Below are 57,671 nucleotides of genomic sequence, written 5' to 3' on the forward strand. Positions count from 1 at the left end.
TTAAAGTAATGCACTTAATATTTCTGGACCTATATACAATGTGCAACATTATAATGCGATATTTTTAAGCTGAACTAATTTTGATATAGTTCGGCTTTTATTTGTGTTTAAAGACATAGTCTGAAAATATAATATATACAATTTTCTCCACTAGTTATACAAGTAACTGGGCATATTAGTTGAATGGGGAAAAAATTACATATATATAACAAGGCCATACATTGTTAAGATTTGATAGGTCAAGTATTCCATGGAAAGAAATTAGTGCGGGAGCGTTTCTCCAACAAGTGGAGACGTTTTTTTACTAACCAAGCAGTATACTATTGAAAAATAATATGAGTAAAGAATTAGGATAAAAGAGGGTGTTTTTTATTGAAAAGAAAATTTCAAAGACTTTAAAAGGCATAGAAGAGGATATTAAAAATGATGATTTGGGGAAGGCAAGGGATAGATTACACGGGTTAATATCAACCTTTCCAAATGAATTAGAACTCCGTAAAAAGTTGGGAGACATTTATTTCGAGTTAAAATATCCTGCAATGGCTGGTCGATACTGGTATTTAGAAGAGAATAAGACTCCATTAATGGTACATGCGTGTATTGAATTTGAAAAATCTATGGGAAATGACATTAATAATATAGCAAGAGCTTTAAAGTATAAAGGCGATATTGAACTTTTAAAAGGAATGGAATTAGACCCAGCACTTTTATATAAAGTAAAAGAAAAATTAGTAGAAGAACCAGATGTTCCAATAGAATTTAAAGAAGATAAATTGATTATTTTGGGTTGTCTTTCAATAATAATTTTAATATTTATTTTTGCATTAGTTGGAGTTTATACATTTTTTAAATGGATATTTTAAATTAAAATTAATAGAGGATAATAGAAAGAAATTTTTTCTAACGAGGTGTAATAGCTGAAAGTGAGGCTGTATTTGACGGATTTTTTAGTAAAAGGATAAGGTAAAAAGATTTAAAAGAAAAATATTTCTAAATCTGCAGCGTTTTTCTTTAATAAAGGCTACAGCTTAGGTAAAGACATCGCATTTCCTTATAACTCTGATTTAAAAAAAGTATTAAAAACTTTTCTAAAAGCAAGTCGAAAAGATCTATATGATTATTGGCGTTCAGATTTTATAAAGCGAAGTCTTTACGACAAAAAAATTAACAAATTGATGAATTCATAACTTCTCTTCTTCAACTAACTGGGTGCGTTAGTTGAACAGTGGAGCTATGAATAACATTAGAATAGAACATAAAATTAGAGAATTACTAACTCTTTTTGGAAGCTTTACTTTTCCTGGTCCTTTATAAAATCCGGAAAATTGAAATTTATTTCTGTATAACACGAAAATTAAAATAAGAATTGAAATACCAACTAACCAACCACCATTGGTATGATCTACATTTATCCCTAAACTCGCATAGATTAATTTCACCAAAGTCCCCATCATAGCACCTAGAATTAATAAAATTCCAGTTATTCGTATTAACTCCAAAAGTAATCTAAACATAAATCAAGTCCCCTTCGATTTTTATATTAAAATTTCTTTATAATAAGGGAATTCCCATCTTTTTGCGTCGGTTAATCCGATACGATGCTACACATGCCTGCTACTTAAACTGGCCTGCACCTTTCGTTCAATAAGAACCGTTAAAACTGTACGCTAAAACCATTAAATTTATGGATTCCAGTACCGAATTTAGTAAGTTTATTTTCATTCAAAAACTTAACTGCAATTTTTACTTCTTTTAAAATTTTTGGTTCAAGCCCTAAAGTATTATGTGAACCGTAAACCATTGAAACGTTTGGTATCTCTGAAATTTTTTTCAATGAATTGACTAAATCAACAGGGTTTGTTGAAGGATAAAAAGCATATATAGGGGTTTCATCATATAGTAAATCCCCTGTAAACAAATAACCGTTTGTTTCATCGAAAACACAAATATGACCAGGAGAATGTCCCGGAGTATGATAGATGACTAATTTTCTATTACCTAACTCAATTACATCACCATCAACTAACAAATCTGTAGGTTCCCCTTGAAATGGTTGATATGTGTCTGGATTAAATGTATTTGGAGTAGGTAATGTTATATCTCTACTAATATCTTTTCTAATTTGCCCTATTGACAAGCCTTTTATTCCATTCACTAACCAATCTTTATCTCCCTCATGAACATAGATTTTTTCAAATTCTCCATGACTTCCGATATGATCAGTGTGGACATGAGTTGTAATGACCTCAATCGGAAATGTAGTCAATTGGTCAGTAATTCTCTTAATGTTATCAATTCCAAGGCCAGTATCAATTAGTACCGCTTTTTGATTACCCAATAATAAAAATGAATGCACCTTCTCCCAATGTCCATATTCACTAATTGCGTAAGTATTCCAATCAATTTGTTGCACAGTAAACCATGAATCTTTAATCATCCATTACCTCCAAAAAATTATTTTACTTCCTTATTTGTTCTATAGTATAACCCAGTATCCTTTTGCCACTTATTGAACTAACCTGCGTCGATAGTTCAATAAAGAAAAAAGAGCTGCCTATATAACTCAAGCCCCTGTTAGTTACAATTAACGCCCTCTGCATTTATTTTTTCTTTCTTTTAACTTAGAACGAAATAACATCTATAAGTTATTTATAAATCAATTTCATCTAGCACTTCTTCTGTGGATTTATTAATTAGTTTGATTGTTCCTTCTTCTAGAGCAGTGTCACTTTCAAAGTACCAAATATACAATCCTTTTAATTGATATTCTTCTAAGACTTCAGCAGGTAACATTTCTAAATTTAGTATTGTAGCATTTTTATCATCAAGTTGAAGAAGTCGGTCATCGCCATCTTTAATTAATCCAAATAGTAGATTTTCACCATATCCTTGATAACCGTTTAATTTTTCATAATTTCTTTTATTATCCATAGGGCCCCAAGCAAGGAAGTCTGCTTTCCATCCCCAAAGTCCTTTTCGTACATACGTAGCTCCTAGATTATTCTTATCTTTTATGAAAAAGAAAAGAGCATTACTGTTTATTTTATAGGCTGGAATTAACGCTAAATCTTTTTCAACGGCAAATATAGCTTCTTGAGGTTCTGGATAGGAAATAGATTTGTCAGAAACGAACCATATAACAGTAATAAAAATTGCTATCACTGCAAATGCGATAACTGTATTTTTGTTTAAAGTGCCTTTTTTCATTTGAACACCTCTATTATTTACCATTATTTTACCATAAAAATCTATGTCTCTCTTCAACTAACTTGCCCCATAGTTGAATAACCGATAGAAAAATTACTATATTTTTTAAAAATATTTTAGACTTCTTTAAACACAAATAAAAGCTGAACTAATATCAAAATTAGTTCAGCTATAAATAATAATGTTGCACATTGTATATAGGATACCGATCGATCTATTAAGTATATTACTTTAACTCTTTTTAATAATTTTTTAAAACGCCCTTTGTCTTTTAAAAGTTTTCCTCACCAACACGACAATCCCAACAAAAACAATCGCTCCAGCTGTATCCAAAATAACATCCTGTCCGCTCATCATGCGTTCTGGTATAAAGCTTTGACGGATTTCATCAAGCGTTGCTATTAGAGCTGTCCCAGCAATAGCGACACCTGCGGCGAATCGACGTTTTCCCCATGCGAAGAAAATACCAAGTGCGATACAGCCGAATCCAACAAAATGTGTTAATTTTCGAATTAAAAATTCTACAAACTTAAAGTAACCACGTTCTTCCACAGAAACAACTGTGTCCCAATAAGGAATTTTTAACACAGATAATTGCTTTTCAAACGGTTTATTTGCTAATACTTGCTCCAACTCAGGAATAATAGACTGTTGTTCATAGGTCATATTAGAGGAGATTGCAAGTACTACTAAAAATGCTATTAAGATAAGCCATTTTTTCATCGGTGCTCCATATATTGGTCGGCTTTTGTTAGCTCTTTTATTGCTTTAAAATCTGTTATTGAATCCATTTTTTCATAGGCAACGAGTGTTTGTGCCAACTGTTCCTGTGAGCTTGCACCAATCACTGTTGAGGCTATAGTAGGTTCCTTTAGATTAAAGGCGATTGCTAGTGCATGTAAATCGTCATAATGTGAAGATAAGCCTGTTAATACTGCTGTTAATTCGTCCGCTGTATATGTGTTAAAGCCGTTGACACGTTGTAAACGTTCTTTCCAGCTATTTGTTAGTAAACCTTTTGCAACAGTCCCGCGTGTTACAACAGAAGCCCCTTCACTTGCGATAAAGTCGAACCATTCTTCTGGTCGACGGTCTAAAGCACTGTATTGCATCATGACACTTTTAGCGGAGCTTGCTGGTAAAAAACGCTTTAGTACATTTGGTCGAATAGAGGAAATGCCATATTCTCGAATCAATCCATCTTTTTTCAACTCTTCAAAAGTGTTGATAATGCCATCCCAATCGTCCTCAATCGTTCCACCATGTAATTGATAAACATCAATATAGTCAGTTCCTAGTCGTTTTAAGCTAGCGTGGAGAGCTTCCTTTATATAAGACGGAGATGCATCCCAATGCCAACCTTCTACACCTTCTGTCCATCGATTCCCAACTTTCGTAGCGACTATAACATCCTGACGACGTTTCCCTAAAATAGCGCCAATAATTTCTTCATTTGCCCCAAAATCATATAAATCGGCTGTGTCGATGTAATTAATGCCAGCATCTAGTGCCATAGCGACGATTTCAGCAGCCTTTTTCTTATCTGTCGAAAGTGACATGCCCCCTAAACTAATTTCTGAAATAAACAATTCACTTGAGCCAAGCTGTCTTTTTTTCATGCCAATGCCCTCCTTCGATTTCTCTACTTGTAATGGTACAATGAACATATCTGAAGAACAAGCGAGGTTATAGTCAATGAAAAAGTTTGAGGAAAAAACGACAAAGACTACACCCATTTATGACGGGAAAATTGTGAAACTACAGGTTGATGATGTCACTTTACCGAATGGTAATGTTGCAAAAAGGGAGATTATAAAGCATCCTGGTGCAGTTGCAGTTATTGCTGTTACCGATGAAGGAAAGTTAGTATTAGTGGAGCAATATCGCAAAGCTTTAGAACGATCAATTATTGAAATACCAGCTGGCAAGCTAGAACCTGGTGAGGAGCCGATTGAGACCGCGCGCCGCGAATTAGAGGAAGAAACAGGTTACGGTGCACAATGCTTAACTTATTTACAAGCGTTTGCAACATCCCCAGGCTTCGCAGATGAGATCATCCATCTATTTGTGGCAAAGGATTTATATAAAATTGAAAACAAAGCAGATCTAGATGAGGATGAATTTGTCGAATTATTAGAAGTTTCGTTGGAAGAAGCGGGGCAAATGGTTGCAGATGAGCGTATATTTGACGCCAAGACAGCATTTGCAGTACTTTGGCTTGCGGCACAATAAGAAAATATCTTTAGCATAATAGAAGCGGACGAGCATAAGCTGTACAAACCTTGATAGAAAAGGAGCATGTTTATGTCTCGTACGGTGTCTATATTTTATCACGCATCCATCATTGCTGTGAGTTTCGTTTGTGGCGTTATCTTATTTCATATTATTGGTGGGCCGAATGCAGAGCCTTTTATTTCATTTATAGAGCCTCGATTAACAAATGGGGACAGGCATTCTCTATTTCGTTTAGTGCTACCTGTTGCTGTTTCAATAGCGCTTGTACTATTGCTTGCAACACATAGTGTCCTGAAGGTTCTAGTACGTGTAACAGTGGCGATACGTGCTACCTTTTTTGGCTTTAGCTCTGTTTTTTTATTACAGAAGCTTGAAGCTTTCTGGGTTTATACGATTTGGTGGTTTCCATTTCAGCTTATCTATTGTATATTGTTGCTAAACCTATGCAATTTACTTGTGCCAGCTTGGTCAAAGAGAAAAATCGGGAAAATGATACATGGTCGGACAATTTTGTTGAATTTTATCGTATTTTTCATCATAATAGTGGCTGAGTTTATTGTTATTTCTTATGTATTAAATTGATAAGTACAACATGAAAATGGCTCATCACCAAAGGTTGTGGATGGCATTTGTTAAAACGTATACCTTTTATAAAGTTGATTGGAGTGAAGACTGGACGCCCCCAGGAAAGCGCCCAGTTAGAATGGAAATCAACCACATGTTATGGTGATGAGCTATGAAAATTTAACTTCTTTCAGCAATTTTTTTCTGTAGCGAAAGCAAAGCGACAGCTACAAATGTTTTGTGTAACGTAAGTGAAACGGCAGTTACAATTTTTTTCTGTAGCGAAAGCAAAGCGACAGCTACAATTGTTTTGTGTAACGTAAGTGAAACGGCAGTTACAATTTTTTCTGTAGCGAAAGCAAAGCGACAGCTACAATTGTTTTGTGTAACGTAAGTGAAACGGCAGTTACAATTTTTTTCTGTAGCGAAAGCAAAGCGTCAGCTACAAATGTTTACTGCGCGAAAGCGAAGCATCAGCGGCAATTATGCCGAGGCATAATTGATTATCAGGTAAAAACATACAAAAGCATATTCGAAATATACTCACTATCTTGTAATAGGATTTACTCCTTTGGTATAATGGAAAGAGTTTAGGGGGGCGTCACATGGAGAGCCGAATTGATCGTATAAAAAAACAGTTGCATAGTGCTAGTTATAAGCTGACGCCGCAGCGAGAAGCAACAGTTGCTGTACTGCTTGAGCACGAGGAAGACCACCTAAGTGCAGAAGATGTTTACCTTTTAGTAAAAGAAAAGGCACCGGAAATTGGTCTAGCGACTGTCTATAGAACGTTAGAATTACTAACTGAGCTCAAAATTGTCGACAAAATCAACTTTGGCGATGGCGTTTCGCGCTATGATCTACGCCAAGAGGGAGCTGCGCATTTCCACCATCATCTAGTTTGTATCGAATGTGGTGCGGTTGATGAAATTCAGGAAGATTTACTTGAAGATGTGGAAGCCGTTGTTGAAAAACGTTGGAACTTTATCATAAAGGATCACCGACTAACTTTCCACGGCATTTGCTGGCGCTGTCATGATAAAAACGACGAGGTATCAGAAGAAAAGTAAAAAAGATGTCCCAAAAAGTATTATGACTTTTTGAGACATCTTTTTTTATTAGCAAAATTTTGTTGTTTTATTTAATCCGAAATTTTATTTTTAATAACTTTTGAACGGTCTTGGATATCTGTAATACGTAACGTATCATTTGATAATTTCATTGTGTAACGTTTTTCGCGCTGGTATGACCAAGTACCATCTTCAGTTTGATAGAAATCGAAAATTTCTGTTGAATCAAGAATGATTGTGGATGGATCAGTAGCATATATCTTGTCAATCATATTAGATTTGAAATCATAGGAATAGTAACCGAATGTGTTATGGTCGGTTACGAATTTACTGTAATCTTTACGTATTTGTGTACCTTCTAAAAAATAATCCTGAACATAACTAAAATCAGCATTTTCTAAAGCGTACTTGTAGTTATTACGGAAATCATAGAAGAGTGAACGAGCCGAGTCTTCATATTCAGATAAGAATGTTTGCGTTGCTATTTGATTTGCTTTTTTTCTTCTTCAACTTTTTGTTTAGCCTGTACTGAGGTAAATTGAAGGTGATTTTCCGTATTATTCAGTGTAATAATTTCGGATTTTTCTTCTTGTCTATCTTGTCCTTTTTTAACAGCATATACTTTAACAGAATCATCTAGCTTTGCAGCAAAAAGTTTAACATCTTGTGCTTTCTTTCCTGTACTTTTTCCGTTAATAAATACAATTGCATCTTCAATATCAGATGTAAGATGTATCTGATAATCAGCAAGATCTACGACTATCTTATCAATTGTCATATTTGGGTTTACTGCAATTTTAACTTATTTTAATAAATCTATTTTTGAAAAGTTGAGCTATCAAGTAAAATATGTCCAATATGCTATGTTTTCTGTAGCAATTACATGTATTGGGTTACTTATTAATTTCTTAAACATTTATTTTAGTTTGGATAAAAAGGGTTTAGAATCAGAATTGCCAGAGGGATTAGTTGGAACTGTTTCGATTTTTAGTAGTATTTATATGGGTACTTGGAATTGGATATGTACGTTTTTTTCAAAGCTACATCTGAATGTATTAAGTGATGGTTTGTCAGAGAGCATATCCTACAGCCTTTTTGGGAACGATAAATCTGGTGTATATAATTCTTACTTTTTAAATAGTTTATTTGAAGAAGGCAAATTTTCGGTATTGCCTTCATTTATATTAGTACTAATCACGATCTTATTGATTAGTGCAGCAGGCTATATATTATATATTGTCCATCGTATGAATTGGAAAGAATGTTTGACTTTTGCCGGTATATTTACAGCGCTACAGTTGATGCTTATTTATTTTGTGAATATTCAGCTCGATTTTGAAGCTACCGGTAAAATAGTTCAGTTTTCATTTGCGTTTGAAATGATTGCAACAGTGTTACTTGTTTTTATCGTCTCTTTTGCAAGTTTTGCCGCTGGTAGTTTTTTGCGACAGTATCAATTGAAAAAATAAATAAACTGCCTCCCTTATGTTGAAAGTGAAGGGAGGTTTTTTTTTGTAGAGAAAGCATTTGGTTTATTGAACATGTTAATATGAAAGATAATAGATTGTTAAGGGGGCGCTGTGATGAATGAATTTCAATATGCAATAGAGGATTATATCCACTTTATCCAAGTAGAACGGCAATTATCTGATAATACATTAGCATCCTATCGCCGAGACTTAGAAAATTACGTGAATTTTTTGCGGGAAGTAGAGGGAATGTCTGATTTTCGTAAAGTGGAAAGGACGACCATTTTGCGCCATCTAGAGCAGTTGCGTATGCAAGGAAAGACAAGTCGTACTGTTGCCCGCCATATTTCCTCCATTCGCAGTTTCCACCAATTTTTACTCCGAGAAAAGCGAGCAGAAACAGATCCAACTGTCCATTTAGAAATGCCGACCATTGAGCAAAAGCTACCAAATGTCCTTTCTATTGAAGAAATAGAAGCTTTATTAGCGACACCAAATCGCAGCAAACCACAAGGCATTCGCGATGTGGCAATGTTAGAGCTATTATATGGGTCAGGGATGCGCATTAGTGAGCTGATTGCATTGGATTTAGCAGATATTCACTTAACAATGGGCTTCGTACGCGTTTTTGGTAAGGGTGGCAAGGAACGTATCATTCCCCTTGGAAAAAGCGCCCTTTCTGCATTAAGTACTTATTTAGATGGTGCACGAAGTCAATTACAAGGGAAATCTCCAAAAACAGAAGCTTTTTTTATCAATCAAAGAGGAAAACGTTTAACAAGGCAAGGTTGTTGGAAATTAATGAAGGAGCACGCTTTAAAAGCAGGCATCCAACATGAATTAACGCCACATACATTACGTCATTCCTTTGCAACACATTTAGTGGAGAATGGTGCGGATTTACGAGCAGTTCAAGAGATGCTTGGACATGCCGATATTTCCACAACACAAATTTATACACATATTAGTAAATCCCGACTATCAGAGGTTTATAAGCAATTTCATCCACGTGCTTAAGAGAAAAAAATATCGGTCGGAGGTCTGACCTTTATTTTTCGTTGTTTTTTGGTAAAATAGAGACATGAGATTAGGAGGCAAAATTATGAATAAACCATTTGAAAAAATCCATGTAGTAGTATTGGACTCAGTTGGAATTGGTGAAGCTCCAGACGCAGTGAATTTTGGAGATGTAGGTTCACATACTCTTGGACACATCGCTGAAAAAATGAATGGGCTTACAATGCCACATATGGAGTCTTTCGGCTTAGCAAACATTGAACCGTTACAAGGTATGCAAGCTACCGACAAACCAAAAGCATATTTCGGAAAAATGCAAGAAGCATCTGTTGGTAAAGATACAATGACAGGGCACTGGGAAATCATGGGTTTGAATATTGATAAACCGTTTAAAGTGTATCCAGAGGGATTCCCTGCTGAACTAATTGCAGAGCTGGAAGAACGTACAGGCCGCAAAGTTCTTTGCAATGAACCAGCAAGCGGAACTCAAGTAATCGAGGACTTCGGCAAGGAGCATATGGAGACAGGAGCGATTATTGTCTATACATCTGCTGACCCTGTTTTGCAAATTGCTGCACATGAAGAAATTATTCCACTAGAGGAATTATATAAAATTTGTGAAATTGCTCGTGAGTTAACATTACAACCAGAATATTTAGTTGGCCGTGTTATTGCTCGTCCATTTGTCGGTACACCAGGAAACTTCGAACGTACGTCTAATCGTCATGACTATGCGTTAAAGCCATTTGGTCGCACAACGATGAATGTCTTAAAGGATGCAGACTTAGATGTTATAGCAATCGGAAAAATCTCTGATATTTTCAACGGTGAAGGTGTCACTGATGCAGTACGTACGAAAAATAATACGGATGGTATGGATAAGTTTGCAGAAGTAGTACGTCGTGATTTCCATGGTATAAGCTTCTTAAACTTAGTGGATTTTGATGCGAATTTTGGACATCGTCGTGACCCACTAGGTTATGGTAACGCACTACAAGAATTTGATACACGTTTACCAGAAATTACTGAGGCAATGACAGAAGATGATTTACTAATCATTACGGCTGACCACGGTAATGATCCAACATTCCCTGGGACAGACCATACACGTGAATATGTACCGTTAATTGTCTATTCACCACGCTTTAATGGTGGTAGCGAGCTAGCACTTCGTGAAACTTTTGCAGATATTGCAGCAACAGTTGCTGAAAACTTCAAAGTAGAAGCACCAGAGTTTGGTAAAAGCTTCTTAACAAATCTGAAGTAAGGGGGATTTTCGATATGAATATGGCGCAACTATTTGAAAAGAAAAAGCAAGGCAAGGAGCTATCACAAGCTGAAATTCAATATTTTGTAGAGGGTTACACTACTGGTGCAATTCCTGATTATCAAGCAAGCTCCTTACTAATGGCAATCCGTTTATTGGGTATGACATATGATGAAACATTTTATTTAACAAAAGCAATGATAGAATCTGGAGATGTTATTGATTTATCTTCTATCGAAGGTTTTAAAATTGATAAACACTCGACAGGCGGTGTAGGCGATAAAGTTACACTAATTGTTACGCCAATTATTGCTGCACTAGATATTCCAGTGGCGAAATTTAGTGGTAAGGGTCTAGGCATTACAGGTGGTACAATCGATAAATTAGAATCGATTCGTGGCGTTAAAACAGAGCTTTCATCACAAGAATTTATCGACAATGTCAATAAACATAAAATTGCAGTGGCTGGTCAAACAGGTAATCTTGTACCAGCTGACAAAAAATTATATGCATTACGAGATGTGACGGGTACTGTCGATTCCATTCCACTTATTGCCGCGTCTATCATGAGTAAGAAAATCGCAAGTGGTGCAGACGGCATTGTACTTGATGTTAAATGTGGCTCAGGCGCATTTATGAAAACAGAAGAAGAAGCGCAGGTTTTAGCTGATACGATGACTGCAATCGGTGAAAAGCTAGGGCGTAAAGTAGTTGCGCATATTAGTGATATGGATAATCCACTAGGTAAAATGATTGGCAATAAGCTTGAAGTAGTAGAAGCATTTGCTTTATTAAGTGGCCGTATGGACGAAACGCATGAGGATCTGCTTGAGGAATGTATTATTATTTCTTCGCTTATGTACCAAGTTGCAGCAGGTGTAAATGAGACTGAAGCAACAGCTGCTGTTAAACGAGTGTTAGAGGATGGTTCAGCAGCTTCAAAATTTGAAGAATTTATCGTAGCTCAGGGTGGCGATTTAGCAGATATCGTGCAAAAAGACACAGCAAATAAAGTAGCTATCAAAGCAACTACTGAAGGCACTGTAGGGACGATTAATGCTTTATTAATCGGGGAAGCTAGTGTTGGTCTTGGCGCAGGTCGATTAACTAAGGAATCTGAACTTGATTATGATGCTGGTATTCAATTGATTGCCAAAAAAGGCGATCATGTTCGTGCTGGCGAAACGATTGCTTATTTATATTCGAATAGTCAAATCGATGAGGAAACAATCGAAAAAGTACTGAAGGCTTATACAATTGCATAAATAATACGAAGCGAGAACTCTCTTTGATAAAGGGGGTTCTCGCTTTTTTTTTGTTCTGTGGAAAGGCGGAGAGTCTTTGTGGCGGACTGAAGTGGCGAAAAGGAGCTAAGGCGGCGGATGGATGAGGCGGAGTGACGGAAGGAATAGTCTGAGCGACGGAAGGAAGGTTCGAAGCGACGGAAAGAAGATTCGGAGTGACGGACGAATAGTCAGAATCGTGGATAGAACCGACAAAGCGACGGAAAGAAGAGCCAGGGTGGCGGAAAGAAGAGCCTGAGCGAGGGAAGAAAGGATCGAAGAGAAGGAAAAAAGTCAGAGCGACGGAAAGAAGAGCCGAAGAGACGGAAGGAATAGTCTGAGCGACGGAAGTTAGGGTCGAAGCGACGGAAAGAAGGGCCGAAGTGACGGAAGGAATAGTCTGAGCGACGGAAGGAAGAGTCGGAGTGACGGACGAATAGTCAGAATCGTGGATAGAACCGACAAAGCGACGGAAAGAAGAGCTGGAGCGACGGAAAGAAGAGCCAGGGTGGCGGAAAGAAGAGCCTGAGCGAGGGAAGAAAGGATCGAAGAGAAGGAAAAAAGTCAGAGCGACGGAAAGAAGAGTCGAAGTGACGGAAAGAAGTCAGGGCGACGGAAAGAAGAGTCGGAGTGACGGAAGGAATAGTCTGAGCGACGGAAGGAAGGTTCGAAGCGACGGAAGAAGTCAGGGCGACGGAAGGAATAGTCTGAGCGACGGATAGAATAGTCGGAGTGACGGAAAGAATAGTCAGAGCGACGGAAGGAAGGTTCGAAGCGACGGAAAGAAGTCAGGGCGACGGAAAGAAGAGTCGGAGTGACGGAAAGAAGAGCCGGAGCGACGGATAGAGCAGCCAGAGTGACGGAAAGAAGAGCTGAAGTGACGGAAAGAAGTCAGGGCGACGGAAAGAAGAGCTGGAGCGACGGAAGGAAGGTTCGAAGCGACGGAAAGAAGTCAGTGCGACGGAAAAAAGAGCCGAAGAGACGGAAGGAATAGTCTGAGCGACGGAAAGAAGAGCCGAAGTGACGGAAAGAAGAGCCGAAGTGACGGAAAGAAGAGCCGAAGTGACGGAAAGAAGAGCCGAAGTGACGGAAAGAATAGTCGAAGTGACGGAAAGAATAGCTGGAGCGACGAAAGGAAGGTTCGAAGCGACGGAAAGAAGTCAGGGCGACGGAAAAAAGAGCCGAAGAGACGGAAGGAATAGTCTGAGCGACGGAAAGAAGGGCCGAAGTGACGGAAAGAAGAGCTGGAACGACGGAAAGAAGAGTCGAAGTGACGAAAAGAAGCTAGAAGAGCGACGGATAGAAGAGCCAGGGTGGCGGAAGGAAGAGCCTGAGCGAGGGAAGAAAGGTTCGAAGCGACGGAAAGAATAGTCGGAGTGACGGACGAATAGTCAGAATCGTGGATAGAACCGTCAAAGTCGTGGATAGAAGTGTCAGAATCGTGGATAGAACCGTCAAAGTCGTGGATAGAAGGATCAAAATCGTGGATAGAACCGGCCAAGCGAAGGATAGAAATCAGAGCGACGGATAGAACAGCCAAAGTCGTGGATAGAACCGACAAAATGATGGATAGAACAGCCAAAGTCGTGGATAGAATCGACAAAGCGACGGATAGCAAAAAACATCGTGCTGTTGCTGCCGCTACGTTGCACAACGCTTTCGCACAGTCAAAACACGTTGCTGCCGCTACGTTGCACAACGCTTTCGCGCAAAAAACACCTGCTGCTGCCGTTTCGCTTTCGCGCAAAAAACATCTGCTGCTGCCGCTTCGCTTTCGCGCAAAAAACATCTGCTGCTGCCGCTTCGCTTTCGCGCAAAAAACATCTGTTGGCCCAAGCGGCTCATCGGATGCCCCCAGGAAAGCGCCCAGACGGAACGGAAATCAACCTTACGTTATTATAATGACCCAATGATTAAAAATTTTTGTAAAAAGAGTGTCTCACGTTTAAAAAATGTTGATTTATCCCATACTGCATTTAACCAAAAAAGCTATAAGTATGTCGATTTGACACTATTTCGGAAGACTTTGCACTAGTTCTGTCAGCCGCAAGGAATCACCACATTGAATGTGGAATTGCACGAGGAGGAGGCGATGTTCATGCATTTTCAATTAGAGATGGTAACAAGAGAGACAGTAGTTGTACGTTTATTTGGGGAGCTCGATCATCATGCAGTAGAGCAAATTCGAGCTAAAATTTCTACAGCAATTTTTCAAGGGGCTGTAACGACCATTATTTGGAACTTAGAGGGGCTTTCCTTTATGGATAGTTCAGGTGTAGGTTTAGTACTTGGTCGAATGCGTGAGTTAGAGGCAGTCGCAGGACGAACAATTTTATTGAATCCATCGCCGACAATGCGGAAAGTGTTTCAATTTTCAGGTTTAGGGCCGTGGATGATGAATGCAACTGAAGAGGAAGCGATTGATCGAGTTAGGGGGATTGTAAATGGATAACGAAATGACATTAACTTTTTTAGCAATTAGTGAAAATGAAGCCTTAGCGCGTGTAGCGGTAACAGGTTTTATCGCACAATTAGATCCAACAATTGATGAGCTATCCGAGTTTAAAACGGTTGTCTCAGAGGCAGTTTCTAATGCCATTATTCACGGTTATGAAGAGAATGGTAAGGGTGTTGTTACAGTTCATGCAAAACGTGAGGATGATATTGTAACAGTGTCTGTTATGGATAAAGGTATGGGTATTGAGGATGTTAGCCAAGCGATGGAGCCGTTATTTACGACGAAAGGTGCGATGGAACGTTCAGGTATGGGCTTTACCATTATGGATAGTTTTTCAGATCAGTTGACAGTAATGTCCAAGTGGCAAGAAGGTACAACTGTCACGTTTACGAAGAAATTTTACTCAGTTCGCACACCGGTAATGTGAGGATGCGATCTTGAAGCCGCTAGAACAGTCGTCCGATAAGCTATTGTCACAGGGAGAAATGCGAGATTTAATTGCACGTGCACAGCAGGGCGATCATGAGGCTCGTAAACGAATGATTGAAGGAAATACGAGGCTTGTGTGGTCTATCGTCCAACGTTTTGCAAGCAGGGGCGTGGAGCTCGAGGATTTATTTCAAATTGGCTGCATAGGGCTCATGAAGTCTGTGGATAAATTCGATCTAACGTATGATGTTAAATTTTCGACATATGCTGTACCAATGATCATCGGAGAAATTCAGCGCTTTTTAAGAGATGATGGTATGGTGAAGGTTAGTCGATCTATTCGTGAGCTTAATTTTAAAATTCGTCATGCAACTGATGAATTCATTAAAAAAAATGAGCATCCACCAACCATTCATGAGTTAGCACAAGCTCTTGGTGTCACCTCTGAGGAAATTGTAACAGCTTCCGATGCATTAAGAGATCCTGCTTCCTTACATGAACAATTGTATGAGAGTGAAGGGGATTCTATTACATTAATGGATCAGATGAAGGACGAAAAATCTGAGCAGCCATTTGACTATATACCACTAAAAGAGGTGCTCACAAGACTTGAGCCTAGAGAGCAATCCATTATTTATTTACGGTATTTTTCAGATTGTACCCAAACTGAAATTGCTAACAGGCTCGGGATATCTCAAGTTCAGGTATCGCGATTAGAGAAAAAGATTCTTGCTCAATTAAAAAATTGGATGGCCACAAGTGCCACAGTTGAAGAGGAAGAAGTAAAAAAAGACATCTAAGAAAATGGTGACAGCATGACAGAAAAAGATAAACTTTTTAACAGCTTAGAAGAAGCCGAAAATTTTCTTAAAGAACAATTTGGTGACGGCGAATCATTTGACGTTAGTATTAAGCATGTATTTGTCAAAGATTTGCCGGTTCTTTGTGCATATATAAGCGGACTTGTGGATGGAATAGTGTTAACACAATTACTCTCTAATTTGTTGCCTGATGAGGACATTGATATTGAGGATGAAAAGGAGTATTTTGAAGCCTATTTCAATTACCAAGGCCGTTCAGAGGAAACTAAGCGTGAAGCCATTTTATTATCAATATTAAGTGGACAAGTTGCCTTTATAACGAAAAGTGGTTATGGCTATGTTGCTGAAATTCGAAGTTACCCAGGACGTACCCCTGCGGAGCCTGACAATGAAAAGGTTATTCGTGGATCTAGGGACGGCTTTATAGAAGGTATTTCACAAAATGTTGCTTTGATTCGTCGGCGAATTCGCAATAGTAATTTACGTTTCGAGCTACATAAAATATCCGAAATCGGTCAAACCGATGTCGCGCTAGCGTTTATAAAGGGTATTGCGAGTGATGAAACGCTCGATAAATTGCGGCAGCGCATTAAAGAAATTAATCATGATGGCTTGACTATGACTGATAAATCATTAGAGGAATGGCTGTTTAAACAGAAGTTTCATCCAGTTCCATTTGTACGTTACACGGAACGACCAGATATTACCGCAGCGCATTTGCTTGAGGGACATATTGCCATTGTTGTCGATACGTCTCCTTCTGTCATTATTGTGCCAGCAACTGCTTTTCATTTACTGCAGCATGCTGAGGAGTACAGGCAGGCACCATCAGTCGGAACCTTCGTCCGTTTTATGCGCTATTTTGGAGCAATTATGGGTTTATTATTATTGCCTTTGTGGTATTTATGTGCAACGCACGGGATACATTTACCGGATGAGTTATCCTTTTTAGGGGCAAAGAAAAAATCACATATCCCACTGTTACTACAAGTACTTATTGGAGATATAGGGATAGAATTTTTGAGGATGGCCGCCATTCATACCCCATCACCTTTATCCACTGCGATGGGGTTAGTTGCCGGTGTAATTATTGGTCAGATTGCTATTGATGTTGGGGTATTCACGCCAGAAGTAGTGTTATATACAGCTGTTTCAGCTATTCTGACATTTATTATTCCGTCATATGAGCTCGGTATCTCCATTAAACTCTTTAGATTAGTGTTGTTAATCATGACTGGAATTTGGGGAGTTAATGGGTTATTTATCGGGATCTTTATATTATTTACGTATTTATGTTCATTACGTCCGATGCAAGCGCCATATTTATGGCCACTTATTCCGTTCTTTCCAACAGCGATGCTTCGCGTACTTGTCCGTTTCCCAATGACAGCAGATGCATTAAGACCTTATGTAGTCGATTCCGAACATCGAAAAAGATCATAGGAGCCGTTGCACTCGCTTTTTTCATGTGATAAAGTTCACATATAGTATTTTGTGATTTTTGCGAAAATTGTCTTCATTCATCAAAAGGTTTATCACGACAAGGTGTTGGCATATATGTGATATTTGCCCCCGTGTACTGTTCGAACCCTTGTTGAATGAAGCAATACCTCAATAAGGATAGATTGCCTATATCCTTTCTAAAAAATGAGGAGCGATTTATCACAAGATGGAACGATGTGAAAAGGGAGAGATGCACATGCATTTATATGGAACACAAGCGATTTCTGAAGATGGTCATTTAACGATTGGACAGGTAGATACATTAGAGCTTGCAAAAGAGTATGGTACACCTTTATTTGTGTATGATACAGCGCTTATTCGGAAGCGTGCACGCGGCTTTATTGATACGTTTAAAAAACTAGGTGTAAAAGCAGAAGTAGCTTATGCTTCAAAAGCATTTGCATGTGTAGCTGTGTACCAATTAGCGGCAGAAGAAAGTCTATCTTTGGATGTGGTCTCTGGTGGAGAATTATTTACAGCTTTAAAAGCAGGTTTCCCTGCAGAGCGCATTCATTTCCATGGTAATAATAAGAGTATTGCAGAATTAGAATTAGCCTTTGACTCGAAAATCGGTTGTATTGTCGTGGATAATTTCTATGAAATTCAACTTTTACAAGAAATCTCAGAGCGCCGTCAACAAAAAATGCGTATTTTATTACGTGTCACACCAGGTGTTGAGGCACATACGCATGATTTCATTACGACAGGTCAAGCGGATTCTAAATTTGGCTTCGACTTAAATAACGGTCAAGCAGATGAAGCTTTCCAACAAACTTTTAACCATGAATACTTAGAGCTTCTAGGATTACACTGTCATATCGGCTCACAAATTTTTGACACAGCGGGCTTTGGCTTAGCGGGAGAAAAACTAATTGATAAGATTTCTGATTGGAACAAGACTCACGATTTTACATGTACTGTGTTAAACTTAGGAGGGGGCTTCGGAATTCGTTATACTGAGGAAGATGCACCGCTTGAGCCACAAGTATATGTAGAGGATATGATTACAGTTGTAAAGAACAAAGCGACTGTACTTGGTCTAACTATGCCGGAAATTTGGATTGAACCAGGTCGATCACTTGTAGGCGATGCAGGAACATCACTTTATACAATTGGTTCACAAAAAACAGTACCTAATGTTCGTAAATATATTGCTGTCGATGGTGGTATGAGTGATAATATCCGTCCAGCATTATATGATGCGAAGTATGAGGCGGTCATTGCAAGTAAAGCAAATGAATCAAAAAGTGAAACATATACAGTGGCTGGTAAACTTTGTGAATCTGGCGATAAATTAATTATTGATGCTAAGCTTCAGGAAGCAGCTTCTGGTGATGTGCTAGCAATCTTCTGTACTGGTGCGTATGGATATTCGATGGCGAGTAACTATAATCGTGTACCACGACCAGCAGTTGTATTTGTAGAAAATGGAAAGCATCAATTAGCAATTCGACGCGAAAGTTATGAAGATATTGTACAAAACGATCTCCCGCTAACGTTAAAAAAGGGTGAGTAAATATGAGAAAAAACAAATGGGTATTACTAGCGTCCATTTCAACTTTTATTTTGTTGTGGGGCGTTGTCTATTGGGTATTGGCGTCTAAAGGTATTCTCGGACCTGGTTCGTAAGACAGAAATTGACTTGCGGTAAAAGTACAAATCGTGTAGGATAGTCAAAGATTATGTACAGCTAGAAAATGAGGGAATAGACAAATATGTTAATTCGATATAAAAAAGCTTTCGAGAAAATAGCAATGGGGCTACTCTCGTTTATGCCTAACGAAAAAGACATAAAAAAGCTCAAAGAGACAATCCACTCCTATGAAAATGATGATAATTGGGTTTTATATTTATGGAAAAAGAACGATGAGTATGTAGGCATTGTTGGACTTGTAACAGACAGTAATAATATAGCTATGATTCAACATGTTTCCGTTGTCCCTTCTTATAGAGGCGAGGGTGTTGCGAAGGAAATGTTACAGGAAGTAGCAGACCTTGGCCAGTATGAAAGTGTGCGTGCAACAGAGGAAACACGTAATATTGTTCAAAAATGTATAAATTGTATCGATGAAGAAGCAGACGATCATTGACGTCTGCTTTTTCTTTGTTTGCTTTCTTGACGCTCTGCAAGAATATGTGAGCGATCTCGAAGCATATGTTTATGAAGAAGATAGTTAGAGTTACTTGGTGGTAAAATCTGTATGCGAGCGAATACTAATTCCTCTAATATGGCTGAAAGAGGAAGTTGAAATGTTTGAAAGGACTTGCCCTTTTGGGTAGCAGAAAGTGAATCTGTTAGTTGTGTTAGTAGAATTTCGTAGTCGATTTCGTCAAAAAAGATGTGGCCCATATTATGTTGAAAATTATGGAGTGCTTTTTCTAATATTCGCGCAGCACCAATAAAATTGTCACGTCGCCAATGATATAAACCTGTTGCGAGCTGTACGTATCCAACGAGAGGGTGCTTTTTATCACCTGGAGCAATATCCTTCCAGTATTCTTCAAGGACTTCATGGCATTCAAAAAAATCTTGATTACCATTGAAAAAAGCACAATAGTCGATAAATAAAGTGTGATGCTGTGGATGCATTTTGGACTCCTTTCTACTATACTAAAAGAACATAGAATCTCAGGGTGGTAAAACAATGTCTTATGAAGTAAAATTAGAAGCCTTTTCAGGGCCTCTTGATTTATTATTGCATTTAATTCACAGATTGGAAATTGATATTTATGATATCCCAATGGCTGAAATTACTCAACAATATATCGACCATATACATGCTATGCAGGTACTTGAGTTAAATGAGGCTAGTGAATATTTAGTGATGGCTGCAACATTATTGGCCATTAAAAGTCGTATGCTCCTGCCAATTCATGAAGGTGAGCTTGAAGATGCCGAATTAGAAGTCGACGGCCCAGACCCTCGTGAAGAACTGGTGCAACGTTTAATAGAGTATAAGAAATATAAAGAAGCAGCAAGTAGCCTGCAAGAGCTTGAAACAGATCGTGCACAGGTATTTACACGGCCTCCAGCTGATTTATCAGAGTTAGCATCAGATGAGCAAATGGCGTTATTTGATTTGAACGTCAACATCTATGACATGCTTGGAGCCTTTCAAAAACTGATGCGTCGAAAAAAATTAAAGAAACCGCTAAAAACAACTGTAGCGAGACAAGAACGCTCAGTGAAAGATCAAATGCGTTCAGTTGTCGATTCATTACGAAATACAGGTGGACGTGCATCATTTTCCGAGCTTTTTCCCTATGAAGATAAGCCAACGCTTATTCTGACGTTTTTATCTATTCTTGAACTGATGAAACGTCAGGTCGTCATCGTAGAGCAAGACGGTAACTTTGAAGAATTAACAGTTACATTACAGAAGGAGGAATGGGATGATGAGGAAAACAATGATGCTGCAGAGTAGAATAGAAGCCTTATTATTTGTTGTTGGAGACGACGGCTTAACCATTAAACAATTGTCACAACTTTTAGGCGAACCGGAAGAGTTAGTTGTACAAACAATGGAAGTATTGAAAACAACATATGAAGAAGATTTAGCAAGAGGCGTTACTATAAAAGAAATGGCTGGAGTTTATCAGCTTATAACAAAATCTGATTTAGCAGATACCATTCAAAGATTAGTAGAAAATCCAACCGCTCAATCATTATCGCAAGCCTCACTTGAGGTATTGGCTATTGTGGCATACAAACAACCAATTACACGTGTAACAATTGAAGATTTACGTGGTGTGAAATGTGAAAGACCAATTCAAACGCTCGTTTCTAGAGGGTTGATTAAGGAAGTTGGTCGCTCGGAAGGGACAGGACGTGCAATCTTATATGGTACTACAAAAGAATTCTTAAACTACTTTGGATTAAATAGTATGGATGAAATGCCGCCTTTACCTGAAGAAGAGTTAGTTGAACAAGAGCAAGAAACAGATCTATTTATGACGAAATTCCAAGAAACTTTTAATGGAGTAAAGTAAATGAGCAAGGCATAATTGATTGGTATAATACTTAGCTTGAAACATAAATATAATCTATATTTTCCTATTACTTTTAATAAGGAGTGGCTCGTTGCTTCGGTTAGTACGTTTAATATTGTTCATGATAGTCGTGGTAATGTTAATGCTTCCAGAAACCAGTTTAGCACGGGGGGGTAGCGGATATGCTGTTTTAGATGGTGATACGGGCCGTGTTTTATTTGAATCAAATAGTGATGCACGGTTACCAATTGCTAGCTTAACAAAAATTTGGACAGCACTTGTTGCTATTGAAAATAGCAATCTTCAAGATGAAGTAGTTATTTCACCGAGGGCTGCAACGGCTGAGGGCTCGTCAATTTACTTGCAAGCAGGTGAAAAGGTTACGGTAGAAACACTGTTATATGGTTTGATGCTTCGCTCAGGAAATGACGCAGCAACAGCTTTAGCAGAGCATGCTGGTGGATCGGTAGAAGGGTTTGTCAAGTTAATGAATGAGCGGGCTGTTGTTGCTGGGCTCACAAATACAGTATTTATGAACCCGTCCGGTTTGCATCATGATGAGCACTTATCGTCAGCGAGAGATACTGCTGAAATGTTAAGGATTGCTCTCCAAAATAAAACTTTCAAGAAGATTGCCTCCACAGTTCTATATCGTGCCAATACTGAAAACGGGATGTTATGGGAAAATAAGCACCGTTTATTACGAGAAGGATCAGGGGTTGCCATCGAAATAGGGGATGAGACACAACAACCTGTTAATGCATTAAAATCAGCTAAAGGTTCAGCATTTGCCGGAAAAACAGGCTTTACAAAAGTAGCTGGTCGGACCCTTGCAACCGCCTTCCAAAAGGACGGGCAAACATGTATTGTCGTCACTTTGAATGAATCCGATGACTGGAATGTACATCGAGGTTTAGCCAATAAGGTTTGGCAAGATTACAGCCTTGAAACAGTGGTGAAAAAAGGTAAATATAAAGTCAATAAAAACCTCTCCATTCGTTTAGAGGAACCAATTCTTTTACAGTTAAATAAAGAAGAAAAAGAAAGTGTAAGGCAAGTTTTGCATGTCTCTAGAAAACGTAAGGAAGGTGTACTGTCCATCTTTCTAGGTGAAGAGCGTATCTATGCAGTGCCAGTAAAAGTTGAATCAGTGGATCGTTAAAAACGATTCGCTGTTTTTTTATGGCCCGCATTCAGATAAAGTTTGGGGCGACGCCAGTACCATTCGTGAATGAATTTAGAATTATTTAACAAACGATGAGTAATTTGGTAAAATTAATTAGAATAGTATTTAATTAGATTTTTGGAATATTAATAGAGGGGAGAAATTATTTATGACCACTGAATCAAGCAAGAAGCAATATCAAATAGGGGTAATAATAATTTTATTCTTGTCAAGCTTTATCGCTCCTTTTATTTTTTTATATCCTATTCAAGAATTGTTTTATCGACCAAAGGAATATTACTTTTTTGATCCTTTTTTTACAGCCTATATTGTATTAATGGTAGTATTATTCATGTTAGCATTCATGTTATTAATCAATTTTTTAGTGACTCCTAAAACAAAAAAAAGGAAGAAAATTCAACGAGGAATCGTGGGGTCATCGTTTGTAATTGCTAGTGCATTGATATTTTTATGTATTAATAACTATCAATATATTGATACAAAAGGAATTCATATGAATCAATTTTTTAGTTTGCAAGAAGATTATACAAGCTGGGAAGATATTGTAAAGGTTGAACAGACTATTGTGGAGAAAAATGGTGTCAGTTCACCGGAAAAATTGATTTTCACATTACAAGATGGTTCAATAATTGAACAATCTTTAACCGAAAAGTTATCAAGCGCGAAGCAATTTATTAATAAAGAATTAAGTAACTATGGACTTAAAATCGAAAATAAATATAGTGGAAATGAGTAGTAATGAAAGGCTGCCGAAAATGGTGGCTTTTTTTGTTTTATAAGAAATTAAGAGCGCTCGCTATTTGATTAAAATTAATAAGAGGATTTGATTAAAATTGGATCATCACCAAAAGATGGGGATGACATTTGCTACGTAGATAAAGCTTGAAAGGTAGATGTCGATAAAATTCAGAAGTTGGTAGATAAAATTCAAAAGTTGGTGGATAAAATTCAGAAGTTGGTAGATAAAACTCAAAAGTTGGTAGATAAAACTTAAAAGTTAGGTGATAAAACGTAAAAGTGTTCCGATAAAATTCAAAAGTTGGAAGCCATTTTGTTAAAACGTATTCCACGTATATAAATTGATCTTCGTTCCGGTTGGTTGACTCCTTGGGGATTAACGTCGCAGATGAGACACTGCCGCAAAGCGGGGAGAGGAGCGAAGACTAAAATAGTCACGTCTTGTGACAACGCCTTCGTGACCAACCTGCTGCTGCTGTCGCATCGCTTTCGCGCAATAAAACCTGCTGCTGCTGTCGCATCGCTTTCGCGCAATAAAACCTGCTGCTGCTGTCGCATCGCTTTCGCGCAAAAAAACATCCTGCTGCTGTCGCTTCGCTTCCGCGCAAAAAAACATCCTGCTGCTGTCGCTTCGCTTTCGCGCAATAAAACCTGCTGCTGCTGTCGCTTCGCTTTCGCGCAAAAAAACATCCTGCTGCTGTCGCTTCGCTTTCGCGCAAAAAAACATCCTGCTGCTGCTGTCGCATCGCTTTCGCGCAAAAAAACATCCTGCTGCTGCCGCTTCGCTTCCGCGCAAAAAAACATGCTGCTGTCGCATCGCTTTCGCGCAATAAAACCTGCTGCTGCTGTCGCTTCGCTTTCGCGCAAAAAAACATCCTGCTGCTGCCGCTTCGCTTTCGCGCAATAAAATATCTGTTGCCCCGACGCCCCAAAGAAAGCGCCAAGTCGGAACAGAAATTAACCCCACACTATGGTGATAATCCTTAATATTTAAGTGCAAATTATCCAGAAACTAGTTGATAAAAACTATTTCAAATCATTTAATTATTTATGCATAATTAGTTTTTCTTTAATAATGTATAAAAGTATGACATAATTTTCACAGATTAGCGGGAAAAATAACCTTATTCATAATGTGCGAATGAGGTTTAATGCTTGGTGTCAAACCAAGGTGAAAGAAAATTAGAGGTGAAAGAATGGAAAGATTACAAAAGGTCATTGCGTATGCGGGTGTGGCGTCTAGACGTAAGGCAGAACAATTGATTGTAGAAGGTAAAGTTAAAGTGAACGGAGTCGTAGTGCGTGAGTTAGGTACGAAAGTTTCCAACTCAGATACGATTGAAGTAGAAGGCGTGAAGCTTGAGAAAGAGGATAAGGTTTATTATTTACTATACAAACCACGTGGAACGATTTCAGCTGTAACAGACGACAAAGGACGCAAAACTGTCACAGATTTGTTTAAGCATATCCCGCAACGAATTTTCCCAGTTGGCCGTCTCGACTATGATACATCTGGTTTATTGCTATTGACAAATGATGGTGAATTTTCTTATATGCTGACGCATCCAAAGTTTAAAATCGATAAAACATATATTGCCCGTGTTAAAGGTGTTCCAACGATTGAAGGCTTAAAAAAGCTGCAACGAGGAATTAAGTTAGAAGATGGCAAAACAGCTCCTGCAATGGTTAGTATGACTTCATTTGATGAAAAAGCAGGTAAGGCAATCTGTGAAATTACGATCCACGAAGGGCGAAATCGTCAAGTGCGTCGCATGTTCGAGGCGATTGGTACTCCAGTAGTTAAACTAAAACGTGAACGCTTTGCCTTTTTAGATTTATTCGGACTAACTCCAGGGGAATATCGTGAATTAACAAAGCATGAAGTGAAGCAATTGCGTGTGTTAGCGGAGACAGGAAAAATCGGATAAATAAGCATTTTCTATGAGAAAGTGATACTTCTATGTGTAATAGCAATGTATTCACTTTCTTATTAGTGAAATCGTTCATAAATCATTCATAATTATTAGCTAAGCGTTTCTGTTTCATTTTGCTATAATAGGTGAGAATAGCTAACCTAGATTAGTTGCATCTTGATGAAATCGTTTCCACGGTTTGCAAGGTGGTGTTTGACGCACAAGTTCATGATGAATGTAAAATTTGACAAACATGTCAATGCTGTAAATTAGACAGTGTAATCTATACATATGAATGTTTGTATGAAAAGCTTAGCGTCAGTTGTAGTTACTTTAAGCCGTAAATTGATAGGGGGTTTATTAACTTGGAGAAAAAGAAAAAACGTCTCGTCATTCGTACCATTATTTTGGCAGTCTTAGTCTTAGCAATTGGTTACACGGTATACGGAACAGCAACAAAGGATAAAGTAGAGTTAATAGCAGTGGGCTCTAAAGCACCAGACTTCACGTTAGTAGATTTAAACGGTGAGAAACATAAGCTGTCTGATTATAAAGGGCAGGGAGTGTTTTTGAACTTCTGGGGAACTTTTTGTCCGCCGTGTGAGAGGGAAATGCCTGCAATAAACCGTCAGTATCAAGCCTTTAAAGATCAGGGTGTACAAACATTGTCGGTCAATATTGCGGAAACAAATTTTGAAGTACAGAATTTTGTCGATAGACACAAATTAACGTTCCCAGTAGTTATTGACAAAACGAAAAGCGTTAGTATTACCTACAATGTAGGTAATTTACCTGCAACTCTCCTTATTGATCCAGATGGTAAAGTAGTCAAAATTATTACTGGTGAAATAGCGGAGGGAAAAATTGCTTCGTACATGGAATTAGTGAAGCCAAAATAAGGAGTAAATGACTATGGAAAACATTATTTGTGCTTGTGGTCATAGTAACCCATATGGCACGAAGCTTTGTGAGAAATGTGGTCGTCCTTTAACTGAGGAAGGTAAACAAACAAAAGTTGTTGATATGCGCTATGACGGAATGGCGATTCGCTCAAAAACGTATAACGCAACAATCGTTGATAAAATTTGGAATTTCTTCTCGAATGTAAAAGTCGGGATTGCTCTTATTATTATAACGTTAGTCGCAGCGTCAATTGGAACAATACTACCGCAAGAGATGTATGTTAATGCCCCTGAACCTAGTAAAGCGGAGTATTATGAGAAAGTGTATGGTTGGTTGGGCAAATTCTATAATAATTTAGGACTTTCTAATTTGTATAGCACTTGGTGGTTCCAAATTTTAGTGGGTATGCTTGCGATATCTATTATTGTTGCGAGTTTAGACCGTGGTTTACCATTACACAAGTCTCTAAAAAATCAACGCGTTAAACGTCATGAAAGTTTCATGAAGCGTCAACGTATCGTTGCGGAAGGACAAGTGCCAAACCCTGATGAAACGCTAGATAAAGTTGAGCAAAAAATGACTGAATTAAAATATCGTGTTCGTCGTGATGGAAGCGCATTGCTAGCAGAGCGCGGCCGTTTTGCTCGATATGGCCCATACATAAATCATGTCGGTCTCATTATCTTTTTAGCAGGTGTTATGTTGCGCCTAGTACCTGGTTTTTATGTGGATGAGACGATTTGGATCCGTGAAGGTGAGACACGAGCTATACCAGGTATGGACGGCTATTTTATTAAAAATAATAAATTTATTTTGGAAACCCATGACGATAAACCTCAGGATGAGCAATCTAACCAAGGTGTCAATGCTATGGCGAAGAACTATCAAACAGACATCACATTATACAAACAACCTGACGGAGCTCTTCCTGGAGATACAGATAATCTTAAAAAATTGAGAGATTACTCTATTCGTGTCAATCATCCGTTAAAAGAAAACAGTTTTGCACTGTATCAAATGAATTATCGCCTCGACGAATTGAGACAGATGAATTTTAATTTAGTGAATAAAGCAACAGAAGAAGATTCACTAGGTCAAATTGAAATTGATTTAACGAATCCTAAAAAAGAATATGATTTAGGAAATGGTTCCTCAGTAAAGATTCTTGTGTATACACCAGATTTTTCTGGTTTTAAAGATGGTGAACCACAAACAAAAACATCAATACCAAATAACCCAGCATTTATATTTAAAATGATAACACCAGAAACTCCAAAAGGTGAAGTAAGCTTTGTAGAAATCAGGAAGCCGCCATTTGAACCACTTGGTGAAAACAAATATAGAATGAAATTCGTAGGAGCAGAGACGCGTAATTCATCAAACTTTACAATTCGTAAGGATAGTACGATACCATTGTTATTTGTCGGCGGTATTATTTTCATGATTGGTGTAGTAATTGGCTCGTATTGGAACCACCGACGTTTATGGTTACAGGTGGAGCCTGATGGTCGAGTGTTGATGGCTGCCCATGTGAATAAAAATATGTTCAGTATGAAAAAGGATTTAGATACAGTCACTACATTTGCTGGTCTACCACCATATGAAGATCAGTTAGATAAGTCAGAAGATGTCAAGAAATCCACAAAGAAAAAGGAAGGTGACAACACCTTATGAGTTTGATTGACATAAGTAGAAACCTATTATTTGTAGCTTTCATAGCCTACCTAGTTGCAACTTTATTATTTGGTGGTTCGATAAAGCAATCGAATGCTACAGGCAAAAATACCGAAAAATGGGGTAAAGTGGCGATCACTGTCACAATTATAGGTCTACTTTCGCAGCTTGGTTATTTTGTCACTCGTTGGATTTATGCAGGGCATGCACCTGTTAGTAATATGTTTGAATTTACGACTGCGTTTGGGATGTTCATTGTTGGGGCATTCGTTTTGATTTATTTTATTTATCGCGTGACGGCTCTGGGCTTAGTAGCATTACCTGTGGCGTTATTAATAATTGCCTATGCAGCAATGTTCCCGAAAGAGGTAACTCCTTTAATGCCGTCTTTACAAAGTTACTGGTTAACAATTCATGTTATTACAGCTGCTTTGGGGCAATCACTTTTAGCAATTAGTGCGGTAGCAGGACTAATTTATTTATTAAAAGTAGTTAATTTAAAGAAACCTTCTAAACAACGTTTCTGGTTAGAAGCGGTAATGTTCTTCCTTGTAGTAGTCGTTGGTTTCGTAATTGCTACATCCGTTTTTAGTTTAATGGGTTACGATTCAACATATACTTATGTTGATAAAGAGGGTAATGGACGTCAAATTGAATACAAAATGCCGCCACTATTTGGTATGAATGAATATAAGGCGGTTGAAGAACATGGCATGTCTCCGTTAGTAGAAATGCCTCCGCTCATTAATGCGAAGAAATTAACATCAGTTGTGTGGTCATTATTAGTAGGGTCTGTTTTATATTTATTGATTCGATTAATTGCACGACGTAGAATTAGTGCGATTTTCCAACCTTTTGTCAAACGGGTAAATTTACAATTAGTTGATGAAATTGGTTATCGTTCAGTAATAATCGGCTTCCCAGTATTTACGTTAGGTGCTTTAATCTTTGCAATGATTTGGGCACAACTTTCGTGGAGTCGTTTCTGGGGATGGGATCCGAAGGAAGTATGGGCACTTATTACATGGTTATTCTATGCAGCATTCCTACACTTACGTTTATCGAAAGGCTGGGAAGGTGAAAAATCTGCATGGTTAGCATTAATTGGTTTTGGAATTATCTTATTCAACTTAATTGCTGTTAACTTGATTCTTGCAGGTTTACACTCATACGCATCAGCATAGACTAAGTTGATTTTGAGCATATATGATATTTTTACGTCGCTAGTATTGGAAAGAAGAGCCTTCTTGCTGTGGCAAGAAGGCTTTCTTTTCTTTTCAATAAGTGCTGTACCATGTACAATAGAAGGTAGAGAAAGATTAGAAGAGAGGGATCGTGAAAGTGTCAGAAAATATTTCAGTATTAGTAGTAGATGACGAGGATCGTATTCGACGCTTATTAAAAATGTATTTAGAGCGAGAAGGATACCTTGTTGACGAGGCAGAAAATGGTGAACAAGCGATCGAAAAATCTTTGGAAAAAGAGTATCACTGTATTTTATTAGATATTATGATGCCTGAAAAAGACGGGCTTGAAGTTTGTGCGGAAATCCGTGAACGTGCAGCAACACCAATTATTTTATTAACTGCAAAAGGCGAGGAAGCGAATCGCGTACAAGGCTTTGAGCTTGGAGCAGATGATTATATTGTAAAACCATTTAGTCCTCGTGAGGTTGTGTTACGTGTGAAGGCTATATTACGCCGTTCACAAGCATTCTCACCTTCGACAAATGCTTCTTCTTCAAAAGATTTAGTTGTGTTCCAACATTTAATGATTGATCATGATGCGCACCGTGTAACAGCAGAGGGTATTGAAGTAAATTTAACGCCTAAAGAGTATGAATTGCTTTATTTCCTAGCTAAATCACCAGACAAAGTATTTGACCGTGAACAATTACTAAAAGAAGTTTGGCATTATGATTTCTTTGGCGACTTACGTACAGTTGACACACATGTAAAACGTTTACGCGAGAAGCTCAACCGTGTATCTGAAAACGCTGCAAAAATGATTGTTACTGTATGGGGCGTTGGTTACAAATTTGAGGTTGTCAATGAATAGAATATGGAACAGTGTTGTCGGGAAGCTATGGGTAACCATATTGCTTCTCGTTTCATTTGTATTGTTTGTTTTCACGGTTTTAATGCTTGAATTTCTTCAGAATTACCATATGCAACAAGCAGAAAGCTCCTTGCGTCAAACTGCAGCAACAGTTGCCAGTATAGTAGATGATAATGAAACAGCAGAATCGACTTCGGAATTATTAAAAGATATTTTACCTGAAAGTACAAATGCACTTATTGCTATTAACCATGATAGAATTTCTTTCGCTATGCAGGAAGGTGTCAATAAAAAAGAAATACAGGATATGATTTTAGCCAATAAATCGTTCCAAGAAGTTTTTCAATCAGATAAACCGATTATTAAGGAAATGATGATGCCGTCTTCTGCAGACAAAGAAAAGTTGGAATCGTATGTTGTGCTTGGTTTCCCGCTAAATGTGGAAAATGCTGTACACGGGGCTGTCTTTATTTATCAAAGTCCGGATGCGCTGCATAAAACATCGAAAGAGACGACGAAAATTGTCTTTTTATCTGCTTTCATTGCCTTTGTGCTGACGACATTTTTTGCGTTCTTCCTTTCATCACGTATTACGTCACCATTACGTAAAATGCGTGAGCTGGCGTTTGAAATTTCTAAAGGGAATTTTGAAGCGAAGATGCCGACTACACAAAATGATGAAATTGGCCAGCTTGCAGTTGCCTTCAATCAAATGGGCCGTCAATTGAAACACAATCTAGAAGTGATCAATCAAGAAAATGAACAGCTTTCCAATATATTAACATCGATGACAGACGCAGTTATTACGTTTAATCGTGATCGTACAATATTATTAAGTAATCCGCCAGCGGACCGTTTAATGCAAACGTGGTTTGTTAATAAGGGATCACAAAGTGCGAAGCCAATTCCGCCAGAGCTTTATCATATGCTCGATCATGTACTGATGTTTGAGGATAAGCTTGAAGAAGAAATTGAGATGGATGGAAGTTACTATACGTTTACGATTAGCCCTCTTTATAGTGAGGAATCGATACGTGGAGCGGTTGCGGTTATTCGTGATATGACAGAGCAGCATCGTTTAGAAAAACTGCGTTCAGACTTTATTGCCAATGTGTCTCATGAGCTACGAACGCCAATTTCGATGCTCCAAGGCTATTCAGAGGCTCTAATGGATGATGATTTTATTCAAGATCAAGAAGAACGTAATGAAATTACAAAAATTATTTATGATGAATCGAAACGTATGGGACGTCTCGTAACAGATTTATTAGACCTTGCGCGTATGGAATCGGGGCATATGACGCTTTACAAAGATGAGCTCCCGATTAATTCAACATTTGAACGTATTACTCAAAAATTTGCACAGGTTGCAAAAGAGAAACATGTTCGTCTAATATTTGACAGTGAATTTAATGACGAAGCTTCGATTAGTATAGATGAGGATCGAATTGAACAGGTTTTAACAAATTTAGTTGATAATGCTCTTCGTCATACTGATGAAGGATCTGTAACAGTGAAGGTTGAGCAGGAACCAACCTTTGCCAAGGTTTCTGTTCAGGATACAGGGCATGGTATTCCGCAAGAGGACTTACCATATGTCTTTGAACGTTTCTATAAAGCAGATAAGGCACGTACACGTTCTAAAGGCGGAACTGGCCTAGGTTTAGCTATTGCTAGAAATATTGTCAAGGCACATTCAGGCAATATTATGGTAGATAGTGTGCTGAAAGAAGGGACTACCTTCACGTTTTATTTACCTTTTGATTAATACTATTAAATAGTGGTATTAATTGGATGTAACTTCTGTGGACATTTAGACGACAAATATAAATAGAACGGGGGTGGAGTGCTTTGAATGACTCCGTGTTCCATCGGTTATACGATGCATATCATCAAGACGTGTTCCAGTTTCTTATTTATTTAGTAAAAAACCGTACACTTGCTGAGGATTTAGCGCATGAGGTTTATGTTCGTGTATTGCGCTCATATGATCAGTTCGCAGGAAATAGTAGTGAAAAGACTTGGCTTTTTGCTATTGCTAAAAATGTCGCTATTGATCATTTTAGAAAGCAGGCTGTACGTCAAAAACATTCACTTGATTTTTTTGATTGGGAAACGGAACAGCTACATTCAACCACACCATCACCGGAGGACGTATTGCAGGCCAGTGATGAATTTATGCAGGTGCAAGTAGCACTCGAACACTGTACAGGTGACCAAAAAATGGTCATTATTATGCGCTACTTTCAAGACTTATCGATTGCAGAAACTGCACAAATACTAGATTGGACAGAAGCGAAGGTAAAAACCACTCAGCATCGTGCCATTAAATTTTTACGGCAACAGCTACAACAGGTTAGAGAACAGGAGGCGAAACGGCAATGACACATAACCAATTTGATGATGATCAACTTGAGCATCTATTAAATAATGCCCCTAAGCTTTCTGACCGCCGTTCAAAAGAAGAAATATTAAATCGATTATTGACAGATGCTCGCTTGCAGGATAATGTCGATCTTCAAGAAGCTATACAACAACCAATAGATGATGAAATAACATCGCAAGAGCAACAACACAGTATTCCTACGCAACAAGAAAGTACCGAGACTGCAACAACAAAGAAGAAAGTTCGTAAATGGCCAATCTTTATGAGTGTTGCAGCAGTTTTCGCTTTAACAGTAATTACAGGCTCTATGTTCATGAATCATAATGATGCAAAATTAGACCAGGCTAATGCTCCTGAAACCTCTCAATATTCAACATCGCAGGATAGTCGAGCGGCGAAAAGCTTTGTCAACCAGGATAAGATTATGGAATCCAACAACATAGTAGCAAAACATTCAAGGATTATGTCTCTACGATCATCTGTTTATGAGGAAGATTTAACAGAAGCAGTAGTGTTTCATATTGGTTTGGCAAATCGTGATAAGAAAAGCGTACCGATGACGTATATCATTCCAAATGAACGAGTTGCCACTGATTTTCCGAAGAAAAAGCCTACAACATTACAAATGTATGAAAAGTATGCGCCGCAAATTGATGAGAAAGCAAATGGTTTTACTAACTATCATCCATATAAAGGAGAATTGAAGGAGAAGGGCGATAAACTAGTTCATGTATTGCCGGAGAAAAATGATTATGATGTTGCTTCAGCAGATACTAATGAATATTTAGAGACTTTACAGGATACATTCTCAGATTCAGAGTATAAAGATATTGAGTTTGAAAATCCTGATGGTACAGCCTACAAATTTTCCAAGGAAGAAGAGCCAAGTAATCCTAAGGCATTAACAAGCTCAAATCATTTTAATTATTATTTATATAAAGATGAAAATGGAGCTGAATATTTATCACCCGATTCTCGTAAGACTTTTCCCACTGTAACAGAAGCGCTTACCGATATGCGAAATAAAAATGATGATGTATACGTTTCAGTTGTACCAGAAAATATAGCATACACTGTAAAAGAAGTAGCAGAAGGCGTTATTGTTACATTTGATGAGTCGCTTGATTTAACGACCATGGATACTGTTCGTGCAACTCAACTGATAGAAGCTATGATGCTCACTGCTGCAAGCTTTGATCAACAAATACGTTTAGACAATGTTGTACAGGAAACCTGGGAAGGATTTGATTTAAAAAAATTCTTGCCAAAGCCTGTAGGAGCCAATAAACGATATATGCCATAAACAGCCTAACAACAAATAGACGAACAGAACATAAATAAATTTTTGGAGCATTCTCGCCACTATATGTGCGTGAATGCTCTTGTCATTTAACTTAGCAATTATTTTCAGTAGCGAAAGCGAAGCGTCACCTACGAAGTCTCTCGCCTCTATAGGTGATGAGATGAATAAGGATTTAAGCTACTTTTCACGAGTATTTATTAAAGCATACAAGTTTAATCGGATTTTTTTAAAGCAAAGCTATTTACTTTTCTCTAATAATTCATTATAGTAAGGCTATGAAATAAAAAAATAATGATTCATCTTCGGGGCAGGGTGAAAATCCCGACCGGCGGTAATAGAGTTGTAAATCGCTAATGTTTCCTTTAAGACATATTAGCTCGCATGATTTACTAAAGGCTCTTCAGCCCGCGACCTGTGCAAATAATTTTTTTGCATGGCTGACTTGGTGCAATTCCAAGGCCGACAGTTAAAGTCTGGATGGGAGAAGATGGAGGTACGATCGTCATTCATTGTTATGAATTTAGCTATGTACGAGCGTTTTTTCGATGTGGTTTCACACAGCGTATGCTCAGAAAATAGTTAATTAATGGCGTTTTTTAATCATGCCTATTCTCCCTTATGCTCTTTTGCATAAGGGTTTTTTTCATGATAATAATTGATTAGGTCGTAACCTTTCTTCTTGCGAGATTGAATCAGCAAAGAGGAGAGAGTTTTCTATGAAGAAAAATGTTAAACTTCAATCGTATATTACGATTGGTATGCTGAGCAGTATTTCGTTTTTATTAATGCTTTTTAATTTCCCGATTCCGCCATTTCCGATGTTTTTGGAAGTGGACTTCAGTGATATGCCAGCATTACTAGCAGCAATCACTATGGGACCTGTAGCGGGTATTTTAGTAGAATTATTTAAAAATGTGTTGGACTGGGTTTTCTCAGGCACGCCAACGGGAGTACCGGTAGGACATATCGCGAACTTTGCAACAGGTATTTTATTTATTTTACCAGTGAGCTTTGTTTTTAATCGCTCCAAAACAGTTAAAGGCCTTATCGGAGGTTTAGCTGCTGGAACAATTGTAATGGCAGTAGGAATGAGCATCCTTAACTATGCAGTATTTTTACCTATGTACACTTACTTTTTAGGTATGGAGCCTGTTGTAGGTGATTCACTATATAAAATGATCGTAGCTGGTATCTTGCCATTTAACATTGTGAAGGGTATTTTAATTACTATCATCATGGCATTACTATTCACAACAATGCGTAAATGGATTGATCATCAGCGTTCCATGTATTTAACAAAATAATTAGGATGAGACCTCGAGCTGTTAAGCGTTCGAGGTTTTTTATGTAGAATGGTTGAGGTGTTGGATAATATTACGCAAAAGTAACATATAGAATTAATCTAGTCGACTGTATTATTTTATTGTAGAATAAGGAAGAGTTGAGTAAGTTAGAGGAGTTTGAAGAGATGAGTGAAAAAAAGAGTCAGTGGTCTAGTAAACTAGGCTTTATTTTAGCATCGGCTGGAGCTGCAATCGGACTGGGGGCAATTTGGAAGCTTCCATATGTTACTGGACAAAGTGGCGGGGGAGCATTTTTCCTGATTTTTGTGCTATTTACATTGTTGATTGGTTTACCGATGTTATTATCAGAATATATTTTAGGTCGTGGTACACAGTCTGAGGCTGTGACTGCCTATAAAAAAATTGCACCTACGAAAACAGGTTGGGCTTGGGTTGGTCGTATGGGAGTGCTCGGCTGTTTTCTATTATTAAGTTTTTATAGTGTTGTAGGAGGTTGGATTTTTATATATAGTGGCCTTGGTGTGACTGGGGCTGTTATTGATCCTTCCGTTGATCCTAGTGAACTATTTGCAAAGATTGTAGGAACACCTTGGATTACATTGCTAGGTTTAGGGCTGTTTACGCTAGTAAATGTATTAGTCATTTCACTTGGCGTGCAAAATGGTATAGAAAAGGCCAATAAGTGGATGATGCCTTTATTATTCATTATGTTTATTGTGCTTGTTGTGAGGGCTTTAACATTAGATGGAGCGATGGAAGGGGTTAAATTCTTCTTGTGGCCTGACTTTTCTAATATAACTGGAAAGGCAATATTGGAAGCGTTAGGGCAATCCTTCTTTGGCTTAGCAGTAGGATTTTCTTGTCTTGTGACGTACAGCTCCTATTTAAAGAAAGATGTGAGCTTACCTAATTCCGCAGGCTCTGTTGTTCTTCTCACTGTGCTTGTATCGTTTTTAGCAGGATTAGCCATTTTCCCTGTTGTATTTGCTTTTGATTTAGAACCGGCATCTGGACCAGGCTTATTATTTACGGTTCTGCCAACAGCATTTAGTCAAATGCCATTGGGTGAAATATTCTTAGCGATGTTTTTATTATTATTTTTATTCGCAACGCTAACTTCTTCCTTCAGTTTATATGAAATTATCGTAGCGGCATTTATGGAGAAGGGACGTATGTCTCGTTCTGCATTGACGATGCTACTAGGTGTAGTAGTCTTTATTGCAGCGATTCCTGCAGCACTTTCATCAAGTACATTAGCTGATGTATCAATTTTTGGAAAAACAATTTTTGATGCAACTGACTTTTTAGTTTCTAATTTAATGCTTCCGTTGGGTAACTTATTGATTGCTATCTTTATTGCGTATGTAGTTGATAAAGAATTTGTGAAGAAGGAATTATTAATAGGAAGTCAAATGGGGCAGGGGTTCTATTCAGCGTATCGACTACTGATGTTAATAGTAGTACCTTTTGTCATTATCGTTGTGTTTGTAAATATGCTTTTACAGTATTAAAAAGAGTAGGTTGCATTCCGTTTAATAGGAATGCAACTTACTTTTATGTTTGGGGGACAACGATAGGGTTAGTATTCGCTAAGTGATAGTTCACCTAACCAGCCTTCTTTAATGATCTGTCTTGCTTGCTCTTCGCTTTTAGTAATAGGGAATACTTTATCGACTTGTGAAATAGCAAACAAATTGCGAATGAAATCATCGACAACAATAATGGCGATTTTCTTTTCTTTTACAGATACTTTCTTTGCGAAATTGACAATCATGCCAAAGCCGGTACTATCGATGTTTGTAACCTTTTGCATATCGATAATATATCCATGCTTTGTTTCCAAGCTTAACGATTGAAGCTCAATTTTAATCTCTTCAATCGACCCATATTCTAAATCGCCAGTAAACGCAATCAAAATATAATCAGACTTTGTGTCAATAACCATCGCAATTTTCTTCTGATCCATACTATAGCGCCTCCATTTTCTTTTTCATGTAAGGAAATTCTAATTCTTTAGAAGTTAAAACTTGAATTTATTGACTTCGTTTTGTAATTTATCGGCAATCGATGCTAATTCGTCTGAACTTTGTGTAATTTCTGCCACAGTTGCATATTGTTCTTCCGATGTTGCGGCAATTTCCTCTGTTGCTGCAGCGGAGTCTTCAATGATACGGGAAATATCTTGAATGGCTTGTTGAACCCCTAAGGAGTTGTTGTTTACATTCGTAAATGCAGCCTTCATCTGCTCAACGCCGTTTTCTGTTTCTTCGACCTTTTCAACGATTTCTTTTAATGCAGTTCCTCCTTTATTGATAATTGTTACTTGCTCCTCTACTGCTAGTAGATTACTTTCCATCGTGCGAACTGTCACAGAGGTTTCAGCCTGAATATCTTTAATGAGATTTGTAATTTGTCCTGATGCTAAACTTGATTGTTCAGCTAACTGGCGTACCTCTGATGCAACGACGGCAAAGCCTTTTCCTTGCTCACCTGCTCGTGCTGCTTCGATGGCTGCATTGAGGGCGAGTAGATTTGTTTGATCCGCAATACCCGTAATAACAGTAATAATGCCGCCAATTTCTTCAGAGCGTTTACCGAGTTTTTGGATAGAATCTGTTGCGTAAGACACTGTTTGTGTGACATCGCTTAAATGTTTTATAGCTTCATTGATCGCCTCTTCACCTTGGCGTGCAAAATGGGTCGATTCTATAGCGCTATTTAACGTATTCTCGGCTTTTTGTAAACTGGTCGATACTTCTTCGATTGTTTTTTGCATCATAGACACTATTTGTTCAGCTTGATCAGATTGAGTCGTAGTACCGACTGCAATTTCATTCATCGTAAGTGCGATTTGGTTAGAAGCCTCACTTGTTTGATGTGATGATTCTGCTAATGAATGCGATGAGTTAGCTATTTGATTGGCGCTACCAGCTACGATTGTCATCGTTTCCGTTAATCGATTCTTCATATCACTAAAAGCATTTGCTAAAACAGCAATCTCATCTTTACCTTTTGGGTTTAATAATTTTACATTTAAATTTAAATCTGCTAAATCTTTGGCATTTGTACTTAAAATATTAATGGGTGTGATGATTTGTCGCTGTAAAAACCAACTAATCCCAACAATCATTAAAATGGCAATTCCTAAGGAGACCGCTACATTTTCAAGTGCAGACTTTGTAGCAATACTTATATATGGAGCGGTAGGTACAGCTGTTGCCCATACGCCAATAACATCTCCTTGGCTATTTAAAATTGGGTCATAGGCTCCTTGATGCATACTCCCCAAGACATTTGCTGATCCGATAAAACGTTTTTTTTCTCCTAATACAACTTTCGCAACTTCATCAGAAACCTTTGTATTTAATGCACGTTCTCCATTCTCGACTATATTTGTACTAATGCGAGTATCGTTTTGGAAGATTGAGACGACATTTCCGTTTGTTAGCTCTCCGACTTTATCAGCTACCTCAAAATTGTCTACTATTTTGACGTCACCTTTATACAATTGATTGTTTTTAATGGACCATTCTCCAGGGAATTTAGCATTTAAATATTCATAGCTCAATTGAATATCTGATAAAAGCTTTGTATTTGCGCTTTCTAAAAGATTATTTTTGGCAACATAAAAATTTATTCCTGCTAAAAGTGTAGTGAGTAGCAAAATACACCCGAATATTAACAGGCTCATTTTTTTTCGGATTGACAGCTTCATGAAAACTCCTCCAATTTTACGTTAACTTTATACATGAATCTTTTTTGAAATACCAACTAAAAATTTCGTTTCAGAAATATTTTCAAACCAAATATGGTCGACCATATTTTTAACGAAAAATAAACCTCGCCCACGATCTGAATAATCCAGTTCGTTTAAATCAAATTGTAGAGCCTTATCCCAATCCTTTTCAGCGATTCCTTTCGCTTCATCAGTAACTGTTATTTTTATTTCTTTATTAGAATGAGATACGTGTACTTGAATAGCCTTTTCGGAATATGGATCATTTTTCTTAACAGCTTCCACAGCATTAATAACTAATTCATGTACGACAAATCGTAATTCTCTTTTAAAAGGTAAATTATATACATTTGTATAATTCTCTATAACTTGATCTACATAAGCTATAGCTTGTGTATCAGGATTTACATTGAGTATGAATTCCATCATCAATCACCGACCCTGTAATGTAATTGTTATTGAAACTACTGTTATATCATCGTTGTAATAATTATCGGATAAATCGTATTTTTGGGAAAATTTCTCCAAGGCATAGCCATTATCGTGTGATGCATAGGAATGGAAAAAATCCATATCAACAACTTGTTGATCATTGATTGTCAATAATCCATCCGTATAAAGTATTATGCGATGCCATCCGGATAAAGGTATCCTTTTTTTATTAATAGGAATGGTCGGGAATAGCCCTAATATAGGTGTATTTGCTGGGAGGAACACCGTCTCTCCGTATTTTCCAAATAAGAAACCAGATGGATGAGCCGCATTAACATAGTGTACAGTTCCGTTTTTCATATCAATGAGTATGTAGATAGCTGTCATTAAAAAACGGTCCATATCTTCATCAGAAAATAACTCGTAAATTTGGCGGTTAAGTTCTCGAATTACTAAAACTGGATCAATTAATTTCGTGATTATTCCCTTTAACAAAGATCTAATGGACATTGTAACGAGTGATGCGGCAATGCCATGTCCCATTGCGTCGTAAAGAAGAATGGCAGTTAAGTGTTCATTAATCTTAAACCAGCAGTACATGTCACCTCCTAGTGTGTTGGATGTAACATAAAGTCCATCGATCTGAATATGCTCAAGATTCAATGGAGGAGATAGTGCATTTTTTTGAAATTTCTTCGCGACAATTAAATCTTTTTGAATCATACTTTCTTGCTGCTTTCGTAGCTTGGTTTCCTTCTGATATTTAAGGGCCACCTGAATCCGGGTTTTAAACTGAGTGAAATCAAATGGTTTTAAAATAAAGTCGAAAATCCCAGCTTCAAAAACCCTATCAATTGTAATGCTTTTTTCGTAAGTAGTAGAAAGGAGGATAGGGGCATCGATCCAGTTTTTTAGTTCGTCAATTTGTTGACAAATGTTCTCGCAATTTTTAAGTGTCATTTTTGCATCGAGAATAATTATTTCTAGCTCTTCTTTCAAAGAATCTGATAAATAATTCATTGCTGCGTCAGTTGTTGTAAAGCAATGAATATTTTTGATGTCGATACGATGAAAATATTTTTGCAGACGTAATACATCATTACTTACGCTGCCAATAATTAATACTGACATGCTTCTTACATTCACCGCCTTATGTATCTTTAACAGAAGATATAGCCCCCCCGGACGCAAATGCGCCAAGGTAAAATGGATATGATAATTTCCGACTATTATATATACGCCCTATTTACTTATCTGATGAATAAAATAGAAATTCTAATTTGCTATAAATTTACCAATAAATATGACATTATACAAGACTAATGTGATATAAAATATGGAAATAAAGTTCTTGCTTCAAGCAACAAAGTCAAAAACTTTTTAGTTAAACTACCGTATGATGAGTCTAAAGACTCAAATGATAAGTAGGAAGGGGAGGGGGGCTCTATCCATCTTAAAAAAAGATTAATATATTCGATAAAATGTATGTAATAAAACCTTACATAGATATTGTGTTTTACATCCTTTTAATGTATTTTAAAAACAGTTACAAAAGAATCGTGTTAATTAAAATTACATTGGAGTGGTGAAAAATGAAACGTTATACAAAAGAAGATATTAAATGCCGTGTTGAGGAAGAAAATGTTAAATTTATTCGCCTACAATTTACTGATATATTAGGAACAATAAAAAACGTTGAAGTACCGGTTAGCCAATTAGAAAAAGCATTGGACAATAAAATGATGTTCGATGGTTCATCAATTGAAGGTTTTGTACGCATTGAGGAATCAGATATGTACTTGAGCCCTGACCGTGATACTTTTGTAATTTTTCCTTGGACGGCTGAAAAAGGTAAAGTGGCTCGTTTTATCTGTGATGTTGTTAGACCAGATGGTACACCATTTGAAGGTGACCCACGCTCCAATCTGAAGAGGGTTTTAAAGGAGATGGAGGAATTAGGTTTTAGCTCATTTAATTTAGGGCCAGAGCCAGAATTTTTCTTATTTAAGTTAGATGAAAAGGGGCATCCAACACTTGAGTTAAATGATAGTGGCGGGTACTTCGACTTAGCCCCAACTGACTTAGGGGAGAACTGTCGGCGTGATATCGTATTAGAGTTAGAAGAAATGGGCTTTGAAATTGAGGCATCACACCATGAGGTTGCACCTGGTCAACATGAAATTGACTTTAAATATGCAAGTGCGATCGAAGCATGTGACAATATTCAAACGTTTAAACTTGTTGTAAAAACGATAGCTGCACAGCATGGGCTGCATGCAACCTTTATGCCAAAGCCGCTATTCGGTGTTAACGGTTCTGGCATGCATTTCAACTTATCATTATTTGAAGGGGATAAAAATGCGTTTTATGATGAACGTGCAGAATTGCAATTAAGCCAAACAGCGCGTAGCTTTATGGCAGGGATACTAAAACATGTCCACGGCTTTACAGCTATAACAAACCCACTTGTTAATTCCTATAAACGATTAGTGCCGGGTTATGAGGCTCCTTGCTATGTGGCATGGTCAGCACAAAATCGTTCACCACTTATTCGAATTCCAGCTTCACGAGGACTATCAACACGTATCGAGCTGCGTTCTGTCGATCCAGCAGCCAACCCTTATTTAGCGATGGCCGTTATTTTAGCATCTGGACTCGATGGCATTCGGAAAGATCTCACACCACCGGATGCTGTAGATCGCAATATTTATAAAATGTCACGAGCAGAACGTGAATTGAACAGTATCGACAACCTCCCGTCGTCATTGGAATACGCACTCCTTGAACTAGAAATGGATCATACCGTACGTGAAGCACTTGGAGATCATATCTTTGAAAAATTCACGGTTGCTAAAGAAATAGAATGGAATAAATACCGCACACGTGTCCATAACTGGGAGCGGGAAGAATATTTGAAAATGTATTAGAAGGGGAGTGTTGGGGCTTTAGGGCTTCGACACTTTTGTTGATCTAAAAGGTGAGGATCGAATGACAAAAAGAAGGCTATCCCTATCTTTCATTGATATGGATAGCCGTTTTTAGTCAGTTAGCTCACTTTGGATAATTAATTTGTTTTTACGTTTTTCATCTGAAAGGTCCTGATTAATAATAAAGACATTATTTTCAGCAGAAAGCCTATAAAAGTTAGGAGTTTCTAATTCCTTGTTTAATTCCCCATCTTCAACTAGTAAATTATTCTTTACCTTAAATTTTCTCATACCTTCATCGTTATAAGAAAAAAACACTTGATTATTAAAATCTGTATAATGGGAATTTACAGTTACCACATCCGAAAGAACGACTTGGGTATGTTTATTAGAAATAGTATAAAAAAGAAGCTTTTGGTCATCGGTTGAAGATTCACTAGGATCATTAAAGGTTAGATAAATAAATTGGTTGCCATTTAGCAAACTTGCCCAACCAATGAATTCATAGTTAGTTTTTATTTCTTCTATTCCTTTACTTTTCACATCGTATAAATACAGATAACCATAATTATTTTTTTTATCAGTAAATAATATTTTTCCATCCTTCGAAGATAAATGCATATTCATAAATGTATAAGTATTTAAATCAAATATACTTTCGGTATCATTTGTTTTTAGATTCTTTAGCATAACTTCCGCTTTTTCAACTTTTCTATCCGATTTAATCCAAGCTGCATAGTCCCCAATTAGGACAGGGAAGTCATTAAAAACATCTTCTTCATTTTCTTTTGTCAACGGTTGAATTTCTTTCGTCTTTAAATTCATAAAATAGGGGTTCAACTGCCATCCACTTTCGTCGGCATCTACCCATACTAACCAATTTTCATTTAATTCTAGACCTTGCATCGATGGCAATTCAAATTTGCTATTAAATATAGTTTTGTATTTCTGAGTCATTCGATCATATTGAACGACTTTATTATCTAGAGCATTTGGACTCTTATGATCTACACTCATAAAAATCGAGCTAGAATTACCTTTAAACGAAGTTATACTAGTAAAAGGTAAGTCTACTGTTTTATTAAAATCTTTATCAATTATTTGATAATAATTTGAACTTTGAGGTTTAATTATAGATCTATTTGACAGTGCACCATTATAAACGGCTTTAAAAACAATGAATAGGAATATAGCTGCACACGATAGTATTATTGTTCGCTCTATTATTTTCAAGTGAATCTCTCCATTTAGGGTAAGAATATAATATTTATATTAATGAAATGGTGAAATTTGAATTTCTTTTTGGTAGGTGATTTTGTAATATCTACTAAAGCTCAATAATCTCCCCAGTTTTAAAAGATTGTAATTTTTCTTTTAAAACAGTTTTGAGAATGCTAAATCCTTTTTCTCCAGTACAGTGGCAAGAATAAATACAGTCAATCTTCATTTCATTTAATGTATTGCCAATGGAGATAACTTCTTCTTTTGGCTTTCCTAAAGTGTTAACTATAGGCAGACCAATTAAATGAAATCCCCCAATAATTGCGTTGATATTCTTATTTGGAAACTTTTTAGTTATAGTTTTAGTTATGTTTACAATTCCATGATGACTACAACCGCTAAATAATACTAACCCATTTTCGCTTTCAATCACTAACACGATTTCGTGATTAAAATCGTCTAACTTCTTCTTATCCCCTTTATAAAGATTTTTCGTATATTCATTTGTAGGATCTAAAGAAATTATATGAATTCCCTTTGTAATTTCTATATCATCATCAACAAACTTCATACGATTATCGAAATTTTCTATAGTAACTTTTGCTCCTACATTATGATAATAGGGTCCAATTTTTAGCCAATGAGATTCTAATGCATTCGAAGACAAATAAATGGGAGCATGTTTATTTACTTCATCCAAATACCTTAATCCTCCAATATGATCAGAATGTCCATGCGAAATAATTACTGCATTCGCTTTGTTTAAATCGATACCTAAAGCTTGTGCATTTTTGATATAGGAGTGATCCGGGCCTAAATCAAAAATTATGTTCATTTGTTCAGTTTCTATATACAATGATAAACCATGCTTTGCTGTTAAATTTTTATCTGATTTCGAATTTTCGAGGATAGCAGTAATTTTCATGAAAAAACCTACTTTCTAATGAATGCTAGACATTTTAATCTAGTATATTGTTTTAAACTCTTTATGTATTTTAAATGGGGAATATTCAGTACTTAGATTACACTTTACCATATAAATGGTTAATTACCTGTTTTTATCAATGAAAAAGGGGGATAAGGTGCTTTACTACGAAAATAATTTGTTGTGACAAATACTTCCTGTTAATCTATGATTAGAAGAAAAGGGGGAAAATGTATGACGCAAGCGACCCAAGTAGTAACGATCCAAAATAATGATATTGTACAATTTGAACATGATATTAATAACGCTCTATTAGATTTAAGCGAGTATTTAATAGTGGATATTAAATACAATACGTTATATATAGGGGAACATACAGTTATACATTCAGCCTTAATTATTTATAAATGATTGATCCGGAGGGGGAAATAACTTGTCGAAAATATATTGGGTATCAATTGCTAAAAGAACAGATGATGAATCTGGAGTGGAGAAGAATGTCATTGAAAAAATATTTGCGAAGAAATCTAAACTAAAGGATTTTTTAGAACAAGAAGGCTATTGTAAGGCAGCGAAAAATCAATATATTAAAATTGATGATGAATTGATATATGAAGCGGCCGTTGAAAAAGTAAAAATGAAATAATCAAAATATAAGAGTTTACCCGCGGTTGTGGATATATCGAGAGGAAATGCCAAGTAATAAGCTTCTGGCAGGGTCTTCTTACCACTATCCATCCTAAGTCATGATGATTCTATTATTGAAACAATGATAATAGAAATTGTCTATCTTCAGGGAAGGTTAATGTTAAATCTAGTAATTCATCTTTTGATTTCCACGCAATTTCATAAATCAATTCATCGGGATCATGTATCGTCATTTGTCCACCCTTAACGATTGTTTCGAAATAACGAACTTCTACTACATCATTATTTTTATGTAACACTTCTCTGACGATGTCTACTATAAATCCAGTTTCTTCATACACTTCGCGGATACAACATGTCTCAAAATTTTCAGTAGTTTCTATGCCGCCTGATGGCACTGCCCATGTTTTTGCTTCTTCTTTAGTCCCTTGCAAAACCATTAATAATTGATTGTCTTCATTTAAGCAAATTCCTGCTGCCCCTTGCCATTTAACCAATATCAAAACCTCCAATCTAATATTTTATACTAATTTTAACCCATATTATCCAAAAAAAGGTATAAATTTTGTTAATTCTATGTATATAGGTTGATTGGAGTGGAGACTGGTCGACTCCTTGGGGATCAGCAATAGAAGAACGAAGGCTAAAACCATCACGTCCTGTGATAACGCCTTCGTGACCAGCATCGTGCTGGCCCGAGACTCTGGAGCGAGCAACGCGAGTGAAGCGGCTCATCGGACGCCCCCAGGAAGCTTTGCTCTGTGCGAAAGCGTAGCGACAGCAACAAATGTTTTATCTGTGCGAAAGCGTAGCGACAGCAACAACAAAGCGACCGGTCGGAACGGAAATCAACACCACGCTATGGTGAAAATAAAGCTTTCATTTTTACCAGTCCAAAGTTAGCATAAAAAGACAGGAATAACTAATTTTGATGTTATAAGCTATAAACAAGGAGTGAGAGCAATTGAGTTGGATTGAGTCGATTCAAAAAGCAATAAATTATATCGAAGAGCATTTATTAGATGACATCACAATGGAGCAAATTGCACGGGAGGTAAATTCTTCGGTCTTTCATTTTCAACGGACTTTCTCGATTTTAACGGATATGTCTATTGCAGATTATATAAGACGTAGAAGGCTAACATTAGCTGCACAGGAGTTAATAAATACTGAACAAAAAGTAATCGATCTCTCCTACAAATATGGCTACGACTCTCCTGAAGCTTTCACAAAGGCATTTCGTAAGCAGCATAATCTAACGCCTAGTGAAGCAAGAAAGAAGCAAGGACAGCTACAATCATACAATCGCCTGGTCATCCAGGTAAGCCTGAAGGGAGCAGAACCAATGAAGTATAAGATCGTAGAAAAAGAAAAGTTTCAAGTAGTAGGGGTAAAAAGAACATATAATTGTCAAAATGGTGAGAACTTGCAAGACATTCCTCATTTTTGGAATGAGATGAATTCGAAAAATTTCGATCATCAACTTATCCAATTAAATAACGGAAGCATTAAAGGGACGCTAGGTGTTTGTGTACCAAATACAGACCAAGGGCAAAATGGTTTCATTGATTACTGGATTGCTACGGATCATGTAGGGGAAGTGGGAGAAAATCTATTAGCGTTGGAGATACCTGCATCGAAGTGGGTTGTCTTTGAGGTGCATGGCCCTATGCCAGATGCTATGCAAAATACTTGGAAACAGATTTATTCAGAGTGGTTCCCATCCAATCCATATAAACCAGCAGGAACAGCTGAACTTGAAGTTTACCCTGATGAAGATGCTTATAGCCCTGATTCATACTCTGAAATTTGGATTCCAATTCAATAAAGATAAAATGGATTTGGTAAACGATTAGTTTGCCAAATCCATTTTTGTAGTGATGATGTTTTATATTGTTTAGTCCGACATAGTAAACATCGTATATAAAATCCTCCTGATGAGAAATTTTGCTCTTCTCAACATCCATATTTTGTATAATGTTAATAAAGGAGGTTTCATATGGACATAGAGAGCATTATTTTCGATTTGGATGGGACACTTTGGGATTCAAGAAAAACAGTAGCGCAATCGTGGGCGCAGGTAGTTCAAGGGTCTCCTTACGGTAAAGGAAAGATAACCGAAGAGGATTTATCTAAAACGATGGGCTTACAAATTCAAGAAATAGCAGCTGTATTATTTGAATATCTTGATGAAGAAAAGCAGATGGAGCTTATTTTAGCATGCTGCCAGCAAGAGCAAGATGATTTATTACGTAATGGTGGTATTTTATATCCGCAGTTAGAAGAAACTTTACTAGCTCTTTCTAAAAAATTCCGCTTGTTCATTGTGAGCAATTGTCAAGAGGGCTACATAGAAACATTTTATGCTTATCATAAACTAGAGAAATATTTTCTCGACTTTGAAAATCCGGGACGTACAGGCTTATCAAAGGGAGAAAATATTCAATTAATTATGGAAAGAAATCACATAAAAAACGCTGTCTATGTAGGAGATACTCAAGGAGATATGCTTTCTGCAAAGTTTGCAGGGATTCCTTTTGTTTTTGCTTCATATGGTTTTGGAAAGCCAGAGGAGTATGACTATATCATCGAAAAGCCATTTGATTTATTAAATATATTTTAAACGGAGTATAGAGTCTGTCTTTTCTGACGGTCTCTATACTCTGTTTTGGTTAAGAAGAGTAGGGAATTTTAACATCATATTTATTTGTACAAACAAAACTTCTGGGAAAGCTGAGTAGGGAGTGTACTCGGACAAAAATCCATTTAGCCTGGATTTTTATTTTGAAATTTGGATTCCGATTAAGTAATAGAAATGAAAAAAGCCAAGAATGTTCATCGGTAACATTCTTGGCTTCGTATTTTTTACGTCAATTTTCTTTTAATAAAGAATAAACATTAATGTCATAAAAAGATTCTTTTGATTCTTCATATTCCTGAAATGTTCCTTCAAAAGTAAAATTCAATTTCTCTACTACTTTTATAGAATTCCTATTACAAGGCTCTATTTTTGCTTCAATTTTAGTTATGCTTAAAGTGGAGAAAGCATAATCAATCAAAGCGGAAATACATTCTGGCGCATAGCCATTTCCCCAATAAGCTTTAGCGAGATCATAGCCAATTTCTGCTGTAGCGTTCTCTAAGTCAAATGAATTGAATCCACAAGAGCCGATAATCTCATTGGATTCCTTCTCAATAATTGATAAGCGAATAGCCTTGTGCTCCTTAGCTAGTTGATCAAAAAGCTCAATCATTTCCTTCGCTTGTTGTTCATGAGTGAAATTAGTGATATTCATAAATTTCGTCACATCGGGATCTGACCAAATTTTAAATAAACTATGTGTATCCACTATCTTCATTTTTCTTAAATATAATCTTTTTGTGTAAATTTGTTCTATCAATACTTTTACCTCCAATTTTTTATAAGTTTGGATGAAAAATATTGCTATCTGCGCATAATTCAGTCCCTTCAAATTTCATGTATCTATTATACAATAATTCTAGTAATTGCTAAAATGTTATGCTGTATGAAGAGATACAAAAGAATAGGGGAAATGATAATGTTTAAGGTAACGACCGAGAATTATTCGATTGTCAAAGAAACAATAGAGAGGGCGCCAACATTTGTCTACAGTATTCTGGAGCAGGTAATAGAAGGTGCTGTCTATGCCGACAATGAAAGCCTTCATTCACTACTGTTTCAAACCAAATCAGGAATATACTATGTTTATGGTGATTCATCCAGCGAGCAAGTTATAAGTAAACTCGCAGCTTTACTACAAGAATCTATTGAGCAAAATAAACGTTTCACATTATTTTCTTACTCAGAAGATTGGAACACAAAAATTGAACAACGATTAAACGTTTATGTGAATAAATTAGAAAGATATACTTTCAGCTTTGATAAAAATGCTTATAACAATAGAGAGAAGCACGAGTCGCTTAACTACGAATGCATTAAAATCAAGCAACATCAAATTGAGCATTGTTTAGAATTTAACAACCAATATTATGAGGAGTACTGGGATTCTACTAATAATTTCCTTGAAAATGGTTTTGGTTTTTGTCTGCAGCATGGAGATAAGATTATTAGCGAAGCGGTTTCTATTTTTAAATCGCAGCAATTTGCAGAGATTGATATAGTTACTGATTCGAATTATAGAGGATTAGGATTAGCAAGCTTCATTGCAGAAAAATTTATTGATGATTGCCTTTTAAACGATATAAAGCCTTGTTGGGATTGTGATATTGATAACCATGGATCTTATCATGTAGGCGCTAAATTAGGCTTTACTAATCCAGTGAAATATGCTGTTTTTTATAAAAGCACAGATAGATAAGCTCACGATGTAGAAATAACATCGTGAGCTTTCTTTATTCTTTAAAAGAACCCATTGCGCATTTCGAAGATGTTGTAAAACAATCTAGCATCTCTAGCCATTTTACTATTAGCGTTCATTTGTGGTCGCAAACAGTTTTGGAACATTTCATCGCAATATCTTGATCTACCATATCGAGCATAACATTCGTCGTGTAATTTGCAGCATGAATCTACAGCGTTGATAGGTCTACCTGGTCCTGAACATCCTGGACCACAGTATTTATATCCAGGGTAGCAAAAACCAAATTTGCGTTGTCTGTACATCGTCTATTCTCCTTTTTTAAAAGAAATAATGGTTACTATAAAATATGAAATTTTTGCTTTTGGAAAGGGATTAAAAACTAATGTAAGAGAAAAAAGGCATTAACTTATGAGAAAAATCTATAAAATGTAAGGTTCCTGTAAGCTTATAAAAAAACTGCTGTAAGGATGGAAAGCTAAAATAGCTATAGTGCAGTAAAGTTTGAAAGATAAGGAGTTTTAAAGAATGAATTCATCCGTACCTCAAAAAGAAAGAATCGTTTCCTTAGACATTATTCGTGGGTTAGCGTTATTTGGCATTTTGTTTATTAATGTAGCGGCCTACCAGATAATAGTAGAGGGAGGTCCGATGCCTGACTATAGTGGAATTAATGGTATTATTAGTACGCTTATTGGTATTTTTATTGAGAAGAAATTCTTTTCGATTTTTTCATTCCTCTTTGGTGTAGGTTTTTATATTTTTGCTTCGCGTGCAGAAGCTCGTGGCGATAAGCCAAGATGGCGTTTTGCAAGACGTTTACTAGCTTTATTGTTAATTGGCATTGTTCATTATTTTGTTTTCTGGGGATCAATCCTTGCTATTTATGCAGTAATAGGTTTCTTACTGATACCTTTTTATCATGCAAAGATTTCAACAATTAGTAAATGGTTATTTGCAATTATTACTGTTCATATCCTGTGTATTCTTGGACAAATATTAATGCCAAATCAAGAAGCCTTTTCAACTGTTTTTGGTTTATTAGGAAATGATGCAATTACTATTTTTATCATGTTTTTAACTGGTTTTTTAGTAGCAAAAGCTGATTGGATTAGTCATGTAAGTGAATACTCAAAACAAATAAAGTGGCTACAATTTGTGACGTTCCCACTTTTTGTTGGCATTTCAATATGGATTTGGTTTGCAGCTCAAGGTGGATACGAAAATCTAAATTCCGTTATTAGTTTAGGGGTAATTCCGACAACGTATTTTTACTTAGCTTGTCTATTTGTTATGTTAGAAAATAAGAAAATTGCGAAGCTGCTTAAGCCAATTGGACGAGTTGGGCAAATGGCATTTACAAACTATTTAGCTCAAAGCTTTATTGGCCTAGCTCTTATGTCGTTAATGGGGCTTGAAGTTGTTTCACCTTCTGATGCGGTGATTATTGCAATCTTAATTTTTATCATTCAAATTATCTTTAGTGTCATCTGGTTCAAATTCTTTAAAATGGGGCCATTTGAAAAGCTATGGCGCTTTATGACATATGGAAGAAAAGCAGTACCGACTAAATAAATATCTTTGCGCGAAACTCCCTGGAGATGAATGATTCCAATCCACCAGGGGGTTTTTAGTGCTATGATAATATGTATGAATTTGTAAAAAATGAAACCTAAAGAAGGGGATATCCGTAAATTAGGTATCGACATAAAGGAGAAGTACGAAATGGCAAAACAAATGAAAAAATATATAGCAGTCACAACAGCATCATTTATGGCTATGCAATTAGCCGCGTGTGGGAATACAGAAAGTCAAAATGTCGGGGAGTCCTCTGCCTCTTCAGCTGATACAAATAATGTAACGGAAGAAAACAATACGGCAACAGCTAGTGGTGATTTACAAAGTGTGTATGACAGCGACATGGCAAATGCATGTGATGAATGGAAAGAAAGTGATGATGGTTCGTTCGAGTGTTTAGATGAAAATTCGCCTCATTATGCACATCATTTCTTTAATGGACTTATGTATGCAACTGCCGGAGCAATGCTAGGAAGTGCCATTTATAAAAGCCGCAATCTAAAGGATGGTACAGATAGAGAGGATAGAGGTGGCGGTTCAGCAGTGCCACGTACGAATCATAGTAATGCTAGCGAAAGTAAAAATACAAATGGAATTACTACGAACGGCTCTCAAAATTCGTCTGGTACAACATCTAATAGTTCAAATAACTCAACAACAAATAGCTCTAATTCAAATACAAGCGGTTCCAACTCTTATTCGAGTGGCAAGCGTTCATTCTCAAATAGTTCAGATTCATCTTCGAATAGTTCTTATTCAAATCACTCATCGTCCAGCACTGGAAAATCAGGCTTTGGCTCAGGTGGTGCCTCTAGAGGTGGCTCTTCATCTTCTTAAAAGGAGAAATCAATATGGACAATTATTTTCAACAACGCCAAGCATTTTATTCTAAATTTCCTAATTTCTTTCCAGACTTTGAGGACCTTGAGTACGCCTTATACGATGTACTAGATTTACCCAAAGAGAAAATCGATGAAATTAACTATGCATCTACTATACTTTGGAAAATATTTTTAAAGGTTGGCAAACAATTTAAGCATTTATCGGATGAACAACTTTTAGCACTAGGCATTCGTTCTGAAATGCTGCCATATATCCAATTAGATTATTTACAGCAACAATCGATACTAGCTCGCTTCGATTTTATTTGTACAGAGGACGGAGAAATAAAATGTCTTGAATTAAATGGTGAAACGCCATTTCTTGTCCAAGAAACCTTTGAAATCAATGAAGCGCTTTGTCAGCATTTAGGATTTGATAGTCCGAATGATGTTTCGGCATTACATAAAACCTTGTCTGGTGCACTTTTTGCGGCTATGCATTATTTAAATGATGTGAAAAAACCTAAAATCATCATTACAGGGAAAACGGCTGCGGAAGATTATGAGGAATATTGTCAGGTACAGTTTTTAAAGAAATGTATACCTTTTGATGTGGAATATGTTCCTATACAAGAGCTTATCATTTTTTCTAGTAACACTGCTAATATAGCTCGTGGCCTATATACGCCAGCCATGGAGAAAATTGATATTTTATATCGTCCTGCACACCCAGTAGAGTTTTTAATAGATGATATGTCTTCCGATGGTGAGCGTATAGGTCTACAATTATTGGAACTTGTAAAAGACAGGCAGCTTGCTATTATTAACGCACCTGCTGCATATGTACTGCAATCGAAAATTTTATTATGGCTGATTTGGGAGCGAAAAGATGATCCGCTTCTTTTTAATGCAGAAGAGCGAGCTGCTATTCAGAAATATATGTTGCCAACGTACCTTTCGGCAGAGCCATTTGTTCAGGAAAACTTGCCGTTTGTCAAGAAACCTGTCTATTCGCGGGAAGGGAATACTGTAGAAATTTATGCAGGGGATGGTACGAAAACAAATGCCTCTGCGTATACCCATTATGATGATAATTTGTTTATTTATCAGCAGTACGTGGAAATGCCCTCTATAACGATAAAGCTAAAAGATGGATTACAAACAAAGAAATGGTTAATCGGCTCATTTATCGCTGATAATCGTGCATGTGGCTTATCATGTAGAGTAGGCAATCAAATAACAGAATGGGATTCTCACTGGTTAGCTGTTGGATATAGAGAAGAAAATTAAATAAAAAACGGCGAGACTTTTAACTTCTTTCAGCAAGTGTTTTGGTAGCGAAAACGAAGCGACAGTTACAGAAGTCACCCACCTCTATAGGTGGTGAGTATCCGCTGAAATAGAGGAACTCAGTCTAAGAACGCCACGTCCTGTGGCAATGACTGAATGACCAACTTCGTGCTGTTGCTGTCGCTTCGTTGCACTACGCTTTCGCGCAAAAAACATCTGTTGGCCTAAAGCCTCAGGCGGATGTCACGGAATCGGCTTTGTGCAAGTACAAAGCCGATTCCGTACGCAATTATGCCGAGACATAATTGCGCAGATAATTACGCCATGTTACTCGTTTCAGCCTTCGTCAATCCATACTTGATATGGAATATAGGTTTCTAGTTCAGAAAAAGTAAACTCAATGGAGGAGTGTTACTACCACATGCAGAGAACATTAGTCTCGTAAATCTTTATTTTCGTTTATAGTCTTGTCTAAAGAAAATAAGAGAAAGTATCAGTAAAATTATTGGAAGAAAAAAGAATCCAGAGTCATATTTAATTGAATGCTCCAGTTTTAGTCCAAACAAATAAATGAATAAAGTAAAAGAAACAGATAAAGAGATTGTTCCCGCTATAGTCTTCATTGCCAGCCCTCCAGTATATTTTCTTACACGCGATACTCTGTAATAAAAAGTAAAATATTTATTCTAATTTTTATACCCTCAATTCAAATTTAGTAAGGCCTTTTCTGTTATTAGAATGAAACAACTATATAAGCCTTGAACATTACTAAAGATATGCTTCGCTTTGAAAAACATTGCTTGATAAAATTGAAAATCGACGAGGCTTTTTTATAAAGTTTCGCCAATTTTTATTTTACTCGTTCCAGCCTTTACAGACGTCAACCCATTCTTGAAAGGGTGTATAAGTTTCTAATTCAGAAATAGTAAGCTCAATAGCAGAGTTGCTACTACCACATGCAGGGAATACCGTTGTGAAGCGTTTAAGTGATTCATCCAAATAAATAGCAACGCCCTCATTCACGCCAAAAGGACAAACACCTCCTACCTCGTGTCCAATCTTTTCAAGTACTTCATCTTTTCCAAGCATTTTTGCCTTTGTACCAAAGGCTGCTTTAAATTTTGCATTGTCGACTTTGGCATCGCCTGCAGCAACAATTAGTATCGCGCCATCGTTCACGAGAAACGATAAGGATTTCGCAATGCGCTCAGGCTCGCACCCGAGTGCCTGTGCTGCTAGTTCAACGGTCGCCGAGCTTTCGTTTAGCTCCTGTATTTTGTGTTGCACATTCCATTGTGCTAAATGTTCACGTACTTTTTCAATTGCCATATGTAATACCTCCTTACAATACTACGTTTTATTTTAACATAATTTTCTGAATAAACAGTTGTGTTATCTTCCGGAAATAACCTATTATAAAAATAGTAAGTATAAAATTACTCTTTTGGAGGTGGAGCCGTTGATTATGAAAGTGCTACAGTCTCTTTTTGTACTAATCGGATTATTATTTTTCACAGGAGTAGTTGGGTTGTATTTAATGATTAGTGGCGGGCTACATTTTAGTGGACTACTCTTAACTGTTCCGATATGTTTATTTGTCCTATTCGTTTGTTTAATTTTTGATTGGTTGACAACAACAAAACGGAAAATATGGTTAGCTGGAGTAATGGGCATTGCGTTGTTGATTGCCTCGATTAAGCCTATTCAATATTACTACAAAATGAGTATTCCAACTGTTGATGCAGAAATTGATGTGTCACTCTATCAACCGTTTACAGAGCAAAATAAAGTAGTAAAGTCAGATACAAAGGCTTCATTGCAATTAGTTGAGTCACTACCACGCTTAGATGGGGCGACGGCGATGTATCCACTGTATGCTGCCTTTGTAGAAGCAACCTATCCAAAGGATTACTATCCATATGATAAAAGTAGAGTGATGGTTAGTCGTACACCTGAAGCTTATCAAAATTTGATTTCAGGAGATGTTGACCTGATTTTTGTAGCAGCGCCATCTGAATCACAGAAGAGGCAAGCTGAGATGGAAGGTCTTACATTTGAAATGACCCCCATTGGGCGAGAGGCATTTGTCTTTTTCGTCAATCAAAAGAACAGCGTAGAAAATTTATTACTGGGGCAGTTTAAACAAATATACGCTGGGAAAATTACGAATTGGCATGAAGTCGGTGGTGAAAATGCTGCGATTCGTGCCTTTCAACGCCCAGCTGATAGCGGAAGCCAAACAGCACTTGAAAGAATGATGGGAGATACACCAATCATGGAAGCACCTGCTGAAAATGTTGCGACAGGTATGGGTGGTATTATTCATGAGGTATCACAATATCGTAATTATAAAAATGCCATTGGCTACACGTTTAGATTTTACTCAACAGAAATGGTGAATAACAAAGAAATTAAATTATTGTCCATTGATGGGATTGAGCCCACAAAGGAAAATATTCGTAATGGCACATACCCACTCGTATCTGAATTTTATGCTGTAACAGCAGGAACAGATAATCCTAATGTAAAGAAGTTTATCGACTGGATTGTATCAGATGAGGGGCAAGCACTTGTTGAAAAAGTTGGTTATGTACGAGTAGAAAATGACTGAATAGTTTGCTATACTAGTAGTACAATCAAATATGATAGTTTTCTAGGGTTCCGTAGCAATGCTAGTCTGGTCCGAGAGAAAACCACAAATGATTTTGTGACACGGAAGGATAAAAGCCTGGGAGATACTGTTTACAGCAGTGTTTCTTAGGCTTTTTTTATTTGGCTACTATGGGAGGGAAGCTGAAGAAATGATCGGGTAAGCCGAAGAAGTGATCGGGTAGGTCAGTAATTTGATCGGGTAAGCCGAAGAAGTGATCGGGTAGGTCAGGAAACTGCTCGGGTAAGGAAAAGAAGTGATCGGGTAGGTTAGTAATTTGATCAGGTATGCCGGAAAACCACGCACTTTGCTTAAAGGGAACTGCCCAATAATAGTATACATCCGTGTTTAACAATAAAATGGAGGAATTCGCAATGAACAAACAATGGTTAAGTGTCATAATTGCTGCTTTTTTTGAAGTCGGTTGGGTTATTGGCTTAAAGCATGCAGGGAATGCACTCGAATGGATTGGTACCGCTATTGCAATTTTTGTTAGTTTTTATTTACTAATTAAGGCTGGAGAAAGTTTACCAGTCGGTACTGTTTATGCGGTATTCGTAGGCTTAGGTACAGCGGGTACTGTATGTTCTGGTAGCTTACTGTTCGGAGAGCCATGGAAATTAGCTAAGATTTTATGTATTGTCGTTTTACTTGCAGGGGTCGTCGGTTTAAAGCTAGTGACAGGTGAGCCTAAAGAAAAAGAGGTGAACGAATAATGGCATGGATTGCATTAGTAGTCGCGGGACTATGTGAGATGATGGGTGTTTATATGATTAGTAAATATAATGATGCTAAAAGTATAAAAAATTTGGTGTTATTGATTTTCGCATTTACCTTGAGCTTTGCTGGCCTTGCATATGCTATGGAAACATTACCAATGGGGACAGCCTATGCAATTTGGACAGGAATTGGAGCGGCCGGTGGCGCTTTACTTGGAATGTTGTTTTTCAATGAATCCAAGGACTGGCGGCGAATTGTATGCATTATTCTTATCTTAGGTGCAGCTATATGTTTGAAACTATTATATTAAAAAACAATATCTTGTAAGATAAAATAAACCAACCAGTTGCTGATTTATAATGACAACTGGTTGGTTTATGATTTCCTGTTTATTCTATACTCTTAAGTGATTCAATCATATCAATTTTCTTTACAGTTTTCCTTAAAAATATGTTACATAAAATAGTAACAATAAAAGTGATGATTACTGGATACAGTAAAGATCCTATATCTAGTGTGATAGGAAACACCATATTATCAAGAGTGAATTTCTTTATAATGAGCATATATAAAGCAATCCCTATTGGAATTCCAATAATTACCCCAAAAATAGTAATAAAAATATTTTCCATAAAAATAAGCTTATTTATTTTATTTCTTTGGTAACCTAGTACCTTTAATGTTGCCAGTTCCCGTATCCTTTCAGTTATATTAATTACAGAAATGTTATATATTGCTGCAAAGGATAATACAATTGCACAAATAATTAATACCACAATCATATTATATAGATTTTGTAGACCTTCTTCAGTAAGCTTCTTTATTTCATTTTTAGACTTAACTTCTTTTAGATTCCCCATACTATTAAAGGTTTTATAAATTTCGTCCAATTTGGTTGGGTCTTTTCCTTGAATTAGAAGTGTGCTTGGTTCATAATAAACGCCCAAATTAGATAAGAGCTTCGGTGTAGCGAATATTTCTTGATTTAAATACTGTTCAGATATATTAGAGATTTTTACCTCTATAGATTTCCCTTTATACTTTGAATCTATTAATTTTAATTGAAGTGAATCCCCAATAGATAACTTATATCTTTCTGCAAATCTTTTAGCGACTATAACACCTTCATCATCTAGAGGTAATATGTTTCCTTCTTTATTAAAATTATTTATTAAATTATTTTCCTTATTTGTAATTAGTAGATTGCTATCTTTTTTATCTTCAATATTAGTAATAACTACACTAGTTTGAGCCAGTGTATTAAAATTAATATCATTATATGGGATATCGCTACTTAAATTTTTAATAGGTGTTTTATACACAACCCTAAGATCATAATTATATACTTCATTAAATTGCTTATCTATTAATAATTGTCTAGAGCCCTTATATCCAAAGGCAAGTATCAATAAGGTGACACAGCAGACAACCCCTAAAGAACTGTAAATAGCTCTTTTTTTGTTAATAAAAATATTTCTTAAAATAAGTTTATTACTGTAAGAAAGCTTTCTCCAAAAAGTTGTATTTCTTTCTATTAATATTTTTTTAACTTTTTTAGGGGGTTTGACTCTTAATGATTCAGTAGTTGTTTCTTTTAAAATTATT

Annotated in this window: 62 protein-coding genes and 2 riboswitches (1 of these 64 running past the window's edge); of the genes, 42 read left to right on the top strand and 20 right to left on the bottom strand. The window is 36.9% G+C overall.

What is annotated here, in order from left to right:
- The first annotated feature begins 371 nt into the window (after positions 1-371).
- Entirely contained in the window at positions 372-863 is a 492-nt protein-coding gene (locus ACMZ42_RS12625) for a DUF6584 family protein (protein ID WP_415731740.1), read from the top strand.
- A gap of 351 nt (positions 864-1,214) precedes the next feature.
- Here ACMZ42_RS12625 and ACMZ42_RS12630 read toward each other — a convergent pair whose 3' ends face one another.
- The 5 genes from ACMZ42_RS12630 to ACMZ42_RS12650 all read right to left on the bottom strand — a co-directional run bounded on the left by ACMZ42_RS12630 (position 1,215) and on the right by ACMZ42_RS12650 (position 4,826).
- A complete protein-coding gene (locus ACMZ42_RS12630) occupies positions 1,215-1,514 on the bottom strand; it encodes a hypothetical protein (RefSeq protein WP_370075057.1) in 300 nt (99 codons plus the stop codon).
- Positions 1,515-1,654: 140 nt separating this feature from the next.
- On the bottom strand, positions 1,655-2,437 hold the full coding sequence (locus tag ACMZ42_RS12635; RefSeq protein ID WP_370075056.1) for an MBL fold metallo-hydrolase: 783 nt from the start codon (positions 2,435-2,437) through the stop codon (positions 1,655-1,657).
- 212 nt (positions 2,438-2,649) lie between these two features.
- Positions 2,650-3,264, bottom strand: a complete 615-nt coding sequence (locus ACMZ42_RS12640) for an aspartyl-tRNA synthetase (protein WP_415731687.1) — start codon at positions 3,262-3,264, stop codon at positions 2,650-2,652.
- Positions 3,265-3,459: 195 nt separating this feature from the next.
- Positions 3,460-3,930, bottom strand: a complete 471-nt coding sequence (locus ACMZ42_RS12645; protein ID WP_415731688.1) for a VanZ family protein — start codon at positions 3,928-3,930, stop codon at positions 3,460-3,462.
- Complete coding sequence (locus ACMZ42_RS12650) at positions 3,927-4,826, bottom strand: aldo/keto reductase (protein ID WP_415731689.1); 900 nt, start codon at positions 4,824-4,826, stop codon at positions 3,927-3,929. The genes ACMZ42_RS12645 and ACMZ42_RS12650 overlap by 4 nt, the downstream gene beginning before the upstream one ends.
- 76 nt (positions 4,827-4,902) lie before the next feature.
- Between ACMZ42_RS12650 and ACMZ42_RS12655 the strand changes: the two genes are divergently transcribed.
- The 3 genes from ACMZ42_RS12655 to ACMZ42_RS12665 all read left to right on the top strand — a co-directional run bounded on the left by ACMZ42_RS12655 (position 4,903) and on the right by ACMZ42_RS12665 (position 7,076).
- Entirely contained in the window at positions 4,903-5,439 is a 537-nt protein-coding gene (locus tag ACMZ42_RS12655) for an NUDIX domain-containing protein (RefSeq protein ID WP_370075052.1), read from the top strand.
- A 72-nt stretch (positions 5,440-5,511) separates the two neighbouring features.
- Entirely contained in the window at positions 5,512-6,024 is a 513-nt protein-coding gene (locus ACMZ42_RS12660; protein WP_415731690.1) for a hypothetical protein, read from the top strand.
- 587 nt (positions 6,025-6,611) lie between these two features.
- A complete protein-coding gene (locus ACMZ42_RS12665) occupies positions 6,612-7,076 on the top strand; it encodes a Fur family transcriptional regulator (protein ID WP_132363163.1) in 465 nt (154 codons plus the stop codon).
- Between the two features lie 71 nt (positions 7,077-7,147).
- Here ACMZ42_RS12665 and ACMZ42_RS12670 read toward each other — a convergent pair whose 3' ends face one another.
- Both ACMZ42_RS12670 and ACMZ42_RS12675 read right to left on the bottom strand, forming a co-directional pair.
- On the bottom strand, positions 7,148-7,561 hold the full coding sequence (locus ACMZ42_RS12670) for a TcaA NTF2-like domain-containing protein (RefSeq protein WP_415731741.1): 414 nt from the start codon (positions 7,559-7,561) through the stop codon (positions 7,148-7,150).
- Positions 7,558-7,854: a TcaA 3rd/4th domain-containing protein gene (locus ACMZ42_RS12675; protein WP_415731691.1), complete on the bottom strand. Its 297-nt coding sequence runs from the start codon at positions 7,852-7,854 to the stop codon at positions 7,558-7,560. The genes ACMZ42_RS12670 and ACMZ42_RS12675 overlap by 4 nt, the downstream gene beginning before the upstream one ends.
- Before the next feature lie 85 nt (positions 7,855-7,939).
- On the opposite strand from ACMZ42_RS12675, the gene ACMZ42_RS12680 reads away from it, so the two are divergent.
- From ACMZ42_RS12680 to ACMZ42_RS12695, 4 genes are all read left to right on the top strand, one after another.
- Complete coding sequence (locus ACMZ42_RS12680) at positions 7,940-8,545, top strand: hypothetical protein (RefSeq protein ID WP_415731692.1); 606 nt, start codon at positions 7,940-7,942, stop codon at positions 8,543-8,545.
- A 114-nt stretch (positions 8,546-8,659) separates the two neighbouring features.
- Positions 8,660-9,562: a site-specific tyrosine recombinase XerD gene (gene xerD / locus ACMZ42_RS12685; protein WP_402872013.1), complete on the top strand. Its 903-nt coding sequence runs from the start codon at positions 8,660-8,662 to the stop codon at positions 9,560-9,562.
- A gap of 85 nt (positions 9,563-9,647) precedes the next feature.
- Positions 9,648-10,829 carry a phosphopentomutase gene (deoB, locus tag ACMZ42_RS12690; RefSeq protein ID WP_415731693.1) on the top strand — a complete coding sequence of 394 codons (1,182 nt, stop codon included), beginning with the start codon at positions 9,648-9,650 and terminating at the stop codon, positions 10,827-10,829.
- Positions 10,830-10,843: 14 nt separating this feature from the next.
- Positions 10,844-12,094 carry a thymidine phosphorylase gene (locus ACMZ42_RS12695; RefSeq protein ID WP_370075045.1) on the top strand — a complete coding sequence of 417 codons (1,251 nt, stop codon included), beginning with the start codon at positions 10,844-10,846 and terminating at the stop codon, positions 12,092-12,094.
- A gap of 970 nt (positions 12,095-13,064) precedes the next feature.
- Here the strand turns inward: ACMZ42_RS12695 and ACMZ42_RS12700 are convergent.
- The gene (locus ACMZ42_RS12700) at positions 13,065-13,859 is read right to left on the bottom strand and encodes a hypothetical protein (RefSeq protein ID WP_415731694.1); all 795 of its coding nucleotides are present in this window, start codon (positions 13,857-13,859) and stop codon (positions 13,065-13,067) included.
- A 351-nt stretch (positions 13,860-14,210) separates the two neighbouring features.
- On the opposite strand from ACMZ42_RS12700, the gene spoIIAA reads away from it, so the two are divergent.
- From spoIIAA to ACMZ42_RS12730, 6 genes are all read left to right on the top strand, one after another.
- Positions 14,211-14,564, top strand: a complete 354-nt coding sequence (spoIIAA, locus tag ACMZ42_RS12705; RefSeq protein ID WP_370075042.1) for an anti-sigma F factor antagonist — start codon at positions 14,211-14,213, stop codon at positions 14,562-14,564.
- On the top strand, positions 14,557-14,997 hold the full coding sequence (gene spoIIAB / locus ACMZ42_RS12710) for an anti-sigma F factor (protein ID WP_370075041.1): 441 nt from the start codon (positions 14,557-14,559) through the stop codon (positions 14,995-14,997). Before spoIIAA ends, spoIIAB begins: the two co-directional genes overlap by 8 nt.
- Positions 14,998-15,007: 10 nt before the next feature.
- Positions 15,008-15,799 (top strand): RNA polymerase sporulation sigma factor SigF, encoded by a 792-nt coding sequence (gene sigF / locus ACMZ42_RS12715; protein WP_370075040.1) that lies wholly within the window; start codon positions 15,008-15,010, stop codon positions 15,797-15,799.
- 15 nt (positions 15,800-15,814) lie between these two features.
- The gene (locus ACMZ42_RS12720; RefSeq protein ID WP_402872002.1) at positions 15,815-17,263 is read left to right on the top strand and encodes a spore germination protein; all 1,449 of its coding nucleotides are present in this window, start codon (positions 15,815-15,817) and stop codon (positions 17,261-17,263) included.
- A gap of 256 nt (positions 17,264-17,519) precedes the next feature.
- On the top strand, positions 17,520-18,839 hold the full coding sequence (gene lysA / locus ACMZ42_RS12725; protein ID WP_370075038.1) for a diaminopimelate decarboxylase: 1,320 nt from the start codon (positions 17,520-17,522) through the stop codon (positions 18,837-18,839).
- Between the two features lie 199 nt (positions 18,840-19,038).
- Positions 19,039-19,413, top strand: coding sequence for a GNAT family N-acetyltransferase (locus ACMZ42_RS12730; RefSeq protein WP_132363147.1), 375 nt, complete (start codon positions 19,039-19,041; stop codon positions 19,411-19,413).
- Here the strand turns inward: ACMZ42_RS12730 and ACMZ42_RS12735 are convergent.
- Entirely contained in the window at positions 19,407-19,913 is a 507-nt protein-coding gene (locus ACMZ42_RS12735) for a DUF309 domain-containing protein (protein ID WP_370075037.1), read from the bottom strand. The genes ACMZ42_RS12730 and ACMZ42_RS12735 overlap by 7 nt on opposite strands.
- 55 nt (positions 19,914-19,968) lie before the next feature.
- Here ACMZ42_RS12735 and ACMZ42_RS12740 point away from each other — a divergent pair, with 55 nt between their 5' ends.
- The 16 genes from ACMZ42_RS12740 to ACMZ42_RS12815 all read left to right on the top strand — a co-directional run bounded on the left by ACMZ42_RS12740 (position 19,969) and on the right by ACMZ42_RS12815 (position 36,289).
- On the top strand, positions 19,969-20,748 hold the full coding sequence (locus tag ACMZ42_RS12740; RefSeq protein ID WP_370075036.1) for a segregation/condensation protein A: 780 nt from the start codon (positions 19,969-19,971) through the stop codon (positions 20,746-20,748).
- Entirely contained in the window at positions 20,720-21,313 is a 594-nt protein-coding gene (gene scpB / locus ACMZ42_RS12745; protein WP_402871995.1) for an SMC-Scp complex subunit ScpB, read from the top strand. The genes ACMZ42_RS12740 and scpB overlap by 29 nt, the downstream gene beginning before the upstream one ends.
- Before the next feature lie 91 nt (positions 21,314-21,404).
- Complete coding sequence (locus ACMZ42_RS12750; RefSeq protein ID WP_415731695.1) at positions 21,405-22,475, top strand: D-alanyl-D-alanine carboxypeptidase family protein; 1,071 nt, start codon at positions 21,405-21,407, stop codon at positions 22,473-22,475.
- A 172-nt stretch (positions 22,476-22,647) separates the two neighbouring features.
- The gene (locus tag ACMZ42_RS12755) at positions 22,648-23,235 is read left to right on the top strand and encodes a hypothetical protein (RefSeq protein ID WP_415731696.1); all 588 of its coding nucleotides are present in this window, start codon (positions 22,648-22,650) and stop codon (positions 23,233-23,235) included.
- A gap of 177 nt (positions 23,236-23,412) precedes the next feature.
- Complete coding sequence (locus ACMZ42_RS12760; protein WP_415731742.1) at positions 23,413-23,493, top strand: hypothetical protein; 81 nt, start codon at positions 23,413-23,415, stop codon at positions 23,491-23,493.
- Between the two features lie 201 nt (positions 23,494-23,694).
- Complete coding sequence (locus ACMZ42_RS12765) at positions 23,695-24,144, top strand: hypothetical protein (protein WP_415731697.1); 450 nt, start codon at positions 23,695-23,697, stop codon at positions 24,142-24,144.
- 289 nt (positions 24,145-24,433) lie between these two features.
- Positions 24,434-25,165 (top strand): pseudouridine synthase, encoded by a 732-nt coding sequence (locus tag ACMZ42_RS12770; protein WP_370075032.1) that lies wholly within the window; start codon positions 24,434-24,436, stop codon positions 25,163-25,165.
- Positions 25,166-25,515: 350 nt separating this feature from the next.
- Complete coding sequence (resA, locus tag ACMZ42_RS12775; RefSeq protein ID WP_370075031.1) at positions 25,516-26,049, top strand: thiol-disulfide oxidoreductase ResA; 534 nt, start codon at positions 25,516-25,518, stop codon at positions 26,047-26,049.
- A gap of 13 nt (positions 26,050-26,062) precedes the next feature.
- Positions 26,063-27,727, top strand: a complete 1,665-nt coding sequence (locus ACMZ42_RS12780; protein WP_415731698.1) for a cytochrome c biogenesis protein ResB — start codon at positions 26,063-26,065, stop codon at positions 27,725-27,727.
- Entirely contained in the window at positions 27,724-28,911 is a 1,188-nt protein-coding gene (gene ccsB, locus ACMZ42_RS12785; RefSeq protein WP_415731699.1) for a c-type cytochrome biogenesis protein CcsB, read from the top strand. Before ACMZ42_RS12780 ends, ccsB begins: the two co-directional genes overlap by 4 nt.
- 157 nt (positions 28,912-29,068) lie before the next feature.
- Positions 29,069-29,785, top strand: coding sequence for a response regulator transcription factor (locus ACMZ42_RS12790; protein ID WP_049668637.1), 717 nt, complete (start codon positions 29,069-29,071; stop codon positions 29,783-29,785).
- Entirely contained in the window at positions 29,778-31,553 is a 1,776-nt protein-coding gene (locus ACMZ42_RS12795) for an ATP-binding protein (protein ID WP_415731700.1), read from the top strand. The genes ACMZ42_RS12790 and ACMZ42_RS12795 overlap by 8 nt, the downstream gene beginning before the upstream one ends.
- A gap of 83 nt (positions 31,554-31,636) precedes the next feature.
- Entirely contained in the window at positions 31,637-32,170 is a 534-nt protein-coding gene (gene sigX / locus ACMZ42_RS12800; RefSeq protein ID WP_370075027.1) for an RNA polymerase sigma factor SigX, read from the top strand.
- Entirely contained in the window at positions 32,167-33,474 is a 1,308-nt protein-coding gene (locus ACMZ42_RS12805) for an RNA polymerase subunit sigma (protein ID WP_415731701.1), read from the top strand. The genes sigX and ACMZ42_RS12805 overlap by 4 nt, the downstream gene beginning before the upstream one ends.
- Before the next feature lie 294 nt (positions 33,475-33,768).
- Positions 33,769-33,967, top strand: a riboswitch (FMN riboswitch).
- Positions 33,968-34,190: 223 nt separating this feature from the next.
- Entirely contained in the window at positions 34,191-34,778 is a 588-nt protein-coding gene (locus ACMZ42_RS12810; RefSeq protein ID WP_370075025.1) for an ECF transporter S component, read from the top strand.
- Positions 34,779-34,942: 164 nt separating this feature from the next.
- Positions 34,943-36,289 carry a sodium-dependent transporter gene (locus tag ACMZ42_RS12815; protein ID WP_415731702.1) on the top strand — a complete coding sequence of 449 codons (1,347 nt, stop codon included), beginning with the start codon at positions 34,943-34,945 and terminating at the stop codon, positions 36,287-36,289.
- 68 nt (positions 36,290-36,357) lie between these two features.
- Here the strand turns inward: ACMZ42_RS12815 and ACMZ42_RS12820 are convergent, their stop codons facing one another.
- Genes ACMZ42_RS12820 through ACMZ42_RS12835 form a run of 4 tightly spaced genes read right to left on the bottom strand, consistent with a single transcriptional unit; the run spans position 36,358 to position 40,077 of the window.
- Positions 36,358-36,744, bottom strand: coding sequence for an STAS domain-containing protein (locus ACMZ42_RS12820; protein ID WP_370075023.1), 387 nt, complete (start codon positions 36,742-36,744; stop codon positions 36,358-36,360).
- 54 nt (positions 36,745-36,798) lie between these two features.
- Positions 36,799-38,493 (bottom strand): methyl-accepting chemotaxis protein, encoded by a 1,695-nt coding sequence (locus ACMZ42_RS12825; protein WP_415731703.1) that lies wholly within the window; start codon positions 38,491-38,493, stop codon positions 36,799-36,801.
- A gap of 27 nt (positions 38,494-38,520) precedes the next feature.
- Positions 38,521-38,943 carry an ATP-binding protein gene (locus ACMZ42_RS12830; RefSeq protein ID WP_370075021.1) on the bottom strand — a complete coding sequence of 141 codons (423 nt, stop codon included), beginning with the start codon at positions 38,941-38,943 and terminating at the stop codon, positions 38,521-38,523.
- 3 nt (positions 38,944-38,946) lie between these two features.
- Entirely contained in the window at positions 38,947-40,077 is a 1,131-nt protein-coding gene (locus tag ACMZ42_RS12835) for a SpoIIE family protein phosphatase (RefSeq protein WP_415731704.1), read from the bottom strand.
- A gap of 461 nt (positions 40,078-40,538) precedes the next feature.
- Between ACMZ42_RS12835 and glnA the strand changes: the two genes are divergently transcribed.
- Positions 40,539-41,873, top strand: a complete 1,335-nt coding sequence (gene glnA, locus ACMZ42_RS12840; protein WP_370075019.1) for a type I glutamate--ammonia ligase — start codon at positions 40,539-40,541, stop codon at positions 41,871-41,873.
- Between the two features lie 111 nt (positions 41,874-41,984).
- On the opposite strand, the gene ACMZ42_RS12845 is transcribed toward glnA, so the two are convergent.
- Together ACMZ42_RS12845 and ACMZ42_RS12850 are read right to left on the bottom strand one after the other, a co-directional pair.
- Positions 41,985-43,106 carry a hypothetical protein gene (locus tag ACMZ42_RS12845; RefSeq protein ID WP_415731705.1) on the bottom strand — a complete coding sequence of 374 codons (1,122 nt, stop codon included), beginning with the start codon at positions 43,104-43,106 and terminating at the stop codon, positions 41,985-41,987.
- Positions 43,107-43,200: 94 nt separating this feature from the next.
- Entirely contained in the window at positions 43,201-44,019 is an 819-nt protein-coding gene (locus ACMZ42_RS12850) for an MBL fold metallo-hydrolase (RefSeq protein WP_402871962.1), read from the bottom strand.
- A 234-nt stretch (positions 44,020-44,253) separates the two neighbouring features.
- Here ACMZ42_RS12850 and ACMZ42_RS12855 point away from each other — a divergent pair, with 234 nt between their 5' ends.
- Together ACMZ42_RS12855 and ACMZ42_RS12860 are read left to right on the top strand one after the other, a co-directional pair.
- Positions 44,254-44,430 (top strand): sporulation protein Cse60, encoded by a 177-nt coding sequence (locus ACMZ42_RS12855; protein ID WP_156304561.1) that lies wholly within the window; start codon positions 44,254-44,256, stop codon positions 44,428-44,430.
- 22 nt (positions 44,431-44,452) lie between these two features.
- A complete protein-coding gene (locus tag ACMZ42_RS12860; RefSeq protein ID WP_370075016.1) occupies positions 44,453-44,665 on the top strand; it encodes a hypothetical protein in 213 nt (70 codons plus the stop codon).
- A 112-nt stretch (positions 44,666-44,777) separates the two neighbouring features.
- On the opposite strand, the gene ACMZ42_RS12865 is transcribed toward ACMZ42_RS12860, so the two are convergent.
- Entirely contained in the window at positions 44,778-45,170 is a 393-nt protein-coding gene (locus ACMZ42_RS12865) for an NUDIX hydrolase (protein WP_370075015.1), read from the bottom strand.
- 461 nt (positions 45,171-45,631) lie between these two features.
- Here ACMZ42_RS12865 and ACMZ42_RS12870 point away from each other — a divergent pair, with 461 nt between their 5' ends.
- The gene (locus ACMZ42_RS12870) at positions 45,632-46,495 is read left to right on the top strand and encodes an AraC family transcriptional regulator (protein WP_370075014.1); all 864 of its coding nucleotides are present in this window, start codon (positions 45,632-45,634) and stop codon (positions 46,493-46,495) included.
- 171 nt (positions 46,496-46,666) lie between these two features.
- Positions 46,667-47,290, top strand: a complete 624-nt coding sequence (locus ACMZ42_RS12875) for an HAD family hydrolase (RefSeq protein WP_370075013.1) — start codon at positions 46,667-46,669, stop codon at positions 47,288-47,290.
- Between the two features lie 247 nt (positions 47,291-47,537).
- Here the strand turns inward: ACMZ42_RS12875 and ACMZ42_RS12880 are convergent, their stop codons facing one another.
- Complete coding sequence (locus ACMZ42_RS12880) at positions 47,538-48,068, bottom strand: GNAT family N-acetyltransferase (protein WP_370075012.1); 531 nt, start codon at positions 48,066-48,068, stop codon at positions 47,538-47,540.
- 159 nt (positions 48,069-48,227) lie between these two features.
- Here ACMZ42_RS12880 and ACMZ42_RS12885 point away from each other — a divergent pair, with 159 nt between their 5' ends.
- Positions 48,228-49,007, top strand: coding sequence for a GNAT family N-acetyltransferase (locus tag ACMZ42_RS12885; protein WP_415731706.1), 780 nt, complete (start codon positions 48,228-48,230; stop codon positions 49,005-49,007).
- 41 nt (positions 49,008-49,048) lie between these two features.
- On the opposite strand, the gene ACMZ42_RS12890 is transcribed toward ACMZ42_RS12885, so the two are convergent.
- The gene (locus tag ACMZ42_RS12890; RefSeq protein WP_370076253.1) at positions 49,049-49,312 is read right to left on the bottom strand and encodes a Parvovirus coat protein VP1-like protein; all 264 of its coding nucleotides are present in this window, start codon (positions 49,310-49,312) and stop codon (positions 49,049-49,051) included.
- A gap of 223 nt (positions 49,313-49,535) precedes the next feature.
- Here ACMZ42_RS12890 and ACMZ42_RS12895 point away from each other — a divergent pair, with 223 nt between their 5' ends.
- From ACMZ42_RS12895 to ACMZ42_RS12905, 3 genes are all read left to right on the top strand, one after another.
- Positions 49,536-50,582: a DUF418 domain-containing protein gene (locus ACMZ42_RS12895; protein WP_415731707.1), complete on the top strand. Its 1,047-nt coding sequence runs from the start codon at positions 49,536-49,538 to the stop codon at positions 50,580-50,582.
- A gap of 150 nt (positions 50,583-50,732) precedes the next feature.
- Positions 50,733-51,422: a hypothetical protein gene (locus ACMZ42_RS12900; protein WP_415731708.1), complete on the top strand. Its 690-nt coding sequence runs from the start codon at positions 50,733-50,735 to the stop codon at positions 51,420-51,422.
- Between the two features lie 14 nt (positions 51,423-51,436).
- Complete coding sequence (locus ACMZ42_RS12905; RefSeq protein ID WP_415731709.1) at positions 51,437-52,696, top strand: glutathionylspermidine synthase family protein; 1,260 nt, start codon at positions 51,437-51,439, stop codon at positions 52,694-52,696.
- A gap of 855 nt (positions 52,697-53,551) precedes the next feature.
- On the opposite strand, the gene ACMZ42_RS12910 is transcribed toward ACMZ42_RS12905, so the two are convergent.
- Positions 53,552-54,025, bottom strand: coding sequence for a YbaK/EbsC family protein (locus ACMZ42_RS12910; RefSeq protein ID WP_370076247.1), 474 nt, complete (start codon positions 54,023-54,025; stop codon positions 53,552-53,554).
- A 136-nt stretch (positions 54,026-54,161) separates the two neighbouring features.
- Here ACMZ42_RS12910 and ACMZ42_RS12915 point away from each other — a divergent pair, with 136 nt between their 5' ends.
- The 3 genes from ACMZ42_RS12915 to ACMZ42_RS12925 all read left to right on the top strand — a co-directional run bounded on the left by ACMZ42_RS12915 (position 54,162) and on the right by ACMZ42_RS12925 (position 56,376).
- The gene (locus ACMZ42_RS12915) at positions 54,162-55,307 is read left to right on the top strand and encodes a PstS family phosphate ABC transporter substrate-binding protein (RefSeq protein ID WP_415731743.1); all 1,146 of its coding nucleotides are present in this window, start codon (positions 54,162-54,164) and stop codon (positions 55,305-55,307) included.
- 31 nt (positions 55,308-55,338) lie between these two features.
- Positions 55,339-55,433, top strand: a riboswitch (guanidine-I (ykkC/yxkD leader).
- Between the two features lie 287 nt (positions 55,434-55,720).
- Positions 55,721-56,062: a DMT family transporter gene (locus tag ACMZ42_RS12920; RefSeq protein ID WP_402871938.1), complete on the top strand. Its 342-nt coding sequence runs from the start codon at positions 55,721-55,723 to the stop codon at positions 56,060-56,062.
- On the top strand, positions 56,062-56,376 hold the full coding sequence (locus ACMZ42_RS12925; protein ID WP_370076245.1) for a DMT family transporter: 315 nt from the start codon (positions 56,062-56,064) through the stop codon (positions 56,374-56,376). Before ACMZ42_RS12920 ends, ACMZ42_RS12925 begins: the two co-directional genes overlap by 1 nt.
- Before the next feature lie 79 nt (positions 56,377-56,455).
- On the opposite strand, the gene ACMZ42_RS12930 is transcribed toward ACMZ42_RS12925, so the two are convergent.
- Positions 56,456-57,671, bottom strand: the 3' portion of a protein-coding gene (locus tag ACMZ42_RS12930; RefSeq protein ID WP_415731710.1) for an ABC transporter permease. 1,130 nt of this gene lie beyond the right edge of the window; the window shows 1,216 of its 2,346 coding nt (coding positions 1,131-2,346); its start codon lies off the right edge, out of view; it ends in the stop codon at positions 56,456-56,458.

Origin of the sequence: Lysinibacillus sp. NPDC056185, from assembly GCF_047737915.1 — a bacterium.
Taxonomy (GTDB): Bacteria; Bacillota; Bacilli; order Bacillales_A; family Planococcaceae; genus Lysinibacillus.

Excerpts from the sequence above, each read along its gene's own strand:
- ACMZ42_RS12905 (WP_415731709.1), top strand. The coding sequence starts at position 51,437 with ATGGACAATTATTTTCAACAACGCCAAGCATTTTATTCTAAATTTCCT.
- xerD (WP_402872013.1), top strand. The coding sequence starts at position 8,660 with ATGAATGAATTTCAATATGCAATAGAGGATTATATCCACTTTATCCAA.
- ACMZ42_RS12780 (WP_415731698.1), top strand. The coding sequence starts at position 26,063 with ATGGAAAACATTATTTGTGCTTGTGGTCATAGTAACCCATATGGCACG.
- ACMZ42_RS12695 (WP_370075045.1), top strand. The coding sequence starts at position 10,844 with ATGAATATGGCGCAACTATTTGAAAAGAAAAAGCAAGGCAAGGAGCTA.
- ACMZ42_RS12665 (WP_132363163.1), top strand. The coding sequence starts at position 6,612 with ATGGAGAGCCGAATTGATCGTATAAAAAAACAGTTGCATAGTGCTAGT.
- ACMZ42_RS12730 (WP_132363147.1), top strand. The coding sequence starts at position 19,039 with ATGTTAATTCGATATAAAAAAGCTTTCGAGAAAATAGCAATGGGGCTA.
- spoIIAB (WP_370075041.1), top strand. The coding sequence starts at position 14,557 with ATGGATAACGAAATGACATTAACTTTTTTAGCAATTAGTGAAAATGAA.
- lysA (WP_370075038.1), top strand. The coding sequence starts at position 17,520 with ATGCATTTATATGGAACACAAGCGATTTCTGAAGATGGTCATTTAACG.
- ACMZ42_RS12650 (WP_415731689.1), bottom strand. The coding sequence starts at position 4,826 with ATGAAAAAAAGACAGCTTGGCTCAAGTGAATTGTTTATTTCAGAAATT.
- ACMZ42_RS12645 (WP_415731688.1), bottom strand. The coding sequence starts at position 3,930 with ATGAAAAAATGGCTTATCTTAATAGCATTTTTAGTAGTACTTGCAATC.
- ACMZ42_RS12835 (WP_415731704.1), bottom strand. The coding sequence starts at position 40,077 with ATGTCAGTATTAATTATTGGCAGCGTAAGTAATGATGTATTACGTCTG.
- ACMZ42_RS12660 (WP_415731690.1), top strand. The coding sequence starts at position 5,512 with ATGTCTCGTACGGTGTCTATATTTTATCACGCATCCATCATTGCTGTG.
- ACMZ42_RS12720 (WP_402872002.1), top strand. The coding sequence starts at position 15,815 with ATGACAGAAAAAGATAAACTTTTTAACAGCTTAGAAGAAGCCGAAAAT.
- ACMZ42_RS12895 (WP_415731707.1), top strand. The coding sequence starts at position 49,536 with ATGAATTCATCCGTACCTCAAAAAGAAAGAATCGTTTCCTTAGACATT.
- ACMZ42_RS12820 (WP_370075023.1), bottom strand. The coding sequence starts at position 36,744 with ATGGATCAGAAGAAAATTGCGATGGTTATTGACACAAAGTCTGATTAT.
- ACMZ42_RS12755 (WP_415731696.1), top strand. The coding sequence starts at position 22,648 with ATGACCACTGAATCAAGCAAGAAGCAATATCAAATAGGGGTAATAATA.
- deoB (WP_415731693.1), top strand. The coding sequence starts at position 9,648 with ATGAATAAACCATTTGAAAAAATCCATGTAGTAGTATTGGACTCAGTT.
- ACMZ42_RS12675 (WP_415731691.1), bottom strand. The coding sequence starts at position 7,854 with ATGACAATTGATAAGATAGTCGTAGATCTTGCTGATTATCAGATACAT.
- ACMZ42_RS12795 (WP_415731700.1), top strand. The coding sequence starts at position 29,778 with ATGAATAGAATATGGAACAGTGTTGTCGGGAAGCTATGGGTAACCATA.
- ccsB (WP_415731699.1), top strand. The coding sequence starts at position 27,724 with ATGAGTTTGATTGACATAAGTAGAAACCTATTATTTGTAGCTTTCATA.
- ACMZ42_RS12735 (WP_370075037.1), bottom strand. The coding sequence starts at position 19,913 with ATGCATCCACAGCATCACACTTTATTTATCGACTATTGTGCTTTTTTC.
- ACMZ42_RS12900 (WP_415731708.1), top strand. The coding sequence starts at position 50,733 with ATGGCAAAACAAATGAAAAAATATATAGCAGTCACAACAGCATCATTT.
- ACMZ42_RS12635 (WP_370075056.1), bottom strand. The coding sequence starts at position 2,437 with ATGATTAAAGATTCATGGTTTACTGTGCAACAAATTGATTGGAATACT.
- ACMZ42_RS12680 (WP_415731692.1), top strand. The coding sequence starts at position 7,940 with ATGTTTTCTGTAGCAATTACATGTATTGGGTTACTTATTAATTTCTTA.
- ACMZ42_RS12890 (WP_370076253.1), bottom strand. The coding sequence starts at position 49,312 with ATGTACAGACAACGCAAATTTGGTTTTTGCTACCCTGGATATAAATAC.
- scpB (WP_402871995.1), top strand. The coding sequence starts at position 20,720 with ATGAGGAAAACAATGATGCTGCAGAGTAGAATAGAAGCCTTATTATTT.
- ACMZ42_RS12815 (WP_415731702.1), top strand. The coding sequence starts at position 34,943 with ATGAGTGAAAAAAAGAGTCAGTGGTCTAGTAAACTAGGCTTTATTTTA.
- ACMZ42_RS12910 (WP_370076247.1), bottom strand. The coding sequence starts at position 54,025 with ATGGCAATTGAAAAAGTACGTGAACATTTAGCACAATGGAATGTGCAA.
- ACMZ42_RS12810 (WP_370075025.1), top strand. The coding sequence starts at position 34,191 with ATGAAGAAAAATGTTAAACTTCAATCGTATATTACGATTGGTATGCTG.
- ACMZ42_RS12850 (WP_402871962.1), bottom strand. The coding sequence starts at position 44,019 with ATGAAAATTACTGCTATCCTCGAAAATTCGAAATCAGATAAAAATTTA.
- ACMZ42_RS12885 (WP_415731706.1), top strand. The coding sequence starts at position 48,228 with ATGTTTAAGGTAACGACCGAGAATTATTCGATTGTCAAAGAAACAATA.
- ACMZ42_RS12740 (WP_370075036.1), top strand. The coding sequence starts at position 19,969 with ATGTCTTATGAAGTAAAATTAGAAGCCTTTTCAGGGCCTCTTGATTTA.
- ACMZ42_RS12655 (WP_370075052.1), top strand. The coding sequence starts at position 4,903 with ATGAAAAAGTTTGAGGAAAAAACGACAAAGACTACACCCATTTATGAC.
- ACMZ42_RS12855 (WP_156304561.1), top strand. The coding sequence starts at position 44,254 with ATGACGCAAGCGACCCAAGTAGTAACGATCCAAAATAATGATATTGTA.
- ACMZ42_RS12630 (WP_370075057.1), bottom strand. The coding sequence starts at position 1,514 with ATGTTTAGATTACTTTTGGAGTTAATACGAATAACTGGAATTTTATTA.
- ACMZ42_RS12915 (WP_415731743.1), top strand. The coding sequence starts at position 54,162 with ATGAAAGTGCTACAGTCTCTTTTTGTACTAATCGGATTATTATTTTTC.
- spoIIAA (WP_370075042.1), top strand. The coding sequence starts at position 14,211 with ATGCATTTTCAATTAGAGATGGTAACAAGAGAGACAGTAGTTGTACGT.
- glnA (WP_370075019.1), top strand. The coding sequence starts at position 40,539 with ATGAAACGTTATACAAAAGAAGATATTAAATGCCGTGTTGAGGAAGAA.
- ACMZ42_RS12830 (WP_370075021.1), bottom strand. The coding sequence starts at position 38,943 with ATGATGGAATTCATACTCAATGTAAATCCTGATACACAAGCTATAGCT.
- ACMZ42_RS12805 (WP_415731701.1), top strand. The coding sequence starts at position 32,167 with ATGACACATAACCAATTTGATGATGATCAACTTGAGCATCTATTAAAT.
- ACMZ42_RS12920 (WP_402871938.1), top strand. The coding sequence starts at position 55,721 with ATGAACAAACAATGGTTAAGTGTCATAATTGCTGCTTTTTTTGAAGTC.
- ACMZ42_RS12770 (WP_370075032.1), top strand. The coding sequence starts at position 24,434 with ATGGAAAGATTACAAAAGGTCATTGCGTATGCGGGTGTGGCGTCTAGA.
- ACMZ42_RS12925 (WP_370076245.1), top strand. The coding sequence starts at position 56,062 with ATGGCATGGATTGCATTAGTAGTCGCGGGACTATGTGAGATGATGGGT.
- ACMZ42_RS12875 (WP_370075013.1), top strand. The coding sequence starts at position 46,667 with ATGGACATAGAGAGCATTATTTTCGATTTGGATGGGACACTTTGGGAT.
- ACMZ42_RS12825 (WP_415731703.1), bottom strand. The coding sequence starts at position 38,493 with ATGAAGCTGTCAATCCGAAAAAAAATGAGCCTGTTAATATTCGGGTGT.